The following is a 54,029-nucleotide window of genomic DNA, read 5'->3' on the forward strand; positions in this document are numbered from 1 at the left end:
CAGACTGGGGGTCGCCTTTTCTTGGCCCACCTTCTTTTGGCGACGCAAAAGAAGGTGGGTGCGCCGCCGGGCGCACACCCCGGCCTCCGCCCTCAACCAAGGCATACAGCAACCAGAGCCATCAAAAGGCCGATATCACCAACCCCCAAACCGCGCCCACTCCCCCACCACAACCCCACCCTCCACCGCCCGATACTCCCCATACTGCGCCCCCGTGGCACACGCATGGTTCGGCAAGATCCGCAGCTGCCTCCCCACCGGAAACCGCCGCGCAATATCTCCCACGTCCGGCGACCCGGATCCATCGACCAGCGACAGGATCCCGTGCTCCTGATTGGCGCCGCTCAGCACGTAGCCATCCAGCACCGTCCCATCCACATCGCACACCTGGCCATAGCCATAGTCGTGCGACTGCTTTTGCGTGCCCCGGTCGCGGCTCATGGCCATCCAACCAGCGTCGACGATCACCCAGCCCTTGTCCACCTGGTGGCCGATCACGGTGGTGAGCACGCTCAGCGCGATGTCGTCGGTGCTGCACACGCCCACGTTGTGCATCACCAGGTCGAAGAACACGTACACGCCGGCGCGCACCTCGGTCACGCCCGCAAGGTCTGCTGCCGACAGGGCCGTGGGCGTGGAGCCCACGCTCACCACGGCGCAGGGCAGGCCGGCTGCGCGCAGGCGCTCGGCCGCGCGCACGCAGCCGGCGCGCTCCTGCTCGGCCAGGGCGGTGAGGGCCTCGGGGGTGTTCAGGTCATAGCTGCCGCCCGCGTGCGTCAGGACGCCGGCCAGGCGCATGCCGCCTTCGTGCAGGGCGCGGCCCACGTCGATGAGCGCGGCCTCGTCGGGGCGGATGCCCGAGCGGTGGCCATCGGTGTCCACCTCGATCAGCACCTCGAACACCTCGCCGTTGGCGCGGCCGAACTCCACGATGGCCTGGGCGGCGGCGAGGTTGTCGGTGATGATCTTCAGGTCGCAGCCCTGGCGGCGCAGCGCCAGCACCTGGGGCAGCTTGTGCGGCACCGTGCCCACGGCGTACAGGATGTCGGTGACGCCGTGGGCGAAGAACTGCGCTGCCTCCTTGAGGGTGGACACGGTGATGCCCTGCGCGCCGGCGGCGATCTGCGCATCGGTCACGGCGGGGCACTTGGCCGTCTTGGCGTGCGGGCGAAAGCGTACGCCCAGCGCGTTCATGCGCTCCTGCATGCGCGCGATGTTGCGCCGCATGCGCGGCAGCTCGATCAACGCGGAGGGCGTGTCAACCTGGGACAGAGGGATCGGCAGATGGACGGTGGGTGCTTCCTGCATGGCGAAAGGTCCTCGTTGTCTTGGTGGATCAGCTGGCCAGGAGGCTGCAGAAACGTTCCATGTCCACGTTGCCGCCGCTGATCAGCACGCCAACCTTCTTGCCCCGGAGTTCTGCAGCGCGTGCGCGCGCTGCCGCAAAGCCCAGGCAGCCCGTGGGCTCCACCACCAGCTTCATGCGGGTGGCGAAGAAGCGCATGGCGTCCACCAACTGGGCATCGCTCACGGTGAGGATGTCGTCCACATCGCGGCGGATGATGGGGAAGGTGATGTTGCCCAGGTGCTGCGTCTGCGCGCCGTCGGCGATGGTCTTGGGGGTGTCGATGTGCACGATGGAGCCGGTGCGGAAGGACTGCTGCCCGTCGTTGCCGGCCTCGGGCTCCACGCCGTAGAGCTTGCAGCGGGGCGACAGCGCGCGCGTGGACAGGGCCGAGCCCGAGAGCAGGCCGCCGCCACCCAGGCAGACGAAGAAGGCGTCGAGCTCGCCCACCTCTTCGAACAGCTCCTTGGCGGCCGTGCCCTGGCCGGCCAGCACGTCGGCATGGTCATACGGCGGGATCAGGGTCAGGCCGTTGCGCTCGGCCAGGTCGCGCGTGATCTGCTCGCGGTCCTGCGTGTAGCGGTCGTAGAACACCACGTTGGCGCCATAGCCCTGCGTGGCCGCCACCTTGGCGGCGGGTGCGTCCTGCGGCATGACGATGGTGGCGGGCATGCCCAGCTCGCGCGCGGCCAGGGCAATGCCTTGCGCATGGTTGCCCGAGGAGAACGCGATCACCCCGGCCTTGCGCTGCGCGGCGTCGAATTGGGCGAGCGCGTTGTAGGCGCCGCGGAACTTGAACGCGCCCATGCGCTGCAGGTTCTCGCACTTGAAGAACACCTGGGCACCCAGCTCCGCATCCACGGTGCGCGAGGTGAGCACGGGCGTGCGGTGCGCAATGCCTGCGATGCGGCCGGCAGCGGCCACGACGTCGTCATAGGTAGGAAGTTGGAGGGCAGTGGTCATGGCAAGGGTGGATGGTGGTGGTGGATGGGTGGAGGAGAGACAGAGGGAAAAGGGGGAGGGGTCACCAGGGCCAGGCCAGGGCGGTGCCCAGGCCCTGCCCCAGCGCCTGGGTGTGCAGCATGCGGGCGACGGTAAGGTCCTGCAGTGCCAGGCCGGTCATGTCGAAGACGGTGATGTCCTGCGCGTTGCGCTGCGGCGGCGCCTGGCCTGTGAGCAGGTCGCCCAGCTCGGTACAGGGCAGGTCGGGCGCGGCCCACTGGACTTCGCCAATGCTGCGGGCCTGTGTGGCGTCGTCCACGAACACGCGGGCACGTTGTTCCAGCAGGCCGGGCGGCAGTTCGCGCTTGCCCTTGGTGTCGGTGCCCACGGCGTTGACATGGGTGCCGGGCTGCACGGCCGCGGCATCGAACAGCGCACCGCCGCCCGGCGTGGCGGTGATGACCACATCGCTGGCGGCCACGGCGGCGTTGGCGTCGGTGGCGTGGACGATGTCGCAGCGGCCCTGGAACTGCGCCTCGATATCGGGCCGCGGCTGGCCGTCGTGCGTGAGGTAGCACACCTGGGTGAGCGCGGGCAGCACCCGCAGCGCAAAGCGCAGCTGCACGCGTGCCTGCACGCCGGTGCCAAAGAGGCACAGGCGCGTGCTGTCGGTCCGCGCCAGGTGCTGCAGGCCCAGCGCGCCGGCGGCACCCGTGCGTTCGGTGGTGATGGCATTGCCGTCCAGCACGCACAGCGGGCGGCCCGTGGCCGGGTCGATCAGCAGCACCGTGGCCTGGTGCGGCTCGCCGCCCCGTGCCCGGTTGGCGGGCCAGAAGCCCGCGGCCTTGAAGCCCAGCAGCCCTTGCGCAGACACGTCGCCCGACTTGATACCGAACACGCCGCCCGTGGGCAATGCCTCGCGCACCACGGGGAAGACGCGGCCCGCGCGCTGGCTGTGCAGGGTGAAGGCCTCGCGCACGGCGGCCAGCACATCGTGCGGCTGTAGCAGGGCGCTGACCTGGTGGGTGTCGAGCAGGAGCAGGGAGGCCTGTGCGCGGGCGGTCGTGGCGTGGTCTGTGGTCATGCCTTCACCTCACTTGCCGGCCACGTCGCCGTACACCGTGGCGCGCGACACGCCCAGGTGCTGCGCCACCACCTCCATCGCGCGGCGCACCTGCAGGCTGCCCGACTCGCGCAGTTCGCGCAGCAGCGCGCGCCGTTCGGCCGCCTTGAGCGCGCGCGGTGCGGTGGACAGGCGCGCCGCGAACTGGTCGATGCGCTGGCGGATGGCGTCGGCCCCGGCCGGGTCCAGGGACTCGGCAAGCCCCGTGTCGCCATCGATGGCCGTGAACTGCCCCACCACGCTCTGCAGGCTGCGGAACAGCGTGAGGTCCACGTTCAGGCACAGCGCGGCGATGTACTCGCCCGAGGAATCCTTGATACCCACCGACGTGCTCTTGGCCTGCCGCCCATCGGCGAACTGGTTGGCGTAGTTGGCGATCACCTGCGGGTAGTCGGGGTCGGCAATGCGCGCCAGGCCCAGCTCGGTCGTCGGCTCACCGACCGAGCGGCCCGAGAGGTTGTTGTGGATCGCGAGGATGGACTGCCCCGGGTCCAGCAGGTCGTGCACCACCACTTCGCAGAATGGCGCAAAGGTGGCGGCGAGGCCCTGGGCCACCTGCTCGATCTGGGAGAGCAGGGCTTTTTGTTCGGGGGTGCGCGCGGGCTTTGTGGTAGCGCGGCGGGAGGAGGGGCGTGCAGTCATGTAGACAATTTATCCAAAATTGGATGAATTGTCAAAAATTGGATGGAGTGTTCAGGTGCGATTGAAGGCGAAGGTGGGCACAAAGGGCTCGTGTGTGGGAGGCCGGCAGACCTATGATGGCTTGGTATCGCAGGCACTTGGCCAGTCGAATGTGTGCTTGCGGCGGTAAAGCCTGTGACCAAGCCTGACGCTTTAATTTGTTGGATGAGATGAACCCATGGACAACCTTCAGGACCTGTTCAAGAGGTGCCAAGACACTGCAAGCTGGTTCGGGCTGAAGATCAACTCGATCAACGAGCGCAATGATTTTGGCGATACGCCACTGCATACGGTCTGCACTTGGGGCGATGTGCGCGCTGCCAGGATGCTGTTGGATGCTGGGGCTGACCCCAATGCGAAGGGAGACCAGGGTGCGACGCCATTGTTCAATGCGATCATTTCCGGGCGCGCAGAACTGGTCCAACTGCTTCTGGACAGTGGGGCATCCAAAGGCGAGAAGATTTTTGGAGACACTTCGCCTTTTGAGTATGCGAGAAATGTCCGCGCAAATGCCGCTGTTTTGCGGTTGCTGAAGTAACCGGAGCGGTTGCGAATGGCCGCCCGGGATTTGAGCAGACTGGGTTTGCTGCTTGATCAGCAACGGCTTGTTGCCATAGAGGCCCGAGCAGCGGCGGCAGTCGCAGGGCCTTGGTGTGCCATGCTGGAGGGGCGAGATCACAGCAGCGGATCCAGCTGCATCGCCACCGCGACGGGCGTTGTTGATTTCGATGGCGCATCGGATGCAGACATCGAATTCATGGCTGCCGCTCGAGACGATGTGCCCTATCTCCTCTCCGAACTGAGGCGTCTCGCCGGTCTTGTCGATGGAGGTACGGATGCTTGGTGTGAGCTGAGGGCTCAGATGGCATCTGCGGGGCGCTTGAAAAACGCATCCAGCACCGGCACCAGCCCTGGGAACTCCTGGCTGAAGCGCGTGCGGTTCACGAAGTAGGCCTCGCAGGCCACGGCGAAGAATTCGGAGGGCGAGGTGGCGCCGTACGCATCCAGCCAGGGCATCTCGGCGCCGAAGCGCTCGGCCTTGATGACGGCTTCGCGGAAGTCCGCGTAGGCGGGCTCCCAGGCGTTCCACCAGGCTTCATAAGCGCCGCGGCCGGTGCGCGTGCCCATGAAGCCGGCGGGCAGGGGCGGGCAGCCATTGGGTTCGCGGCCGCCGCGCATGTCGAGCTTGTGCACGAACTCGTGCACCACCACGTTGGTGCCGCGCTCGGTGTTCTCGCGGCCGTTGGAGGCGTGCTCCCAGCTGAGCATGATGGGGCCGCGGTCCATGGCTTCGCCCAGCAGCACCTGCTCGTGTTCGTGCACCACGCCGGCCTCGTCCACGGTCTGCCGCCTGGCCACGGCCTCGCCGGGGTGCAGCACGATGCCCACGAAATCGTCGTACCACGCAAGGGCCTTGGCCGGATCGCCCCAGTGCAGCAGTGGCAGGCAGGCCTGGGCGGCGATGTCGATGGCCATGGCGTCGGTCACTTCCAGGCCATGTGCACCATGAAAACGCTTGTCGTGCAGGAAGAGGGCGCTGAGCGCGCGCAGCTTGGACTGGTCGTGCAGCGACAGCGCGGCCAGGAAGGGGTAGCGCTGCAGTGTGGCGAGCCACAGCGTGGCCGAGATGTCGGGCACGGGGGCCACGGTGGTGCGCACGCGGCGCCAGAGCCGGTTGAGGAGAGGGGGCATGGTGTCAGAGCATGCCAACAAAAGCATGCCGCTGGAATTCAAGACACCTGTTAACTGGGGGTGAGTGCGATGCGTTCCAAGCCCGCCCGCGACAAACGCAGTGTTTCCAGCCGCGGGGGCAATGCGGCGGCGTCCCAGTCGCTGAGCACCACGCGCGTGAAGCCGGGCGCGAGGGCGTGCTCTGCGGGCCGGTGGGTGTGGCCATGCACCAGGTTGCCGGCCTGGGCAGCCTGCAGCCAGGCGAGGGTGGCGGGGCCGTCCAGATCGGCATAGACGGCGCCCGACTGTTTTTTGTTCTCGCTCTCCTGGCGGATGCCGCGCGCCTGGGCGCGCCGTGTGGCCAGGGACTGGGCCAGAAAGGCCTGCTGCCAGGCGCTGCTGCGCGCCTGCACGCGAAAGCGCTGGTAGTCCACGTCGTCCAGGCACAGGAGGTCGCCGTGGCTGAGCACGATGCGCTGGCCAGCGAAGACCAGCACCGTGGGATCGGCCAGGCCTGTCATGCCCGTGCGCTGCAGAAAGGCCGGGCCGGCCAGGAAGTCGCGGTTGCCGTGCATGAAGAACAGCGGCAGGCGCTGCGCGGCGGCGGACAGCGCGGCGCAGCCCTCGGCCTCGAAGCTGCCGGGCTCGTCGATGGCGTCGTCGCCCACCCAGACCTCGAACAGATCGCCCAGGATGAACAGGGCATCGGCCGGGGTGGCCTGCAGGTAGTGCCGGAACGCGGCGACGGTGGCGGGCTCGCTGGCCTGCAGGTGCAGGTCCGAAATGAAATCGACCGTGCGCCAGTGCGAGGGAGCGATGAGCTCCTCGAACCGGGGCACGGTCGTGGTCACGGGGTGACGCTGCCGGTGCTCTTGATTACAGAGCCACGGCCTTTTCGATGATCACGTCTTCCTTCGGCACGTCGTCGTGGAAGCCCTTGCGGCCCGTCTTCACGGCCTTGATCTTGTCCACCACGTCGGCGCCGCCGACCACCTTGCCGAACACGGCATAGCCCCAGCCCTGGGCCGAGGGAGCGGTGTGGTTCAAAAAGCCGTTGTCGGCCACGTTGATGAAGAACTGGGCGGTCGCGGAGTGCGGGTCGCTCGTGCGCGCCATGGCCACGGTGTAGTTGGCGTTTTTCAGGCCGTTGTTGGCTTCGTTCTGGATCGGGGCGTCGCTGGGCTTTTGCGCCATGCCGGGCTCGAAGCCGCCGCCTTGCACCATGAAGCCGGGGATCACGCGGTGGAAAATGGTGTTGTTGTAGTGGCCCTTGTTCACGTAGGCCAGGAAGTTCTCGGCCGACTTGGGGGCCTTTTCGGCGTCGAGTTCGAGGGTGATGACGCCGTAGCCGGCGATGTGCAGTTCGACTTGGGGGTTGCTCATGGCAATGCTTTCTTCAGGAAAGGGGTGGGATTATCACTTCACGACCGTGGCCGAGGTGATGACGATGGGTTCGTTGGGCACGTTGGCATGGCCGCCCTTGTTGCCGGTGGCCACGGCCTTGATCTTGTCGACCACCTCGGTGCCGCTCACCACCTTGCCGAACACGGCGTAGCCGTGGCCGTCGGGGCTGGGGGCGTTCAGGCTGTCGTTGTTCTTCACGTTGATGAAGAACTGCGCGGTGGCCGAGTCGGGGACGGAGGTGCGCGCCATCGCGACGGTGTAGGTGTCGTTCTTCAGGCCGTTCTTGGCCTCCAGCGGGATCGGCGGGCGCGTGGGCTTTTGCTGCATGTCGGGCGTGAAGCCGCCGCCCTGGATCATGAACCCGTTCATCACGCGGTGGAAGACGGTGCCGTCGTAGTGCTTGGCGTTCACGTAGGCCAGGAAGTTCTCCACCGACTTGGGCGCCTTGGCGGGGTCGAGCTGCAGCACGATGTCGCCCAGGGAGGTGGCGAGCTTGACCTTGGGCGCATCCTGCGCCTGGGCGGGGGCGATGCCGACGAGGGCTGTCAGTGCGATGCTGGCCAGCGACAGGGCCGCGTTTCTCTTGGAAATCATCCAATCACTCCTTCAAAGAATATTTGCCATTGCTGGCCCTTGCGCTTCCAGTACTGGCGCTTGACGGGGCCGGTGCGTGCGCCATCGGCGACTTCGCCGAACGTTACCACCATGGTGTCGGCCGCGTCTGTCCAGCGCAGGTAAGACTTGTCTTTCAGCTGTATTTCGCGGCCCTTGAGGGCGCGCGTTTCGGCCTGCAGCACGCTGGTCCACTCGGCCAGGGGCTTTTGGCGGTGGCTCTGGAAGTCGCTGGCATAAAAGCTGGTCAGCCGTGCCATGTCGCCCTGCGACTTGGCGGTGCGCCAGGCGTTGAGCACGGCCTCGAAGGCCTTGCGCTCGGCCTGCACGCTGTGCGTGGCCACCCACTGCAGCTGGCGGGCAATCACCACGGGGGTGGAGCGCGGCTCCACCTGGCGCAGGATGCGCTCCAGGTCGGGGTTGGCCAGCACCACGCAGCCATCGGTGGCCAGTGGCGCGCGCGCGAACTGGTCGGGCGGGGTGCCGTGCAGCCAGATGCCGCTGCCGGTCTTGCCGCGGCTCTGGTCCAGCGGGTTGGGGTAGTTGATGGGCAGGGCCCCGGCGCCGTAGAAGTCCTTGAGCGTGGCGGGGTCGAGCCGGCTGGTGATGAAGTACACCCCGAGCGGCGTGCGCTGGTCGCCCTCGACGAGCTTTTCGATGCCGAGCTTGCCGACGGAGGCGTAGTAGTCGGCCACCAGTTGCAGGCCCTTGTCCGTGTTCTCGAACAGGTACAGGCGCGAACGCGAGGCGTCGATGGCGATCGCGTGGCGCGAGCGTGACGACAGCTCCAGGAACTGGGCGGGTATGCGGTCGGCACCCGGGCGGTTCCTGTGCGCCTGCACGCGCTGCAGCGACTCGGTGCGCAGCTCGTCGAGCATGCCGCCGGCTTCGGGGGCGCGTGCGGCGTCGGCCTCGGGCACATCGCCGAGCTTGCGCACGGGGCGCACGCGGGCGTTGAGCAGGTCACCGAGGGCCAGTTGCGCCAGCTGGAAGTTGGGGTAGTCGCGTGCCAGGCTTTCGGCGCGGGCCAGGGCCTCGCGGCCGCGGCCTTCGCCGGTGAGTCGGTAGACCTCGAGCAGGCGGGTTTCGGCCTGGCCGTCGCGCAGCGCCTCGGGGCCCTTGGCGGGTTTGGCCGCGGCGCCGGTGCGCATGCGGGCCTGCGGGTTCTGGGCGAAGGCGGGCAGGGCCTGCACCGCGCAGGCCAAGGCAACAACAACGGCCGCCGTGCGGCGGCCCCAGAGGGACGGCTCCACCATCATGTCCGTGCTTCGCTCAGGGGCTGGTGGCGCAATGCCCGCCAGCCCACGCGGTGGTGGGCGCCGTCGCCATGTCGTGCACGTCCATCAGCCGCCGGTGGATTCCCGCACGATGGCCCAGCGGCCACCGTTCTGCACCAGGTCCAGCGTCTTGCGGCTGGTCACGTTGAGCGCGTCGGCACTGTAGGCCTGGCGAAAGCGTGCCGTGGCCTTGGTGCCGCTCACGCTCACGGTGATATCGGAGACCTGCACTGCGATCTTGGACTTGCCGACGATGCGCGACTCGCGCTCCTTCTCCCAGGCGGCGCGGGTCTGGCGGCCTGGTGGGTCGAAGTCCTTGTCGTAGGCGGCCAGGTAGGCCTTCATGTCCTTGGCGGCCCAGGCGGCGGCCCAGGCCTGCACGGCGGCGGTGACGTCCTGCGTGGAGGCGGCCGATGCCGCGGGTGCAGCCGCCGCAGGGGCAGGTGCCGGGGCGGCCGGGGCTGCGGCGGCGGCCGGAGCGGGTGCCGGTGTGGGGGCGGCTGCCGGGCTGGGGGCAGCAGCGGGTGCGGCTGCAGGTGCCGGCGCAGGGCGCTGCGTGGCGACCACGGCCGGTGCGGTTGCCGGGGCGGCAGCGGCAGGGCGGGTCTTGCCTGTGGGGTCTGCCGAGAACAGCTCGCGGATCAGCGCCAGCTTGGGTTTGACGGAGTTGGCGTTGGTCGCGTCCAGCTGCAGCGCCTTGTTGTAGGCCTGGCTGGCCAGCTTGGCATAGATGTCGCCCAGGTTCTCGTGCGCGGTGGCGTAGCTGGGGTTGGTGCGGATGGCCATTTCCAGCGCGGTGCGGGCCTTGTCCAGCTGGTTCTGGTTGGCGTAGAGCACGGCCAGGTTGTTGTACGGCTCGGGCAGCTCGGGGTACTCTTCGGTCAGCTTGGTGAAGGTGGCGATGGCTTCGGTGGGCTTGCCCGAGTCGGACTGGGCCACGCCGCGCAGAAAGCGCAGCTGCGGGTCGCGCGGGCTGGTGGCCAGGCGCTGGTCGGCCTTGGCCAGGGCCTCGCCGGCCTTGCCGGCCTTGAGCAATTGCGTGATGTCGGCGTAGTCGTCGGCCGCGTGCGCCAGGGTGGTGCCCACCAATGCCGTCAGGGCCAGCAGGCGCAGGAGTCGGGGGAGTGTGCGGCGGACTGGTTGCTTCATGAGGATATGCAAGGTGATGGGCAGCGTTGAACCCTGGCGGGGCTTATACTGCGGCGGATTGTAGCTGAGGGGGTGGTCATGACGGTGCGCTGTTGCCGCTGGTGATTTCGATGGGCGTTCGCTGACGAACGCGCCCCCCGAGGGGCCTGTTCCCGCTGCTGCCGGGTGAACGGGCTTCATCCACACCCCTGCCGATTTCCCCTGACTGACATCCCATGAGTTTGCGCATCTACAACACGCTTTCGCGTGAGTTGGAGAACTTTTCCCCGCTCGAACCTGGCCATGTGCGCATGTACGTGTGCGGCATGACCATTTATGACCTGTGCCATATCGGCCACGCCCGCATGATGATGGCGTTCGATGTGGTGCAGCGCTGGCTCAAGGCCAGTGGCCTGCGCGTGACCTACGTGCGCAACATCACCGACATCGACGACAAGATCATCAAGCGTGCGCTGGAGCGTGGCATCACCATCCGCGCCCTCACGGACGAGATGGTCGCCGCCATGCACACCGACATCGCGGCCCTGGGCATCGAGCCGCCCTCCATCGAGCCGCGCGCCACCGAATACGTGCCGCAGATGCTCGCGCTGATCAGCACCCTGGAAGGCAAGGGCCTGGCCTACCGCGCCAGCAATGGCGACGTGAACTACTCCGTGCGCAAGTTCGACGGCTACGGCAAGCTCTCGGGCAAGTCGGTCGACGAGCTGCGCGCCGGCGAGCGCGTGGCCGTGCTCGATGGCAAGGAAGATCCGCTCGATTTCGTATTGTGGAAGTCGTCCAAGCCCGAGGAGCCGCCCGAGGCCAAGTGGGACAGCGAATTCGGCTCGGGCCGCCCCGGCTGGCACATCGAGTGCTCGGCCATGTGCGGCGCCACGCTGGGCGAGACCTTCGACATCCACGGCGGCGGCATGGACCTGCAGTTCCCGCACCACGAGAACGAGATCGCCCAGAGCGAAGGCGCCAACGGCAAGCCCCTGGCGAAGTTCTGGGTGCACAACGGCTTTGTGCGCGTGGACAACGAGAAGATGAGCAAGTCGCTCGGCAACTTCTTCACCATCCGCGAGGTGCTGGCCAAGTACGACGCCGAGACGGTGCGCTTCTTCATCGTGCGTGCCCACTACCGCAGCGCCCTGAACTACAGCGATGCCCACCTGGACGACGCGCGCAATGCCCTCAAGCGCCTGTACACCGCGCTCAGCCTGGTGGCCCCGGCCCCCGTGGCCGCCATCGACTGGGCCGACCCCTATGCCGCGCGCTTCAAGGCTGCGATGGACGAGGACTTCGGTGCGCCCGAGGCCATGGCCGTGCTGTTCGAGCTGGCGGGCGAGGTGAACAAGACCCGCTCCGCTGAACTGGCCGGGCTGCTCAAGGCCCTGGGCGGCTGCCTGGGCGTGCTGCAGGGCGACCCGCAGGCCTTCCTGCAGGCCGGTGCCGGGCTGGACGAAGCCGCCATCGCCGAGCAGATCGCCGCGCGCGCTGCCGCCAAGGCTGCCAAGGATTTTGCCGAGGCGGACCGCATCCGCCAGGCGCTGCTGGCCCAGGGCATCGTGCTCAAGGATTCGGCCGCCGGCACCACCTGGGAAGCCGCCCAGTAAGCGACCGACAGATAGACCGTCAGTTAGTCAGACAGATAGATAGAACAACCAAGAACCGCATGCCCCCGATCGAAGAACGAATGAACGAACACGACAAGAAGAACAACCAACATGGCTGCGGTACGCAAAAAAATGGCTAAAGAAGAACTGCTGGCCCCTGAAGTCGCTGCCGCCGCTGCGGCCGTCGTATCTGCCGCAGCGTCGTCGTCTGCTGCGGCACCTGCCAAGTCCGTGGTCGTCTCCACGCCCACCTACTGGGCCGAAGCCTGCAAGCACCTGATGAAGAAGGACCGGGTGATGAAGCGCCTGATCCCGCAGTTCGGCGATGCCGCGCTGCAGACCCAGGGCGATGCCTTCACCACCCTGGCGCGTTCCATCGTGGGCCAACAGATCTCGGTGAAGGCCGCCCAGACCGTGTGGGAACGCTTTGCCAAGCTGCCGCGCAGCATGAAGCCGGCCAACGTGCTCAAGCTCAAGGTGGACGACATGCGCGCGGCCGGCCTGTCGGCCCGCAAGGTCGACTACCTGGTGGACCTGGCCCTGCACTTCGACGGCGGCAAGCTGCACGTGAAGGACTGGGCCTCGATGGACGACGAAGCCATCATCGCCGAGCTGGTGGCCATCCGCGGCATCGGCCGCTGGACGGCCGAGATGTTCCTGATCTTCTACCTGATGCGCCCGAATGTGCTGCCCCTGGACGACGTGGGCTTGATCAGCGGCATCAGCCACAACTACTTCTCGGGCGAAACGGTGAGCCGCAGCGAAGCCCGCGAAGTCGCCGAGGCCTGGAAGCCATGGGCCAGTGTGGCGACTTGGTATATTTGGCGGTCCATGGACCCCCAGCCAGTCGTCTCTTACTGAGCATTGGACAAGCGTCATACCAAACTCGTAACGCGTCGGTTACAGTGCGTGCCTCATTCATGGCACGCCGCCTTCCGGCGCGACCCAAGGAGAACAACGTTGGCGAAAAAGACCTTTCTGGATTTCGAGCAGCCGATTGCCGAACTCGAGACCAAAATTGAAGAACTGCGCTACGTGCAGACCGAGAGCGCTGTCGACATCTCGGAAGAGATCGACCAGCTGAGCAAGAAGAGCCAGCAGCTCACCAAGGACATCTACGCCGAGCTGTCGCCCTGGCAGATCACCAAGATCGCCCGCCACCCCGAGCGCCCCTACACGCTCGACTATGTGCGCGACATCTTCACCGATTTCGTCGAGCTGCACGGTGACCGCCACTATGCGGACGACCTGTCCATCGTGGGCGGGCTGGCGCGCTTCAACGGCCATGCCTGCATGGTGCTGGGCCACCAGAAGGGGCGCGACACCAAGGAGCGCGCGATGCGCAACTTCGGCATGAGCAAGCCCGAGGGCTACCGCAAGGCGCTGCGCCTGATGAAGACGGCCGAGAAGTTCAAGTTGCCCGTGTTCACCTTCGTGGACACGCCCGGCGCCTACCCCGGCATCGATGCCGAGGAGCGCGGCCAGTCCGAGGCCATCGGCCGCAACATCTTCGAGATGGCGCAACTCGAAGTGCCCATCATCACCACCATCATCGGCGAAGGCGGCTCCGGCGGCGCGCTGGCGATCAGCGTGGCCGACCAGGTGGTGATGCTGCAGTACGCCATCTACTCCGTGATCAGCCCCGAGGGCTGCGCCTCCATCCTCTGGAAGACCAGCGAGAAGGCCCAGGAAGCGGCCGACGCCCTGGGCATCACCGCCCACCGCCTCAAGGCGCTGGGCCTGGTGGACAAGATCGTCAACGAGCCCGTGGGCGGTGGCCACCGTGACCACAAGCAGATGGCTGCGTTCTTGAAGCGTGCCCTGGGCGATGCCTTCCGCCAGGTGGCAGACCTCAAGACCAAGGATCTGCTGGAGCGCCGCTACGAGCGCCTGCAGAGCTACGGCCGTTACAGCGATACCAAGGCGGATGTGCGCTGAGCACCCGACTGCCGACGCTTCCACTCCAACGGCCCCTCGCGGGCCGTTGTTGTTTTTACGCCCCGCGCAACCCGGGCGTGCCAGTCCTCTGGCGCCCCAGCCGTAACCGGATGTAGCATGGTGGGTCGCCGCCCGTTGGGTAGCGGGTAGATCCGAAGGGGGCAGCATGTCGTTCCTGAAGACTCTCAAGGGCCAGATCCTGCTGGTCTCCGTGGCCTGCCTGGTGGCGGGCCTGCTGGCCCTCACGGTGGCCAACTACCTCACGGCCCGATCCCAGGCCTATGCCTCGCTCACCGCGCAGTCGCAGGCCCTGGCCCACAGCCACATCGAAACCCTGCGCGACTGGGCCCGCGGCAAGGCCACGGTGGTCGAGTCGGCCGCTGCCGCGCTCGACGATGCCGACGCCGCCAAGCCGCTGCTCATGCTGGCCAGGGCGGGCAACTTCCTGACCACCTACTTCGGCTATGCCGACAAGCGCACGGTGTTCTCGGAAAAGCAGAACCTGCCGCCCGACTACGACCCCACCTCGCGCCCCTGGTACAAGCAGGCCGCCGATGCGCAGGCCACCATCCTCACCGCGCCGTATGCCGATGCGGGCGGGGCCGGCCTGGTGGTCACCTTTGCCAAGGCCGCACGCGAGGGGGCGGGCGTGAAGGCCGTGATGGCGGGCGACGTGTCGCTGTCGGCCGTGGTGGCCAACGTGGCATCGATCAAGCCCACGCCGGCGAGCTATGCCTTCCTGGTGGGCAGCGACGGCAACATCATCGCCCACCCCGAGGTGAAGCTGGCGCTCAAGCCCGCGACCGACCTGGCCCCGTCGCTCACGGCCACGGCGCTGGCCGACATGGCCAAGCGCGCCGACCTCAATGCCGTGGACCTGCAGGGCCGGGCCATGCTGCTCACCGTGGCGCCCGTGACCGGCACGCCCTGGCTGCTGGCGATTGCGCTGGACCGGGGCGAGGGGCTGGCCGCCATCCGCACCATGCTGCAGGTGTCGCTGGGGGCGGGCATCGTGGTGCTGCTGGTGGCCCTGGTGGTGCTGGCGGGCATCCTCTCGCGGCGGTTGCGCCAGCTGACCCTGGTGCGCGACGCCATGCACGAGATCGGCGCAGGCGATGGCGACCTGTCGCGCCGCATCGACGCCCAGGGCGAGGACGAGCTGGCGCAGATCGCCGCCAGCTTCAACAGCTTTGCAGGCAAGCTCTCGGGCGTGCTGGCTCAGATCCGTGATGCCAGCAACTCGGTGCGCGTGGCTGCCGAAGAGATCGCCACCGGCAACCACGACCTGAGCGGGCGCACCGAGCTCACCGCATCGAGCCTGGAGGAAACCTCTGCCTCCATGCAGCAACTGACCGAAACCGTGCGCCACAACGCCGATGCCGCGCGCCAGGCCAACCAGCTCGTGGCCCAGGCCTCCAGCGTGGCGCGGCACGGCGGCTCGGTGGTGGGCAATGTGGTGAGCACCATGGACGAGATCAACGCCGCGTCGCGCAAGATCAGCGACATCATCGGCACCATCGACGGCATTGCCTTCCAGACCAACATCCTGGCGCTGAATGCGGCGGTGGAAGCGGCGCGTGCTGGCGAGCAGGGCCGGGGCTTTGCCGTGGTGGCCAGCGAGGTGCGCAGCCTGGCGCAGCGCAGCGCCGAGGCGGCCAAGGAGATCAAGCAGCTGATCAGCGCCTCGGTGGCGCAGGTGGAGAACGGCTCGCGGCTGGTGCACGATGCCGGCGCCACGATGACCGACATCGTCAACTCGGTGCAGCGCGTGACCGACATCATGGCCGAGATCACCGCCTCCACCAACGAGCAGAGCACCAGCATCAACGAGGTGGGCCAGGCTGTCTCGCACCTGGACCAGATGACGCAGCAGAACGCGGCCCTGGTGGAGGAGAGCGCGGCGGCGGCGCAAAGCCTCAAGGACCAGTCGGTGCGGCTGTCAGAGGTGGTGGGCACCTTCCGGCTGTCGGCCGATGGCGGCGCGCATGCGGCACCGCGGCTGGCCGGGCCCGGCGGCTGAGCGGGGGCCGCGATAATCGGCAGCCATGCGCTGCCAGCCTGCCCCCTCCGTACACCGTGCCCCGCCTTGCGCAGGCCGGGCACCCGGGGCCTGGGCATGACCCAATCGTTCGAGGCCGCCATCACCGCCTTTGCGCCTGCGCTGCCCCTGGCCGTGGGCCTGAGCGGCGGGGCCGATTCCACCGCCCTGCTGCTGGCCTGCGCGCGGCGCTGGCCGGGGCAGGTGCGCGCGATCCACGTGCACCATGGGCTGCAGGCAGCAGCCGATGGCTTTGAGCAGCACTGTGCAGCGCTGTGCACCCGCCTGCAGGTGCCGCTGGTCGTGCAGCGCATCGATGCCCGGCCAGAGCCGGGCCAGAGCCCGGAAGATGCCGCGCGGCAGGGCCGCTACGCGGCACTGGATGCTGCTGTACAAGCCCCCACCATGGCCGGTATCGCGGCCATCGCGCTGGCACAGCATGCCGACGACCAGGTGGAGACGCTGCTGCTGGCCCTGTCGCGCGGGGCCGGCGTGGCCGGGCTGGCCTCCATGCCCGCGCAATGGCAGCGTGCCGGCCTGCCCTGGCACCGCCCGCTGCTGCAAGTGCCCGGCCAGGCTGTGCGCGACTGGCTGCAGGTGCAGGGTGAGCGCTGGGTGGAAGACCCCACCAACGCGGACGAGCACTACACCCGCAACCGCATCCGCGCGCAGATCCTGCCCGTGCTCGAGGCCGCGTTCCCTGCGTTTCGCGATACCTTTGCCCGTTCGGCCGCCAACGCGGCGCAGGCCAGCGAATTGCTCGACGAAGTGGCCGTGGCCGACTTGGCCCAGGTGGGCGTGCCCCCACAACTGGCCGCGCTGCAGGGCCTGGGGCGTGCGCGCCAGGCCAATGTGCTGCGCCACTGGCTGCGCAGCGTGCACCGCACCACGCCCAGTGCTGCGCAACTGGCCGAGCTGCTGGACCAGGTGCGCGCTTGCACCACGCGCGGCCACCGCATCCGCATCAAGGTGGGGGCGGGCTTCGTGGTGCGCTCGGGCACCGGGCTCGATTGGTACAATCCCCAGGTTTTGGTCCCTGGGGACTGATCCGTGTCTTCTGGATGAAACCCGCCCGTGGTTTCAAAACAGGACAGGGACCAGGCCCTGCTTTCCCATCTGCACGAAAAACAGCGGCGCGCCAAAACAGTGTCCAACCGGCGCCGTGGCAAGTGTTTCGTCACCCCAGAAATCCAATGGCATTGATCGTTCACAAATACGGCGGCACGTCGATGGGCTCCCCAGAGCGCATCCGCAACGTCGCCAAGCGCGTGGCCAAGTGGGCCCGCGCAGGCCACCAACTGGTGGTCGTGCCCAGCGCCATGAGTGGCGAAACCAACCGCCTGCTCGCCCTGGCCAAGGAACTCGCACCCCCGCGCGCCACCGAGGCGTACAACCGCGAGCTGGACATGCTGGCATCTACCGGCGAGCAGGCCTCCTCGGCCCTGCTGGCGATTGCGCTGCAGACCGAAGGCATGGGCTCCGTGAGCTACGCCGGCTGGCAGGTGCCGATCCGCACCGACAGCAGCTACACCAAGGCGCGCATCGAGTCCATCGACGACCAGCGCGTGCGCGCCGACCTGGCCAACGGCAAGGTGGTGATCGTCACGGGTTTCCAGGGCATCGACGACGAAGGCAACATCACCACGCTCGGCCGTGGGGGATCGGACACCTCCGCCGTGGCCGTGGCCGCCGCGATGAAGGCCGATGAGTGCCTGATCTACACCGACGTGGATGGCGTGTACACCACCGACCCCCGCGTCGTGCCCGAAGCGCGCCGCCTGCACACCGTCAGCTTCGAGGAAATGCTCGAAATGGCCAGCCTGGGCAGCAAGGTCCTGCAGATCCGCTCCGTGGAGTTCGCAGGCAAGTACAAGGTGCCCATGCGCGTGCTGTCGAGCTTCACGCCCTGGGACATCGACATCAACGAAGAAGCCAAGTCCGGCACGCTGATCACTTTTGAGGAAGACGAAAAAATGGAACAAGCCGTTGTATCCGGCATCGCATTCAACCGCGACGAGGCCAAGATCTCCGTGCTGGGCGTGCCCGACAAGCCAGGCATCGCCTACCAGATCCTGGGCGCCGTGGCCGATGCCAACATCGAAGTCGACGTGATCATCCAGAACCTGAGCAAGGACGGCAAGACCGACTTCAGCTTCACCGTGAACCGCGGCGACTACGCCCGCACGGTCGAGCTGCTCAAGGAAAAGGTCGTGCCCGAGCTGGGCGCACAGGAAGTCGTGGGCGACGCCAAGATCTGCAAGGTCTCCATCGTCGGCATCGGCATGCGCAGCCATGTGGGCGTGGCCAGCAAGATGTTCCGCGTGCTGAGCGAAGAGGGCATCAACATCCAGATGATCTCCACCTCGGAAATCAAGACCTCGGTCGTGATCGACGAAAAGTACGTCGAGCTGGCCGTGCGCGCGCTGCACAAGGCCTTCGAGCTGGACCAGCCGGTCGCCTGATCGACCGATCATACGGATTGGCATTCGATCGTATAACCAGGCGGGAGCCGCAGGCGGTGCTGTAGCACGGCAAGGCGAACCAACGACGTTAGACGGTTGAAGGCAAATCCGTATCAGCCCCCAACTCGGCTGAAGTGCCCCAAAAATGGGGCATAATAGCTGGATTGGAAACGTGACCGAGTGGCCGAAGGTGCTCCCCTGCTAAGGGAGTATGGGGTGTAGAGCCTCATCGAGGGTTCGAATCCCTCCGTTTCCGCCAAAAAACAGAAACCCCATGCAGTTGATCTGCTTGGGGTTTTTTGTTGTCTGGCCTGGATGGGGTGTTGGTGTTTCTGTGGCGCGTTGACAGCAGTCAAGGCGCATCCTGTCTGGCAGATTCCCTGCCTGGCGCCCAGGAAACCGGGAATCTACCGGAGCAGCATGAACCAGAGCAGCGGCCCCAGGATGAGGGCGCAGGAGCCGCTGAGAACGGCTTCGGCTTTCGGGGTGAAGCGCCCCGAGGTTTGGGCGACCTGCTGAACCAGCCAGCCTACACCGCTGCTCAATGCAAGCAGGTAGGCCAGGTTCAGCACGCCGACCAAGGCCACGGAAGCCCGTGGCATGTCCATCGCCGCAAAGGCAATGGCTGGAACGAAACAGATGGCCACCACGATCCAACGCATGGTTTCCCCCTTTTTGAACGCGCTTCATTGTCGCTACCGCTGGGGCGTCTGACCATCACCGATTCGGGGGATGGGGCGCACCGGCGGGACCGACAGGCCTGTGCCCCGGCCTGCCGACAAATGGGTACATTTCCCAGGGGCCCGAATCCTGCCAACCAGGAAATCCCGCCGGCGGTGCCGATACCAACAAGGACAAAGAGGGAATGTTGAAAAGCAAGTTCATGCGCTGGATCTGCCTGTTGCCAGCCGCCTTCGCGGCCGCGTTCGTGGCGCAGCGCCTGACAAAGTTCATCAGTGCCTGGCAGATGGGCCACGGCATGCTCGGCACGCTGCTCATCGAGCTGGGGTCGGGCGCGATGCTGGGCGCGGTGTTCGTGCTGGCCGGGGTGGCGATGGCGCCTTCGCACCGCCGGCAGGTGGCGATGGCGCTGTTCACCATCGTGGCCATCGTCTTCGGGATCACCGTTTTCACCGCCCTCCTGTTCGAGGGGGAGCTGTGGGTGTATGCGAACGGGACGGCCATGCTCGTGGGGGCGCTGGTGGTGGCGTATCCGCGGATTGCGGCCTCCGGCGCTGCGCGCAGGGCGTGAACCACGCGGGTATTTTGTGCCAGGTTGGCAAGAAAATGCTTGCCAGTCGGCTGCAGGAGGCGCAAGGTATCGGTGTTGAAGGATCTCCCCCAAGTCTGCGCGGGGCCAAAAATCCATAAAAAATGATTGGTGCAGACGGCCAGTGAATGTTGGCTGGCAAGGAAGGGTTTGGGGCAAATCACGCTGCAGACCGGCGGTGGCCGGCGGATTGCGCGCATGCGCGCCCAACACAGGGAGAACCTCGCGATGAATTTCCTGCAAAGCCTGACCATCAAGACGCGCCTGGCCATCGGCTACGCCGTCCTCGCATTCGCCCTTGTCCTGGTGGCGATCATGGGCGTACGCGGGCAGTCGCTCACCCAGCAGAACCTGGAGGTCCAGGTCAACCACCTGGAGGTGATCAAGGGTCTGGGCAACAGCGTGCTCGATGCTGCCAATGCCAGGGCCGTGTCGGCGCGCAACCTGGTGATCGCCAGTTCCAAGCCCGATGAGGTTGCGGAGATCAAGCTGATCGGCACGGCCCATGAGGCCGTGGGCAAGGGGCTCAAGAACCTGGAGGAGGCCTTGAAGAAGGCGCCGCCCGAGGCGGCCGAGCCGCTGCAAAAGCTGCTGGCCCAGATCAAGGAAACCGAGGCGGCCTATGGCCCCATCGCCCTGGAGATCACCCGCCTGGCGAGTGTGGGCGAGAAGGACACGGCGATCAAGAAAATCAATGCCGAATGCCGGCCGCTGCTGACCCGGCTGGTGGGCAACCTCGACGCCTTCCTGGCAGAGACCGACAAGATCAGCCAGCAGGCCATCGAGCGCTCGATGCGCCAGTTCGAATCCCTGCGCATGCAGCTCATCGTGCTGAGCGTGGCCGTGGTCCTCTTTGCGGTGGTGCTCGGCTACCTCACCACGCGCTCCATCATCGGGCCACTGGGTGAGGCCGGCGCCGCGACCCAGGAGTTTGCCCAGGGCAACCTGGCGCGTCCGCTGGTGGCCCGGGGTAATGACGAGATCGCCTCGCTCGTCGCCGCCATGGAGGACATGCGCCAGAGCCTCTCGGGCCTGGTGGCCGGTGTGCGCGAGGGGTCGATGAGCGTGTCTACCGCCAGTTCGGAGATCGCCCAGGGCAACCAGAACCTGTCCACCCGCACCGAGCAGCAGGCCAGCGCCCTGCAGCAGACGGCCGCCTCGATGGAGGAGCTGGGCTCCACCGTCCGGCAGAACGCGGACAACGCCGTCAACGCCAACAAGCTGGCGCATTCGGCCTCCACCATCGCGCAGCAGGGCGGCGAGGTGGTGGCGCAGGTGGTGGAGACCATGAAGGGCATCAATGATTCGAGCCGCAAGATCAACGACATCATCAGCGTGATCGACGGCATCGCCTTCCAGACCAACATCCTGGCGCTGAATGCCGCCGTGGAGGCCGCCCGCGCGGGCGACCAGGGGCGCGGTTTTGCGGTGGTGGCCGGCGAGGTGCGCACCCTGGCCCAGCGCAGCGCCCAGGCGGCCAAGGAGATCAAGCAGCTCATCACCGAGAGCGTGGGCCGCGTGGAGCATGGCACGGCCCTGGTGGACAAGGCCGGCACCACCATGGGCGAGGTGGTGGCCAGTATCGGCAGCGTGACCCGCCTCATGGGCGAGATCAGCGCCGCGAGCTCGGAGCAGAGTTCGGGCGTGTCGCAGGTCGGCGAGGCCGTCACGCTGATGGACCAGGCCACGCAGCAGAATGCGGCCCTGGTGGAAGAGATGGCGGCCGCCGCGTCCAGCCTGCGCACCCAGGCCGACGACCTGGTGAAGTCGGTCTCGGTGTTCAAGATCGACGGCGGCGGGCAGCAGCCGCAACTGCTGCTGCACTGACACCGGCGCGATGCCGGGGCCGTGCTGTTCAACCTGGGCGGCAACGACCCTGCAGACCCAGTCGCCTGCCCGCCAAGGTGAAGCGGATCACAGCCATCTGCACGCTGGCCGCGGTAGCCGAGTTGCTGCACCAGACATGCGCTGACCAGAAGTACCCCTACGTGGACATCCGCAACGGCGTGGCCATCACCGAGCGCTGGGATGGCATCACCGGCGGCGTGCGATTCTGGATCAACCGCCCGCGCCATGCATCTCCTGCAGGCGGCGCTTCTCGGCATCGTCCATGCCCAGGAACTCGCCCTGGACCTGCTCGCGCGTCTTCGCCGTGCCGGTCGCCTTCAGCGGCAGTGCGATGCCGCGCGAGAGCAGGGCCAGGGTGCCGTCCTTGCGGGCGGCCTCGATCTCGCCGAGCACTTCGCTGCGCTGGCGGCTGCTGGCCGGCTGGTGGTCGGGGTGCTGGGTGTAGCCGATCTCGCCGCCGGCAGCGTGGTACACGGCCGAGGCCTGAGCGGGGGCGGTGATGGCCAGGGCGGCCAGCGACAGGAAGAGGGCGTTGCGTGCGGTGGTCATGGTCATGGGGTGGGTCCTTTCGGTGGGTTGCTTGGGTGGATGGATGGCCTCACTGTAGGAAGCCGCCACCGTCCAAACCCCCACGCGCAGATGACGAATTTGTAATCTGCGCCCGGGCCCGGTTCTTCGACAATCCGGGCATGAAAATCCTGCTCATCGAGGACGAGGTCAAGCTCGCGCAGTACCTGCGCAAGGGGCTCACCGAGGCGGGCCATGTGGTCGACGTCGCGCACGATGGCGTCGATGGCCTGCACCTGGCGCTGGAGGGCGACCATGCGGTGCTGGTGCTGGATGTGATGCTCCCGGGCATCGACGGCCTGAGCCTGCTGGCCGCGCTGCGCAAAACGCGCCAGACCCCCGTGCTCATGCTGACCGCCCGCGTCGGCGTGGACGACCGCGTGCGCGGCCTGCAGACCGGGGCGGACGACTACCTGGTCAAGCCCTTCGCGTTTTCGGAGCTGGTGGCGCGCATCGAGGCCATCACGCGGCGCGGCCCGGCCGGCGTGCCAGCGGCCCAGGCCCTGCTGCAACTGGCCGACCTGGAGCTCGACCTGCTGCGCCGCAAGGCCACGCGTGCCGGCCAGCGGCTGGACCTGACGGCGCAGGAGTTCCTCCTGCTCACGCTGTTCCTGCGGCGCCAGGGCGAGGTGCTGTCGCGCACCGAGATCGCCTCGCAGGTCTGGGACATGAACTTCGACAGCGAGACCAACGTGGTCGAGGTGGCCGTGCGCAGGCTGCGCAGCAAGATGGACGTGCCGTTCCCGGCACCGCTGCTGCACACCATCCGCGGCATGGGCTATGTGCTGGAGGCGCGCGCGCCATGACGCATGGCGCGCTGGTGCTGCCGCCGCCGCGCTCGCTGCGCAGCCGGCTGTCGTGGTGGCTGGCGGTGCAGAGCCTGGCCGGGCTGGGCGCCGTGTGCCTGGTGGTCTACCTGGTCACGGCGGCGGGTTTCGGGGCGCGGCAGGACGATGCGCTGCGGCAGAAAGAGGGCATCCTGCGGCATCTGCTGGCCGGCGAAGAAGGGCACCCCGGTGCCACGGCCCAGGGCCGCCATGCGCTCGACGATTTTCTGGCCGGGCACGAGAACTTCCGCCTGCAGGTCACCACCGCCGATGGACAGCGGATGTACCCCACCGCGCCCGGCGCGGCCCCGTTCGCCGCCTCGCGCGAGCTGCGCTTCGAGGTGGCGCGCGCAGCCGGGGCACCGCTGCAGGTGCTGCTGCGCATCGATGTGCAGCCCGACCAGGCACTGTTGCACCGCCTGGCCATCACGCTCGCTCTGGCAGCGCTGGCCGGCACCGTGGTGGTGTCCCTCGGCGGCTTCGTGCTGGTGCACCTGGGCCTGGCGCCCGTGCGCCAGATGGCGGCGCAGACGCGGGAGCTCTCGGCCCGCACGCTGCACCAGCGGCTCGACGGCACCGGCCAGCCGGCCGAGCTGCAGCCGCTGGTCGGGCAGTTCAACGCGCTGCTGGGCCGGCTGGAGAAGGCCTATGCCCAGATGGAAGGCTTCAACGCCGATGTGGCGCACGAGCTGTGCACTCCACTGGCCACGCTGCTGGCCAGCAACGAGCTGGCGCTGCGCTCGCTGGGGCGGGGCGGCCGGGAGGCGAGCGAGGCGGGTGAGGCGGGTGAGGTGGCCGAGGTGCTGTCCTCCAACCTCGAGGAGCTGCAGCGCCTCACCGGCATCGTGAGCGACATGCTGTTCCTGTCGCAGGCCGACCGGGGCGCACGCGCGCGCCGCGCGCCGGTGGCCAGCCTCGCGGCCGTCGCCGCGCAGGTGGCGGACTACCACGAGGCGGCGCTGCAGGAGGCGGGGCTCGCGCTGCAGGTCGTGGGCGATGCCGCGGGCGACTTCGACGTGCCGCTGCTGCACCGCGCCCTGTCCAACCTGATCGGCAATGCCACGCGCTACGCGCTGCACGGCAGCATGGTGCGCGTCTGCATAGCGCGCTTGCCCGATGGCGCGGTGGAACTGGTGGTGGAGAACCTGGGGCCCAGGGTCGAGCCCGAGGTGCTGGCGCGCCTGTTCGACCGCTTCTACCGCGCCGACCCTGCGCGCAGCCACAGCCAGGCCAACCATGGCCTGGGCCTGGCCATCACCGACGCGATCGCGCGCATGCATGGCGGGCGCACGCTGGCCACGTCGGTGGGGGGCGTCACGCGCATCGGGATGGAGCTGGCATCCGGCTGAGGCGGTGCGTCAAAAGCTGGGGATGTCCGCCACCTTGTGCGTGCACACGGATGCCCAGGTGGCCTCGAACACCCGTGCGGTCTTTCGGCTGTCGATGGCGAGGAACGGTGGATCGCCGGACACGTAGAAGCGCTGGAAGCCCTCCTGCGCGCCGGACGTGCGGCGTGCATCGACCTCGCCGCACAGCACGTGCAGGGGGCCGGCGCTCACGAACAGCTTGCGGTACTGCGCAGCCTCTGGCGCCGGGATGCGTGCCCTGAGGGCCTCCTTGGCATTGGCGAGGAAGCGTGCGTAGTTGCCGGCCTGGATGTCCTCGCGCTGTGCGGCCCTCGCTTGCAGGCCCTCGAGCAGGGTGCCGCTGGCCACCTTGCCGTTGCTGGTGATGGAGGTGATGCGGTGTTCTGCCCGGCTCAGGTTGCAGTACACCGGCTGCTTGCCGGGCAGGGCCGGCCAGGCCACGGACATCTCGCTGGCGGAGGCGGTCCCGGCGCTTTCCGCCGCCTCGGCCTCGCGCCCCTGGGCAACGGTGATCAGCCGTGTGCACATCCGCACCGCTTCGGCCAGGGCCAGCGGCGGCAGTGGGCTGGCGGCTTCAGCCGCAGGTGAAGGTGAAGGTGAAGGCGCCGCGGTTGCTGCCGCAGTCGGTGCGGACGGGGCGGAGGGTACGGTTGCCGGTGGTGCAGAGGCCGGTGCCGCCGCGGGCTGTCGGGTGGCTTCCTTGAAGCAGGCCAGCCGCTTCTTCGCGTCGGGCAGCCGGTTGCAGGCCTCCAGGAGCAGGTCCGATGGCTGCGCGGTTGCCAAGGTGGTGGCTGCGGCCAGGGCCAGAAGGAGGGGGCTGCGCCAGAGGGCGTGGTGGTGCATGGGCGTTTCGTGTCCGCGTGGTCCCGGGCCGCCAGAGGGCAGGCACACCGGTGCTGGATTCTAGGGGCCACTGCAGCCTCGCCCGCCACGGCCGGGGTTTGTATGATGGGTGCCACCGCGCCGCAGGTGGCGTGGGGCAAAGCGAGGCAGGTATGCGAGGGAGCGGGATGCGGCGATACGGTATGGCGGGCTGGTGCTGGGCAGTGTGCCTGGGCCTGTGCCCCGTGGCCTGGGCTGCGCCGCCGGCCAGGATGTGGGAGGGGCTGGAAAACCAGTTGGAAGATGCCGTCGCCCGCCGTGCCCTGCTGCGGGCCCGCCTCACGGCAGACCCCACGGCCGCCGACGCGGACCTGCTGGGCAGCGAGATCCAGGCGCTCAACCAGTCGGTGCGGCAGACCGAGCGTGCGCTCAGCTACGCGCCCACGGTGCCCGTATCGGCAGAGCCCTTCGACCCGGTCTACCGGGGGCCGGTGCCCGAGTCCGCGAAGCGCGTCGCCCGCATCAAGCCCGCCATCTGGAACGAGCTGACGGAGGGCGAGCGCCTGGCCATCTCCTCGCGGTGGCGTGTCGAGCTGCTGCACGCGGGCCGGTATGGCTGGATTGCCGATGCCCAGACGGTGGACGAATCCACGCCCGGTAACTCGGGCGGGGCCTACACGGGTGCCATGCTGGGCCAGGCCGCATATATAGACCGCTCGTTTCGTCCCGGCAACAACTACTCGGCCGGCGTGCAGGTGCTGGCCGGCGTGCTCGGTGCCGTGGCCGGCTCGGCGATGGACCGGCCGCCCACCTCGTCGTTCCGTACGCGCTACCACGTGCGCACGGAAGACGGCAGCATGGTGGTGGAGGACCAGAGCCGAAGCGATCCTTTCCGCATGCCCCTGTCCACTTGCGTGGAGCTGCCTTCCTTGTCCGACAGCGACCCCTCGCTGTGTTCGCAGACCATCGAGATGGTCCGCAGCAAGTATCTTTAGGCGGTGGGCTCCACCTACTGGCTCGCCGTTATCCCCCCGTCGATGTACAGCACCTGCCCGGTGACGAACGAGGCCGCGGGACTGGTGAAGAACACGGCCGCGCCGGCCACGTCCTTGGGGTCGGCCACGCGGCCCAGGGGGATTCGGCCCAGCACCTGGGCGCGGGTTTCGGGGTTCTCCAGCCAGTGGCGGGCCATCTCGGTGCGCACCACGGTGGGGGCGATGCCGTTGACCGTGATGGCGTGTGGCGCCAGTTCGCTCGCATGCTGGCGTATCAGCAGGGTGAGGGCGCCCTTGCTCGCGCAATAGGCCGAATAGCCCCGGCCGCGCAGCCCCAGTTGCGCGCGCACCGACAGCAGATGCACCTGGCTGCCACCCTGGCCGCCCGCGATCTGATGGCGCGCCACGGCCTGGGCGAGGAACATGGCGGACTTGAGGTTCACCTGCATCACCTCGTCGAAGGCCTCCTCGGTGACTTCCAGCAGCGATTCCTCGCGCTGCATGCCCACGCAGTTGGCGAGGATGTCCAGCCGCCCGAAGTGCGTGGCCACGGCGTCCACGCTCTCGCGGATGTCCTGCACGGAGTGCGCGTCCATGGCCAGGCCCAGGGCCTGGTGGCCTGCGGCCTGCAGCTCGCCGGCCAGGGCCTGCGCGCGCGCGGCATCGCGGCCCGAGATGGCCACCTTCGCACCGGCCAGGGCCAGCGCCCAGGCGATGGCCTCGCCGATGCCGCCGTAGCCGCCCGGCACATAGGCCACCTTGCCGGCCAGGTCGAACAGGCCCGAAAGCTCTTGCGTGAAGGCGATGCGCGGCGTGATGCCCTGGTCCGCCGTGTCGTTGGCTGCCATGCGTCAGTCCATCAGCAGGCCACCGTTGAGATCGACGATCTCCCCGGTGATGAAGCCGGCCAGCGGCGATGCGAGGAAGCGCACCACGTGGGCAAACTCCTCGGGCTCGCAAAAGCGGCCCACGGGGATGTCGCGCAGCAGCTTCTGGCGCTGCTCCTCGTCGAGCTGCTCGGTGATCATGGGCGTCTTCACGTAGGCGGGAGAAATGCCGTTGGCCGTGACGCCGAAGGGCGCCAGCTCGCGCGCGAGTGAAAACGTCAGCGAGGTCATGGCCCCCTTGGAGACGGAGTACGCCGTGCCCGCCGTGAGCCCGCCGGTCTTGGCGGCCAGCGAGCAGGTGTTGATGATGCGGCCGAAGCGCTGCGCCTTCATGGCGGGCACCACGCACTGCGCCAGGTAGAAGGCGCCATCGAGGTTGGCGCCCAGCACATGGCGCCACTCGGCGGGGCTGGTGGCCTCGGCCTTGTTGTTGGAGAGCACGCCGGCGTTGTTGAGCAGGATGTCCACCGGCCCCAGCGCGCGTTCGATGGCGGCATGGCCGGCCTGCACGGCCGCCGCATCGCTGATGTCGAAGGCGAAGGGCAGGGCGCGCGGGCCCAGCGCGGTGGCCAGCTCGGCCGTGCGTTTCTCGTTCACGTCCACCAGGGCCACCTTGCAGCCGTCTTCGAGCAGCACCTTCACGGCCGCCAGGCCCATGGTGCCCGCGGCACCGGTGACGATGGCCACCTTGTCTTTCAGGGGTTCAGACATCCAGCACACTCTTCTTTCCGAACAGGCCACGGGAGCGGAAGGTCACCACGGCAATGAACAACAGGTACATGGACATCAGCGACCATTCCGAAGCATACGCCCCGGTCAGCCCCACGACCATGCCCACCATGAGGCCGGCGATCACGGCCCCCCAGAGCGAGCCCACGCCGCCCAGCACGATGATCAGGAATGCGGGCACCACCGCGTCCACCCCCACATGCGGGCGGATGCCCCAGATGGGCGCCATCACCACCCCGGCAATCGCCGCCAGGCCCACGCCGATGCCGAACACCAGGAGCCGCAGGCGCTTGAGGTTGATGCCCAGCGCGCGCACCATCTCGCTGTCGTGCGCGCCGGCCTTGATGATGGCGCCGTAGGGCGTGCGCTCCAGAAACAGCCACAGCGCCAGGATCATCAGCACCGCGAAGCCGCTGGCGAAGAAGCGGTACTTCGAGTAGATCAGGTCGCCGAGCAGGAATGCGCCCGAGATCGCGGCGGGCAGGGCCAGCTGCTTCTCGTTGGAGCCCCACACCAGGCGGATGGTCTCCTCGATCACCAGCGCCGCGCCAAAGGTCAGCAGCAGCCCGTACAGCGGGTCGCGCCCGTAGGTGCGGCGCATGCACAGCTCCAGCAGCATGCCGAACAGGCCCACGAACACCGGCGCCAGCATCAGCGCCACCAGGTAGCGCGTCTCGATCGGCAGGGCCATGTACCAGGCCTGCAGGCCCGGGAACCAGCCCAGCTGGGGCGAGACGAAGAACAGCGCCACGTACATGCCCAAAGCGAACAGCGAGCCGTGCGCCAGGTTGATGGTCTCCATGACCCCGACGATGAGCATGAAGCCCAGCGCGATCAGCGCGAACAGCAGCCCCAGCGAGATGCCGTTGACCAGGTGCGGCAGCAATTGAAAAAGCCAGTCCATGGAGGTCCTAGGGTTCGTAGGTGGGAGTCGCTGCGTACGACTCGAGTTGGCAGGTGCGCAGGCTGTCGCGGTCTTGCACTTCTTCGGGCCGCTGCTGGCCCAGGATGCGGAAGGTGTCGTCCGGTTCGCGCGGCTGGGTGTTGTAGGCGGCCATGTAGATGGTCTGCTGCAGCTGGTGCGTTGCGGGGTTCATCCAGGCGTCGTAGTGCTGCATGCGCTGCGCCGCGGGGATGCGCAGCGCCTCCAGCTCCTTGATGAGCCGGATGTTGTTCGTGCCGCCCACCCGCTCGATGGCCCGCAGCAGCTCGCGCGTGGCCATGTAGCCGTTGTAGAAGACGTTGCCCGGCTTGCGGATGCGGTAGCCGGGGTTGGCCTTCTCGTAGCGGGCGTTGAAGTCGGCGATGCCGGCCAGGCGCATGCCCCAGTACCAGGTGGTGCCGAAGATGCCGAACAGCGCCTCGGGCCCCGCGCTGTACACGTCGGGCCAGTCCTGCTGGTTGTTGATCCAGCCGAAGGCGCGGTCCATGCGGGCGCTGCGAACCTGCTCGCGCAGGGCCTTGACATCGTCGCCGCCCACGGCCGTCGCGATCACGCCGGGCTTGACCTGGCGGATGCGCTCCAGCTGGGCCGAGAAATCGCGCGTGTTCTGGGGCACGACCAGCTCTTGCACGACGGTGCCACCGTTGCCTTCGACGATGGCGCGGATGCCCTTGGCGGTGTTGTGGCCCCAGGCATAGTCGCTGATGATCAGCGCCCACTCGCGGCCAAAGCCGGTCATGGCGCCGCGCACGATGGAGGTGGAGAAGTTGGTGCCGTTGCCGTCCCAGACGAACTTGGTGCGGTGGCAGTCCTTGCCGGCCTCGGTGGGCGAACTCGAATTGGTGTTGAAGTAGATGCAGCCGTGCTGCTGGGCCACGGTCGAGATCGCGCTGGCGGCGCCGGAATGCACGGCGCCGATGAGGAAGGCGCACTCCTGTTGCGCGACCATGTGGCGGGCCACGGCCGCGGCCTTCGCGGCGTCACCGCCGGTGTCGGCATGCACCGTCTCGATGCGGCGGCCCAACACGCCGCCGCGCTCGTTGGCCTCGTGCACCGCCATCAGGATGCCGCGCTGCTCGTCCTGCCCGCTGGCTCCGTACTGGCCGGTGTCGTCGGTGGTCAGGCCGAGCAGGAGCGGCTTCTTGCCGCGCGCCTGGGCCCAGGCGTGGTGGACCTGCCACGGCCCCATGGCGCCGAGCACGGCCGCTGCCGCGCCGCGGACCAGCCGCCGCCGGGTGATGCTGCTACTGCTGCTCATGGCGTGCGGACTCAGGCCTCGTAGCTGGGCGTGGCCTCGTAGCTCTCGAGCTTGCAGGCGCCGGCCGCATCCTTGTCCACCACCTCCTGGGGTTCGATCTGCGAGAGGATCTTGAAGATGTCGTCCTTCTCGGCCGGCTGGTCGTTGTAGCTGGCCATGTAGATGGTCTGCTGGCACTGGTGCGTCACCGGGTCCATCCAGGCGTCGAAGTGCTGCAGCCGGTCGGCAGCCGCCATCTTGCGGCCCTCGAGCTTCTTGATGATGGCGATGTTGTTGGTGGTGCCGGCCTCTTCCACGCAGCGCAGCAGCTCGCGCGTGGCCATGTAGGCGTTGTGGTACACGTTGCCCGGCACGCGGATGGCCATGCCCGGGAACTGTTTCTGGTAGGCCGCCACGAACTCGCGCACGCCCGGCAGGTTCAGGCGGTAGTACCAGGTGGTACCGAACACGCCGAAGATCGCATCCGGCCCCAGGCCGTACACGTCGGGCCAGTCCTGCTGGTTGTTGATCCAGGCCATGCTGGTGTTCATCTTCAGCTGCACCACCTGCTGGCGCAGCGCCTTGATGTCGTCGCCGCCCACGGCGGTGGCCACCACCTGGGGCTTGAGCTGCTGCAGCTTGAGCAGGTAGGCCGAGAAGTCGCGCGTGTTCTGCGGCACCATCAGCTCTTCGATGATGCGCCCGCCGTTGGCCTCCACCGCAGCGCGTGTGGCCTTGGCCGTGCTGTGGCCCCAGACGTAGTCGTTGGTCAGCAGCACCCAGTTGCGGCCACTGGCCTTGATGGCGTTCTTGACGATGGCGTTCGAGAAATTGGTGCCGTTGCCGTCCCACACGAACTTGGTGCGGTGGCAGTCCTTGCCGGCCTCGGTGGGCGAGCTCGAATTGGTGTTGAGGAACACCGTGCCGTACTTCTGCGCCACCTGCGAGATGGCGTTGGACACGCCCGAGTGCACCGCGCCGATGAGGAAGGCCGCGTCGTTGCGCGTGATCATGCGCTCGGCGATGCGCGAGCCCGTGGCGGGCGTGGTTTCGGTGTCCATGTGGATGGCCTCGATGCGCCGGCCCAGCACGCCGCCCCGGTCGTTGAACTCCTTGATGGCCATCATCGCGCCCAGCCGCTCCTCGCCGCCCGAGGCCGCGTACAGGCCCGAGGCGTCCATCGTCAGGCCGATGACCAGCGGCTTCTTCTGCGCCGTCTGCGCCCAGGCGTGGTGGTGCTTCCATGGCCCGTAGAAGGGGGCCGCGCCGTACAGACCGGCCCCCGCGAGGGCCAGGGCCGACTGCTTGAGCAGCGAGCGGCGCGATGAAATGCTGTCCTTGGAATCGCTCATGGTTGTCTCCTTCGGGTGGCGGGTGCCTGTTGTGTGTCTTGCGGGGATCGAATCAGCGGGGAACGATGGCCACGGCGTTGGCCTGCTCCTGGGCCTCGAACAGCGAGGCGATCAGCTTGTCGCCGAAGCCCAGGTTCACGGCCTGCACGAAGCTCTGGTGCGCGGCCTCGCCCATGAAGCTCGCCACCGGCAGCATCTCGGCCAGGTGGGTGTAGTAGCGCAGGTCCTTGCGGGCGTTGGAGATGCCGAACTTGAAGCCGGTGACGTCGCCGTTCTGCAGCGTCTCCTTGGTCATCATCTGGAAGATGCCGCAGTTCACGCCACCGGCCGTGACCACGCTGTAGAGCTTGTTCAGGTCCAGCCCCGACTTGGCCGCCACCGCGAAGGCCTCGGCGATGCAGGCGGCGAAGCTCATGGCCATCATGTTGTTCACGAGCTTGAGCACATGGCCGTGGCCGGGCGGGCCGACGTGGAAGATGTTCTCGCAGAAGGCCTTGAGCACTGGCTCCAGCGTGGCGAAGTCCTCGGCGTCGGCGCCCACCATGGTGTTCAGGCGGCCTTCCTCGGCCTCCTTGGGTGTGCGCGCCAGCGGTGCGTCGATGAGCTTCACGCCGCGCGCCGCCAGGTCGGCGCGGATGCGCGCGCTCGACTCGGGCTCGGCGGTGGAGGTGTCCACCACCAAGAGGCCTTCGCGTGCCGCCTCCAGCAGGCCGTCCTTGCCGTAGACGATCTCTTCGACCTGGGGCGAGCCGGTCACGCAGAGGAAGACGATGTCGCTTCGGCGGGCGCAGTCGGCATTGCTGGTGGCTTCCTTGGCACCGGCCTCCAGCAGGTCCGCCAGGTTGGCACGGTTGCGGTTGGCCTTGAAGGTCAGCGCGTAGCCCTTGGACAGCAGGTTCTTCGCCATGCCGTGGCCCATCATGCCGATGCCGATGAAGCCGATGTTCGGTGTAGTCATATGTGTGTGTTCCTTGGTCAAAAAATGGCGCTGACGGACTCGGACATGCCTGCACGGGCTTCGTCCCACAGGACGACCAGGCGGGCATAGCGGCTGGCGATGTCGTCGATCACCTGGGCATCGCTGATCTGGCCCGCGAACCAGCGGTCCGCGGCCTCGGCGAAGATCGTGCGGCCCACCGCGAAGCCTCTGCACACGGGGTGTGCGGCGGCGATGCGAAAGCTGCGCGACAGGGTTTCCTCGCTCGCCTCCAACCCCAGCATCAGCACGCCGCGGCAGTGGGCGTCGTGGCGCGCGATGGTGCGGCTGATCTCCTCCCACTCGGCATCGCTCTCGGCCGGGGGCAGCTTCCACCACTCCGGGCGCAGGCCGGCCGCGTACATCTGTTCCAGCGTGCGGCTCAGCGTGGATGCATCGCGCTGCATCTCGCGCGGCGGTATCGCCTCGATCAGGAATTCGTGCTGCGTGGCATGGCTGGCCGCCTGCAGCTCCAGCAACCGGGCGATCTGTGCCTGGCGCAGCTCCTGGGTGTCGTCGGGGTGCCAGTAGAGCAGGCACTTGGCCACATGCTCGGCGGGCCAGCTGCGCATCTCGATGGCCAGGTGCTGCCCGGCCTCGAAGGCCAGCGGGCGCGAGCCCGGCAGCTCCACCGGCCGGCCCACCCACCAGCCCTTGCCGGTGAGCGAGGGCAGCACGTCCTCGCCAAAGCGGCCATCGAGCAGCACACCGGCACCCACGTGCGTGCCGGCGCCGTTGCGCGCGCCCTGGGCCACGAGTTGCTTGAAGGTGCGGATGCGGGCTTCGCCCTGCCCGTGGCGTGCGGCGATTTCTTCGATCTGCGAGCGGTGGTCGAAGGCCAGCACCACCAGCTCGCTCCAGCGGCGCGTGCGCGTGGTGCTGCGGTGCAGGTGCTCGAGCACCGGGTCTTCGCGCAGGCGGCGCGTGGGCGAGCCGTGCTGCAGGAAGTGCTGCAGCTCTTGCCAACTGGCCATGGCCGGCGAGCAGCCGTGGCGCGAGACCACGATGGCGCCGCAGGCGTTGGCCCAGGCGCAGCACAGGGACAGGGGTTCGTCCTTGAGCCAGCCGCGCAGAAAGCCGGCCATGAAGGCATCGCCCGCGCCCAGCACGTTGAACACCTCGACCGGGAAGCCGGGGCCCTTGAGGCCGTCTTCGAGGCTGTCCGGGATGGCCCGGTCGAAGGCCACGCAGCCCATGGGGCCGCGCTTGACCACGAGCAGGCCCGGGGTGAGTTCGCGCAGCCGGCGCAGCGCCTGCAATGTGTCGGTGCTGCCCCCGGCGATGTGGATCTCTTCCTCGGTGCCCACCACCAGGTCGCAGTCGGCGATCACGCCCTGCAGGTGCGCCGTGACCTTGTCGTCCGCCACGAAGCGCTGCTCGCCCATGCCGGGGCTGGTCAGGCCCCAGAGCACGGGGCGGTAGTCGATGTCGAGCACGGTGCGCGTGCCGCGCTCGCGCGCCAGCGCAATCGCCCGGCGGCAGGCCTCGAAGGTCCTGGGCTGCGACAGGTGCGTGCCCGACAGCAGCAGCGCCGTGGCCGATCCGATGAAGTCGCCATCCACGTCCTCGGCCGTGAGCGCCATGTCGGCGCAGTGGTCGCGGTAGAACACCAGGGGAAAGGTCTCGCGGTCCTGGATGCCCAGGAACACCAGCCCCGTGAGGCGCCGGGGGTCGGTGGTCACGTGGCTGGTGTCCACGCCTTCGGCGGCCAGGGCCTCGCGCACGAAGCGGCCGTGGTGCTCGTCCCCCACGCGGGTCAGCATGGCGGGCCTCAGGCCCAGGCGTGCCACGCCGACCGCGGTGTTGGCGGGCGAGCCGCCCAGGTACTTGCTGAAGCTCTGCATGTCTTCCAGGCGGCCACCGATCTGCTCGCCGTACAGGTCGACGGCGGCGCGGCCCATGCAGACCACGTCCAGCCGGCGGGGGGATGGATTGCTCATGTGCGGGTCTTTCGTGCAGTGCGCTGCTGGGGCGCGGTTTTTTCGGCCAGGTGGTGGCCGGTGCTCATGACCAGCGCTTGTGCCAGGCACATGGGCGCGACCAGGGAGCGAAACGGTTTGGAGGAGTCGTCCGCCAGCTCGAAGCAGACCTTGGATGGCTCCACCAGCGGCGACAGCGGCCCGTCGGTGATGGCGATCACCGGCACGCCGCGGCGGCTGCAGGTCTGCGCGGCGTGCACCACGTCGGGCGAATAGCTGCGAAAGCTCGCCACCAGCAGCACGTCGCTCTTGTCGACGGAGCGCAGGTTCTCGTCGAGCATGCCGCCGGCACCGTCCAGCAGGTGGGTCTTGAGCTCGAGCTGGCCGAGCGCATAGCTCAGGTAGCAGGCGATGGGGAAGGCGCGCCGCTGGGCCAGCACGTGCACGCGGCTGGCGGCGGCGACCAGCTTCACCGCGGCGCGCAGGTCGGCCTCGCGCACGGCTTCTTCCAGGTGCCCCAGTTCGGTCATGGAGTCGCTGGTCAGCTGGTGCAGCACCCCGGCAGGGGCGCGCTGGCCCGTGACCTGCTGGCGGCGCAACTGGTCGATGCGCTCGCGGTAGGTGGCCGAGCGCTCCACCAGGTGCCCGCGGAACACCTGCTGCATGTCGGAGAAGCCCTTGTAGCCGAGCGCGTTGGCAAAGCGGATCATGGCCGAGGGCTGCACCTCGGTGGCCTCGGCCAGCGCGGCCACCGTGCCCAGCGCCAGGTCCTGCGGCTTTTCGAGCGCGAAGCGCGCAATGCGCTGCAGCTGCTTGGACATGTCGGGGTAGGCGCGCGCAATCGCGTCCTTGAGCTCGTCGTAGGTGGTGGCGCTGTCCATAGATCGTCGGGTGCCTGCTGGTGGGTATCGGGAAAGTACTAGAACGAAAATTCTTGTGTGATCGAATATTAGAACGTACATTCTGTTTTCACAAGGCAATTCGAACAAGGGTTTTCCCGCCATGCAATTCGTTCCTGGTCGATCCCGGGTGCTGCCAGCCCCGTTGCTCATCACGCTGGCCGTGCTGTTCTCCACACCGCTGTGGATTGCGGGCGCAGGCCTGTACCAGTACCTGGCGCTGGAAATCATGATCTGGATGCTGTTCGCGCTGGGCTACAACCTGCTGCTCGGCACGGCGGGCCTGCCGTCCTTCGGACACGGGGCCTACTTCGGCATCGGCGCCTACGCTTTCGGCCTGCTGCAGCACCGGCTGTGGGCCAACCTGTGGTTCGACCTGGCAGGGGCGGTGCTGGTGGCGGCCGTGCTGGGGGCGTTGGTGGGGCTGTTCATCTCGCACCGGCGCGGTATCTACTACGCGCTGCTGACCATCGCCTTCGGCCAGGTGTTCTGGTTCATCGCGAACAAGTGGCACACCGTGACGGGCGGGGAGGACGGGCTGCTCAACATCAAGCGCCTGCCGGTGGAGCTCGGTGTTGCCGCCCTGCCGCTCAAGAGCAACGAGGCGCTGTTCTACTTCTGCCTGGCGGTCTTCGCCGTCACGGTGGCGCTGCTGTGGCGGCTGGTGCATTCGCCCTTCGGCCGCGTGCTCAACGCCATTCGCCAGAACGAGACGCGCGCGGCCTTCGTGGGCTACAACGTGTGGCTCTACAAGTGGCTGGCCTTCATGCTCTCGGCCGGGGTGGCAGGGCTGGCGGGCGCCATGTTCGCCATGGCCCAGCAGTCGGCCTACCCCAACGTGATGAGCCTGCACAACTCGGGCTTCGTGGTGATGATGGTGCTGATCGGCGGCGGGCTGGTGAGCTTCTGGGGGCCGCTGATCGGCGCGGCCTTCTTCATCCTGGCGCGCGACCTGCTGGGCGCCTACACCGAGACCTGGCTGCTGTGGTACGGCCTGGTGTTCATGGTGCTGGTGCTCTACAAGCCCGAGGGCGTGGCCGGCATGTGGCAGGACTGGCGTGCGCGGCGTGCCCGGGTCGCCGCCGCTGCCGCCAGCACGCATGTCCCCGTGATCGCGATCCAGGAAAAGGAGGCATGAGCATGCTGTTCCAAGCTACAGGGCTGTCCAAGCGCTTCGGCGACCAGGTGGTGCTCGAGGACATCACCCTCGGAGTGCGCGAAGGGGAGCTGGCCGGCATCATGGGCCCGAACGGGGCCGGCAAGACCACCTGCTTCAACGTGCTCACCGGGCGCTTCAAACCCGACCGCGGCCGCGTGACCTTTGCCGGCGAGGACATCACCGGCCTGGCGCCGCGCGAGATCGCCAGGAAGGGCATCTCGCGCTCGTTCCAGATCATGAACCTGTTCAACGACGACTCGGCGCTGGACAACGTGCTCGTGGCCATGCCCCAGGTGCGGCGCCAGGGCTTCAATGGCTGGCGCGACCTGGGCGCCGACAGCGGTGCGCAGGACCAGGCCGCGGCCGTGCTCGCGCGCGTGGGGCTCAAGGGCAAGGAGCGCACGCCGGCCAAGAGCCTGTCCTACGGCGAGCGCAGGGCGCTGGAGATCGGCGTGGCGCTGGCGGCCGAGCCGCGCATGCTGTTCCTGGATGAACCCACCGCAGGCCTGGGCGCCGAAGGCACGGCGCGCCTGGCCGACCTGGTGGCCGGCCTCAAGCGCGAACTCACCATCGTCATCATCGAGCACGACATGCAATTCCTGTTTCGCCTGGCCGACACGCTGTCGGTCATCCACTGGGGCCAGGTCATCGCGCGTGGCACCCCGGCCGAGCTGCGCCAGAGCGAGTGGGTGCAGCGCTCCAACCTCGGGGCCCTGGCAACATGAGCGCGGTTCTGCAACATCCATCACCGGCACCGGCCATGCTGTCGCTGCAGGGCGTGAACACCTTCTATGCCGAGACGCAGGTGCTGTTCAACGTGTCGCTGGAGGTCGGCCCGGGCGAGGTCGTCGCGCTGCTGGGCCCCAACGGCGCGGGCAAGACGACCACGCTGCGCACCATCCTGGGCCTCACGCCCGCGAGAAGCGGCAGCGTGGCCTTCGATGGACGCGATGTGACGCACGAGGCCACGCACGAGATCGCCCGGAGCGGCATCGGCTGGGTGCCGGACGACCGGCGCATCTTCCCGACGCTGACGGTGGCGCGCAACCTGGCCATCGCGCGCAAGAAGACGCGCTTTCGCGCCTGGAACGAGAAGGAGTGCTTCGAGATCTTCAGCGCCATGGAGTACCTCATGCACCGCGAGTGCGAAAACCTCTCGGGTGGGGAGATGCAGATGGTGGCCATCTCGCGCGCGCTGCTGGGATCGCCCGGGCTGGTGCTGTTCGACGAACCCAGCCAGGGCCTGGCGCCCAAGGTGGTGCAGGACGTGATGAAGACCATTGCACGGCTCAAGCGCGAGGGCATTGCCGTGCTGGTGGTGGAGCAGAACGTGCAGAGCGCGCTGCAAGTGGCCGACCGCGCCTACGTGATGGGTGGCGGCAGCATCGTGCACGAGGGCCCGGCCCGCGAACTGCTGGACAACGCTGCGCTGCGCATGCAGCTTCTGGGGGTATGACGATGGTTGCTGCTGCTGCACCGCTCTTGCACGTGGACCGCCTGGCCAAGGACTACACGCGTGGCCTGCTGAACCGCCAGCGCACCTTCTCGCTGGCGGCCGACTTCGTCGTCGATCGCCCGCAGGTCGTGGGCGTGATGGGCCCCAATGGCTCGGGCAAGACCACCCTGTTCGAGCTGATCACCGGCAGCAACCGGCCCACGGCAGGGCGGGTGCTGGTGAACGGCCAGGACATCCACCAGGTGCGCACGCGCGAGCGCGACCGCCTGGCCATCCACTACCACCAGTCCTACCAGGTGCGCTCGTTTCAGCGCGGCAAGCCCAACTTCCTGCTGCAGCATGCGGCCACCGATTCGCCGCTGGTGCACCTGTTCGACGAGCCGCAGTTCAACACGCAGGACGGCTACATCGGCTTCATGCTCGACTTCTTCGCCACGCTGCGCGGCAAGGGCAAGCTGGTCTTTTTGTGCCTGCACCCGAACGAGCCCTACCACGTGGACATCCTGCGCCAGAGCTGCGAGCGCTTCCTCTTCGTGAACAAGGGCGTGGTCAGCCAGGCGCCGGACTTCGACACCCTGGCCCGGAAGCCGGCGGTGCGCAGCTACCTGGGCGCGCTGGCGCCCGCGCAGAGCGTGGCCGCGTAGCGTGGGGCGGAGCCCATACGGATTTGCATTCGATCGTATAACTAGGCGGGAGCCGCAGACAGTGCTGTAGCACGGCAAGGCGAACCAACGACGTTAGACGGTTGAAGGCAAATCCGTATCACTCGTCGATCGAGGCGCTCCAGCGGCTGTCCCAGCCCGGCGCGGCGACGCGACCGGTGGCGCGCTCGATGTCGCGCCGGTCGCGCTTGGTGGGCCGGCCTTCCTGCAGGGTGGCGGCGGGCTCGGGGGCCAGGCGGCGCTGCTCGGCCGCGGCTTCGCGGGCGGCAATGCTCTCGGCGGTCTCTTCGTACAGCAGCTGCGCCACGGGCGCGGGGCCGCGCATGCCGCTCAGGGCGCGCACGGTCACGGTGCGGGCCACGGGGCCCTGGCGCAGGGCCACGGTGTCACCCGGGCGCACATCGCGCGCGGGCTTGGCGGCCTGGCCGTTGACGGTGACGCGGCCTTTGCCGATCTCGTCGGTGGCCAGGCCACGGGTCTTGTAAAAGCGGGCGCACCAGAGCCACTTGTCCAGGCGCATCGTCTCGGTGGGGGTCATCCTGGCGATTGTGCCCCGTCCGCCATGCCCGCGATGCCGGTGGTGGTGTCTGCCGCCGTGGACAGTGGCAGCCGCACCACGGCATCGAGCCCGAGCACGCGGCCGGCCTGGGTGCGGTTGGTCAGCGATATGGTGCCGCCGAGCGCCTGCACGATCTCCTGGCAGATGGCCAGGCCCAGGCCGCTGCCGGTGCGCACGTCGCCGGCCGAGAACGGCTGGAACAGGCGCAGTGCCAGTTCATCGTCGATGCCGGGGCCGTGGTCGCTCACGGTCAGGGCCGCGTGGCGGCCATCGGTGCGCAGCTCCACCGACAGCTCGCTGCCCGGCGGGGCGTGGCGCACGGCGTTGTGCAGCAGGTTGCGGGTCAGCTCGCGCAGCATCCACTCGTGCGCCTGGATGGGTGCGGCATCGGTGTGGATGCCGAAGTCCAGGTCGCGCTGGGCGATCAGGGGCGAGATGTCGAGCGCCACGCCGCGCAGGATCTCGTCGAAGCGCGTCACGGGCGGTGCGCTCTGCTGGCGCAATTGCTCCACCTTGGCCAGGGCCAGCATCTGGTTGGCCAGCTGGGTGGCGCGGTCCACGGTGTCGCGGATCTCGTGCAGCGCCTGCTCGGCCGGCATGTCGCCGCGCAGGGCCGACTGCACCTGGGTCTTGAGCACCGCCAGCGGCGTGCGCAGCTGGTGCGAGGCGTCGCGCACGAAGCGCTTCTGGTGGCGCAGCAGGTGGCGCAGGCGCTGCAGGAATTCGTTCGTGCCTTCGATCAGGGGCTGCAGCTCGCGCGGCGCAGCGGGCGCGGTGATGGGGCTCAGGTCGCCTTCCTGGCGGGCCTGCAGCTCCTGGCTGAGCTGGCGCACGGGCTGGGTGGCGCGCTGCACCACCAGCACCACCGTGATGCCGATCACGGCGATCAGCAGGGCCTGGCGCAGCAGGGTGTTGCGCAGGTTCTGCAGCGCCAGCGCCTCGCGCACCTCCAGCGTCTCGGCCACCTGGATCACGGCCATGGCGCGCCCGCTGGAGCTGGCCACCGGCTGCAGCAGCACGGCCACGCGCACCGGCAGGCCGCGGAAGGTGTCGTCGTAAAAATCCACCAGCGCCGCATAGGGCGGGCGCGCGGGGATGGTGCCCTTCCACAGCGGCAGCTCGTCAAAGCCCGAAATCAGGTCGCCCTGCAGGTTGGAGACGCGGTAGTACATGCGGCTCTTGTTGTCTGCCTCGAAGGCCTCCAGCGCCGAGTAGGGCACGATGGCGCGCAGGTGCGCCGCCTCCTCGTAGCCGGTCACGTCCAGCTGCTCGCTGATGCTCTTGGCCGATGCCAGCAGCGTGCGGTCGTAGGCGGTGTTCAGCGAGGCCAGGGTCTGCTGGTAGGCGCTGATGGTGTTGTAGGTGATGAACACCACCACCGGCAGCAGGATGCCCAGCAGCAGCCGGCGGCGCAGCGAGTGGGGCCGTGGCGTGGGGGGCGTGCGGGGCTCGCCCGGGGGCGTCTTCCTCATGCATCCGTCCGCAGCAGGTAGCCCAGGCCGCGCAGCGTCATGAGCGTGAGGCCGGTGCCCGCGAGCTTCTTGCGCAGCCGGTACACCACGACCTCGATGGCCTCGTACTGCACGTCGAGCTGGCCCGGGAACACCAGCTCGTAGAGCCGCTCCTTGGTCACCGCATGGCCGGGCTGGGCCAGCAGCGCATGCATCAGCGCCAGCTCGCGCGGGGTGAACTCCATCACCTCACCGTTCAGGTAGATGGCGCCGCTGTTGGTGTCGTAGCGGATGGCGCCGATCTGCTGCACGCTGGGCGGCAGGGCATTGCTGGCCACCGGGTCGGCGCTGCGCCGCACCAGGGCACGCAGGCGGGCCTCGAGCTCGTCGAGATCGAAGGGCTTGGGCAGGTAGTCGTCGGCCCCCGAGTTCAGGCCCATGATGCGGTCGCCCACGGTGCCGCGCGCGGTGAGGATGATCACCGGCGTGCGCAGGCCGCGCGTGCGCGCCTGCTGCAGCACCTGCAGGCCGTCCAGGCCGGGCAGGGTCAGGTCCAGCACCACCGCATCGGGCGGCTGGGCCGCCCACTGCGCCAGCGCGGCGCGGCCATCGCCCACGGGCGTCACCTCCATGCCGCGGCGGCTCAGGGCCCGGTGCAGCGTGGCCTGCATGGTGGGATCGTCTTCGACAAGCAGCAATTTCATGCGCGGGACCATATCACTGTGGGAGGGGCTGTGCACGGTTCTCGGCTTTCATGTCTTCCCCGCAGGCGCCGGCGGCATGCAGCCTTTGGTTACCTAGTGTTTTCCCTAGGGCCAAGGACAGCCGTTTGACAGGCAGGGCGCGCATCATCGACAGGTTCGCCAATCATTCAAGGAGACAACGATGCGTCGCGATACCTTCCTCAAGTCCCTGGCCGCCATGGCGGCAGCCGGTGCCTTGCCGCTGACCGCCCAGGCCGCTGCAGCCATCAAGATGATGATCCCTGCCAACCCCGGTGGCGGCTGGGACACCACGGGCCGTGCCCTGGGCAAGGCCATGCAGGATGCCGGCGTGGCCAACTCGGTGACCTATGACAACAAGGGCGGCGCAGCCGGTGCCATCGGCCTGGCGCAGTTTGCCAACGCCAGCAAGGGCGACCCCAATTCGCTGATGACCATGGGCGCCGTGATGCTGGGCGGCATCATCACCGGCAAGCCGCCGGTGGGCCTGGACAAGGTGACGCCGCTGGTGCGCCTGAGCAGCGAGTACAACGTGTTCGTGCTGCCTGCCAACTCGCCCTTCAAGACCATGAAGGACGTGGTCGACCAGCTCAAGAAGGACCCCGGCAGCGTGAAGTGGGGCGGCGGTTCGCGCGGATCCACCGAGCACATCGCGGCCGCCATGATCGCCCGCGAAGTGGGTGTGGACCCGGCCAAGATCAACTACGTGGCCTTCCGTGGGGGCGGTGAGGCCACCGCCGCCATCCTGGGCGGCAACGTCACCGTGGGCGGCAGCGGCTACAGCGAGTTTGCCGAGTACATCACGGCTGGCAAGATGCGCGCCGTGGGCGTGACCTCGGCCACGCGCCTGAAGGGCGTGAACGTGCCCACGCTCAAGGAGCAGGGCATCAACGTCGAGATCGGCAACTGGCGCGGCGTGTATGGCGCGGCCGGCATCACCGCCGAGCAGCGCAAGGACCTGATCGACGCGCTGTCCAAGACCTACAAGCACAAGTCCTGGCAGGACGCGATGGAGAAGAACGGCTGGACGCCTGCATGGCTGGCCGGCGACGAGTTCGCCAACTTCGTGGATGCCGAGTTCGCCAGCCTGCGCGCCACGATGGTCAAGTCCGGCATGATCTGACGCCGGGCCCAGAGCCCGGCGCAAGCCCATCGTCGCACCCTCCGGGCGGCGCGCAATACGGTGCTGGCAACAGTCCTCTGCGCGCCGCTCTTCCTTGCGGGATAAAAACATGACACAACATTCCTCTCGCTCCACGGCCCTGCAGACCGTGGTGGGCGCCGGCACCCTGCTGCTGGGCTGCCTGCTGGCCTGGGGCGCCACCTCCATCAGCTCCGAGGCGGGCTATGGCGGCGTGGGCCCCAACTTCTTCCCCTGGGTGGTGGCCATCGTGCTCATCGTCTGCGGGGTGCTGGCCATCATCCACGCCCGCACGGGCGGCTTTCGTGACCTGGAAGAGGCGTCGGGCGATGACAGCGCCCACTGGAAGGGCTTCGTCTGGGTCTCGGCCGGACTGCTGCTCAACGCCATGCTGATCACCACCTTGGGCTTCATCCTGAGCTGCGCGCTGTGCTTCGTGCTGGCGGTGCGCGGTTTCAAGAGCTCCGAGGGCAAGCTCGACCTGGGCCCCAAGGCCTGGATCAAGGACCTGTTCATCGGTGTGGCCGTGGCTGCGCCGGTGTTCTGGATGTTTACCCAACTGCTGGCGATCAACCTGCCCGGCCTCACGAACACGGGGTGGCTGTAAAGCCCGCGCGACACCATGGAAACCTGGAACCTCCTGCTGCAGGGCTTCGTCACTGCAGCCACCCCCATCAACCTGATGTGGGCCTTCATCGGCTGTGTCATCGGCACCGCCGTGGGCGTGCTGCCCGGCATCGGCCCCGCCGTGGCTGTGGCCATGCTGCTGCCCATCACCGTCAAGGTGGAAGCCACCGCCTCGATGATCTTCTTCGCGGGCATTTACTACGGCGCCATGTACGGCGGCTCGACCACCTCCATCCTGCTCAACACGCCCGGTGAGGCGGGCTCCATGGTGACCGCCATGGAGGGCAACAAGATGGCCAAGAACGGCCGTGCCGGCGCAGCGCTGGCCACGGCGGCCATCGGCTCCTTCGTGGCGGGCACCATCGCCACCGTGCTGGTGACCTTTTTCGCGCCCCTCGTGGCCGAGTACGCCGTGCGCCTGGGGCCGCCCGAGTACTTCATGCTCATGGTGCTGGCCTTCACCACGGTGAGCGCGGTGCTGGGCAAGAGCACGCTGCGCGGCATGCTGGCGCTGTTCCTGGGCCTGGCGCTGGGCCTGATCGGCATCGACCAGCTCACGGCCCAGGCGCGCTACACCTTCGGTGTGCCCGAGCTGATGGACGGCATCGAAGTCGTGCTGATCGCCGTGGGCCTGTTCGCCGTGGGCGAGGCCCTGTACAACGTGATGTACGAGGGCAAGACCGAAGAGTCGCAGAACAAGCTGACCAGCACGCACATGACCAAGCAGGAGTGGCGCCGTTCCTGGCCCGCCTGGCTGCGCGCCACGGCCATCGGCTTCCCCTTCGGCACCGTGCCCGCGGGCGGCAGCGAGATCCCGACCTTCCTGAGCTACGCGGCCGAGAAGAAGCTGAGCAAGCACAAGGAAGAGTTCGGCACCACCGGCGCCATCGAAGGCGTGGCCGGCCCCGAGGCAGCCAACAACGCGGCCATCACAGCCACGCTGATCCCGCTGCTCACGCTGGGCATCCCCACGTCGAACACCACGGCCATCCTGCTGGGCGCGTTCCAGAACTACGGCATCCAGCCCGGCCCGCAGCTGTTCAGCAGCAACGGTGCGCTGGTCTGGGCGCTGATCGCCTCGATGTACATCGGCAACGTCATGCTGCTGATCCTGAACCTGCCGCTCGTGGGCCTGTGGGTCAAGCTGCTCAAGATCCCCAAGTCCTACCTGTACGCGGGCATCCTGGTGTTTGCCACCCTGGGCGTGTACGGCATGCGCCAGAGCGCGTTCGACCTGGTGCTGCTGTATGCCATCGGCCTCCTGGGTGTGGTCATGCGCCGCTTCGACATACCCTCGGCCCCGGTGGTCGTGGGCATGATCCTCGGCCCCCTGGCCGAGGCGCAGATGCGCAATGCGGTGGCCATCGGCGAAGGCAAGTGGACCATTTTCCTGGAGCGCCCGGGCTCGCTGACCCTGATGGTCATCGTGCTGGCTGTGCTGATCCTGCCGCGCCTGGCGCGCCGCTGGGCCGCGCGCAAGGCGGCGGCCGAAGGGGTCACAGCCGCGGGCTGAGGCCGCACACTGTTTTGGGTAGTTGGGGCGGCACGGCAGTTTCTGCAGTGCCGCCCTTTTTTCAGTGGACTTGCGCGCGCCTGCGGGCTGCTTCATCCTGCCTGCAGGCCCTGCGCCAGCGCCTCGAAGACGACCCGGATGCGCCGCGCCGTGCGCAGTTCGCGGTGGGTGACCAGCCAGATCGGGAAGATCACGGGAGGCACGTCGTCGAGCACGCGCACGATGCCCGGGGTGGCGTGGGCGATCTTGTCCATCATGGCGCCGATGCCCATGCCCTGGCATACCAGACCCCAGTGGGCCACCGAGTGGTCGGAGTAGCAGCTGAAATTGGCCTCGCTCAGGGGCAGGCCGTGCTGGCGCAGGTAGCCCAGGTACTGGCCCGAGCGGTCCGAGCCCACGAAGGGCAGGTGGGTCGCGTCTTCGGCGCTGCGCGGGTGGCCATGGACCTTCACCCAATCCTTGGAGGCATAGAAGCTGGCCGACGTCTCGCGGATCAGCCGGGCGATCAGTTCCGGCTGCTCCGGCTTCACGTGGCGAATGGCAATGTCGGCCTCACGGCGCAGCAGGTCGCTCAGCGCATTGGACGAGATCACCTCGACGGCAATGCCCGGTTCCTTTTCGCGCAACTGCCGTACCAGGGGGGGCAGCAGGTAGAAGGCCACGGCGTCGGTGGCCGAGACCGACACCACCCCGCCCACCTCCTGCGAGCGCCCGCTGGCCGCCACGCCCAGGGCCTGGGCCGCGGCGCCCATGGCGCGGGCGTGCTCCAGCAGGTCCATGCCCGTGGGGGTCAACGCCATGGCCTTGCCCACGCGCTCGAACAGGGTCACGCCCATGCGCTGTTCGATGGCCGCGACCTGGCGGCTCAGCGTGGGCTGGGTCAGGCCCAGCTTGCGCGCAGCGGCCGAGAGCGAGCCGGTTTCGGCGGTTTCCAGAAACGCCCGAAGCTGGTTCCAGTCGAGTTTATCCATGCATAAATGTATATGTTCACTGCAATTTCTGACAGTTCCCTGGGGCGCGGTGCATGGATAGCATCGGTCGCTGTCCATTGCACCGACGTTGTCCCACCCCATGCCGACCACCACCTCTCCCGTACCCACCGATGCATCCGTGCTCCCACAGGCGGGTGGCGCCACTGTCCGCAAGGCCCTTTTCTGGGACCGCATCGCGCCCAAGTACGCGGCCGATCCGATAGCCGACATGCCGGGCTACGAGGCCACGCTGCAGCGCGTGCAGGCGCTGCTGTCCGCAGAGCAGGAGGTGCTGGAGATCGGCTGCGGAACGGGGACCACCGCGCTGCGCCTGGCTCCCTTCACCCGGCGCCTGCTGGCGACCGACGTTTCTGCCGGCATGATCGCCATTGCCCAGGGCAAGCTGGCGGCCCAGCCGGTGCCGCAGCTGAGCTTTGCGGTGGCCGACGCGGATGTGCCGGTGTGCGGCAAGGAGGCTTACGACGTGGTGCTGGCCTTCAACATGCTGCACCTGGTGAGCGACCTCGACCACACGCTGCAACTGGCGGTGCAGGCGCTGCGCCCGGGCGGTTTGCTGATCTCCAAGACACCCTGCATCGGCGAGATGAACCCGCTCATTCCCTGGCTCGCGCTGCCGTTGATGTGGGCCATCGGCAAGGCACCCGCCGTGCTGAACTTCGAGGGGCCCGGGCTGCATGCGGCCATGACCCGGCAGGGCCTGGACATCGTTTCCGTCGAACGGCACGGTACCCGGGGCAAGGACATCCGGCTCTTCATCGTGGCACGCAAGCCGCCGGAGTTTGCCCACTCCCCGGGCGGGCTGTTGCCCAGGCTGGGCGGCCGTGGCCCCGACAACTTCATCAACCGCAGCAACCCCTGATCCCACAGGCCCGAGGCCCGCAATCACCCGGGCGCTATGCTTGCAGCGTGGGGCTTTGGCCGCCTGCGCCTGCGCAGGCGCGGTCCGCTTCCCGTTTTGAGAGCACCGATGGAGCCGCCTGATGAATCCCGTGTCCTACTTCGAGATCCCGGTGCACGACCTGGCGCGGGCCATGGGTTTTTATCGGGCTCTGTTGGGGTGCGAGTTCGAGCAGGCGAGCGTGGACGGCAACGAGATGGCGTTCTTTCCCCATGCCGAGGAAGGCCGCGGCGCGAGCGGTGCGCTGGCCCGAGGGGAGAGCTACGTGCCTGGCCGCGCGGGCGCCCGCATCTATTTCCATGTGCCGGACATCCATGCCGCGCTGTGCCGGGCGGTGGAGGCTGGCGGCGTGGTGCTGTACCCCGTGACCGAGGTCGGCAGCTTTGGATGCGTCGCGGAAGTCGGTGACCTGGAGGGCAACTGCATCGCCCTGCGCTCGGCAGAGAAGGCCAGCAGGTGATCCTGTCCACGGCGGCGTGACCGCTGTGGTCCATGGTTTGCAGGGGTGGCGGGCAGGCCCTGGCGTACTTGGATGGTCCTGGGTACGCCCCGACCTTGCCCGCCCAGCAAACTTCGCAAGCCAGGCACCCAGGACTCGCTTCCTTGGGTGCCCCCCACCAGGTAGCTTGCTCAGACGGACAAATCATACCATAAAATGCGAATCATTCTTATTATCGAGGATGGTGCATGCATACCCTGTCCGAAGAGTTCCTGGTGCTGTGCCGCCAACTGGGGGAGGCGCAGACGCGTTGCAGCGACGCCCTGGCCCAGCAGGCGGGCGAGCTTGAGCAGCTGCGGACCGAGGTGGTGCGCCTGCGCGCGGCCGTGGTGGTGCGCGACACGCGGCTGGCCCTGGCGCAGGACGAGCTGCTGCAGCTGCAGGCCGCGCAGCCGGGCTTGACGCGCCGGCGCGACATGGCGCGCCACATCGCGGCACTGGCCGAGCGCATCACCAGCCTCTCGCGCGAGTGCCTGCGCTGGCGCCTGCAGGCCGTGGCTGCGGCAGACGTGAAGCAACAGGCGCAGGCCGCCCCCGAGGCCCTGGCCCCGGCATCGCCGGCGCTCGATTCGAGCCTGGCGGCGGCCGACCTCGTGATCTGCCAGACGGGCTGCATCAGCCACGACGAGTACTGGCGCGTGCAGGACCATTGCCGGCGCACCGGCAAGCCCTGCATCCTGGTGGACCCGCCGCTCGGTGCCGGCGCGGCAGAAGCGGCAAAGCCCGTGGTGGTGCTGCGCATGGCGCGCGGCCTGCGCGCGGTGAGCGGCCTGCAGGCACCGGCCACGGCGGATTGACCCGGGGCGGGTGGCGGGCTTGCTACCATCCGCACATGCCCCCGCTCATCGACGACGCCCCCGCACTGCCGCTGGATGCCCAGGGCATCCTCGAACTCGCGGCGCGGTCCATGTTCCACCTGTTCTCCAGTGTCAGCCAGGGCATGTTCCTGGTGGACCTGAGCGGGCGCATCGTCTGGGTCAACGAGGGCTACCAGCGCTTCCTGCCCGACCTGGGCTTCACGTCGCTGGACCAGTTCCTGGGCCGCATGGTCGAGGAGGTGATCCCCAACACCGGCATGCGCCGCGTGCTGGAGACCGGCAACCCGGTGCTGATCGACCTGCTCACCAACAAGGCCGGCACCTTCGTGGTCAGCCGCATCCCGCTGCGCGACGACGCGGGCAGCGTCATCGGTGCCATCGGCATCGTGCTCTTCGACCACCCCGAGACCACGCTGCAGCCGCTGATCAGCAAGTTCGCGCTGCTGCAGCGCGACCTGGATGATGCGCGGCGCGAGCTGGCCAGCCAGCGCCGGCGCAGCCTGGCCGTGGCCGGCGATGGCGAGCGGCGCTCCAAGTACACCTTTGCCAGCTTCATCGGTTCGAGCCCGGCCGCGGCCGAGGTCAAGCGCCAGGCGCGCCGTGCCGCCCAATCGAGCAGCCCGGTGCTGCTGCTGGGCGAGACGGGCACGGGCAAGGAGCTGCTGGCCCATGCCATCCACGCGGCATCGAGCCGTGCCAGCGGCCCCTTCGTGAGCGTGAACATCGCCGCCGTGCCCGACACGCTGCTGGAGGCCGAGTTCTTTGGCGTGGCGCCCGGCGCCTACACCGGTGCATCGGCCAAGGGGCGCGACGGCAAGTTCAAGCTGGCCGACGGCGGCACGCTGTTCCTCGACGAGATCGGCGACATGCCGCAAAGCCTGCAGGCCAAGCTGCTGCGCGCGCTGCAGGAGGGCGAGATCGAGCCGCTGGGCTCGAACAAGCTGGTGCCGTTCAACGTGCGCATCCTCGCGGCCACCTCGCGCGACCTGGCGGCCCAGGTGCGCGAGGGGCGCTTTCGCGAGGATCTGTTCTACCGCCTGCATGTGCTGCCGGTGCGCGTGCCGCCGCTGCGCGCGCGGCGCAGCGACATCCCGGCACTGGTCGAATCGCTGGGCGACGACCTCGCCCTGCGCAACGGCACGCCGCCACCCGAGCTGCTGCCCGATGCCATGGCCCTGCTGGCCGGGCAGCCCTGGCGCGGCAACATCCGCGAGCTGCGCAACGTGATCGAGCAGGCCGTGATGCGCAGCGAAGGCCAGTCCATCGATGCAGCGCAACTCGAGCGCATCCTGCGCGAGGCCGGCGTGGAGCCCGCCGCCCCGGTGCAGGACACCACTGCCGTGGTGGTCGAGGCCGAGGACGAATCGCGCTACCTGCGCCCCCTGGCCGAGCAGGTGGCGGAGCTGGAGCAGCGCGCCATCCATGCCGCGATGAAGGCCCACGGCGGCAACAAGCTGGCCACCGCGCGGCAGCTCGGCATCTCGCGCGCCACGCTCTACGGACGTCTGGAAAACCCTGAATAAATTTCAGGCAAATGTCTGAAATTCAGACAAAATAGATGTATTGAAATTGAACACTGTTGCCGAGGTATCAGCAAAAGTTTCATAGAAATCAACGGTTTGTGCGTTGGCACGAACTGTGCAATGTTCAGGCATCACTACAAGGAGACATCGCCATGCACCGTCGCACCCTGGTCGCCCTCGCGACTGCCGCCGTTACCGCCGCAGCCACGCTTTCCGCCCCCGCGTTCGCCCAGTCCGGCGAGATCCGCATCGCCCACATCTACAGCAAGACCGGCCCGCTCGAAGCCTACGGCAAGCAGACCCAGACCGGCCTGCTGATGGGCCTGAACTACGCCACCGGCGGCACCATGGCCGTCAATGGCAAGAAGCTCGTCGTGATCGAGAAGGACGACCAGGGCAAGCCCGACCTGGGCAAGAGCCTGCTGGCCTCGGCCTATTCGGACGACAAGGCCGACATCGCCGTCGGCCCCACCTCCTCGGGCGTGGCCCTGGCCCTGCTGCCCGTGGCCGAAGAGTACAAGAAGATCCTGCTGGTGGAGCCCGCCGTGGCCGACGCTATCACCGGCGACAAGTGGAACAAGTACATCTTCCGCACCGGCCGCAACAGCAGCCAGGACGCCATCTCCAACGCCGTGGCCATCGACAAGGCCGGCGTGACCGTGGCCACCTTGGCCCAGGACTACGCCTTCGGCCGTGACGGCGTGAAGGCCTTCAAGGATGCGCTCAAGAATGCCAAGCTGGTGCACGAGGAGTACCTGCCCACGACCACCACCGACTTCACGGCCGGTGCCCAGCGCCTGATCGACAAGCTCAAGGACGTGCCCGGCCGCAAGGTCATCTTCATCATCTGGGCCGGCGCTGGCAACCCCTTCAAGATCGCCGACCTGGACTTGAAGCGCTACGGCATCGAGATCGCCACGGGCGGCAACATCTTGCCCGCCATGGCCGCGTACAAGAACTTCCCCGGCATGGAAGGTGCCACGTACTACTACTTCGGCATCCCCAAGAACCCCGTGAACGAAGCCCTGGTGGCCGCGCACTACAAGGAGTTCAAGACCCCGCCGGACTTCTTCACCGCGGGTGGCTTCAGCTCGGCCATGGCCCTGGTCACCGCCCTCAAGGCCACGAACGGCGACACCAACACCAACAAGCTCATCAAGACCATGGAGGGCATGAGTTTCGAGACGCCCAAGGGCAAGATGACCTTCCGCAAGGAAGACCACCAGGCCATGCAGAGCATGTACCACTTCAAGATCAAGGTGGACCCGGCCTTCGCCTGGGGCGTGCCCGAGTTGGTGCGCGAGATCAAGCCTGAAGAGATGCAAGTGCCGATTCGCAACCAGCGATAAACCGGTTCGCGTGGCCTTGGCGAAAGGGCAATCGTCCGTTCGCCGAGGATCCATCCCGCAGGGGCGGCCGCCCCTTTTTTTCCAGTGAATTGATGCATGAACTCCCGGGTTGACACGGGGGCTGGGTCAGACTTTTTCAAAATTATTTGGAGACAAGACAACATGGCTTTCAATTTCATCCGGGCGGCCGCAGCAAGTGCTGCATTGGTACTGTGTGCTGCCGGTGGCGCATCCGCTGCCGTCAACCTCCCCGCGCTCAAGATCGACGCCACGCAGACCACCGTGTCGGGCCTGTCGGCCGGCGGCTTCATGGCCGTGCAACTGCACGTGGCCTACTCGGCCACCTTCGCCAAGGGCGCGGGCGTGGTCGCGGGCGGGCCCTTCTATTGCGCCGAGGGCTCCATCGTCAACGCCACCGGGCGCTGCATGGCCAGCCCCGCGGGCATCCCCACCAGCACGCTGGTGAACACCACCAACACCTGGGCCAGCCAGGGGCTGATCGACCCGGTGGCCAACCTGCAGGCGTCCAAGGTCTACCTGTTCTCGGGCACGCTGGACAGCGTGGTCAAGCCCGGTGTGATGGACGCGCTGCGCACCTACTACAACAGCTTCGTGCCGGCCGCCAACGTGGTCTACAAGAAGGACATCGCGGCCGAGCACGCCATGGTCACCGACGACTACGGCAACGGCTGCTCCACCAAGGGCGCGCCCTACATCAGCGACTGCAACTTCGACCTGGCCGGCGCCATGCTGCAGCACCTGTACGGCACGCTGAACGCGCGCAACAACGCCACGCTGCCGGCAGGCAACTACGTCGAGTTCAACCAGAACCAGTTCATCACCAACCACGGCATGGCCACCACCGGCTGGGCCTACATCCCGCAGGCCTGCCAGGCCGGCGGCAGCGCCACCTGCCGGCTGCACGTGGTGCTGCATGGCTGCAAGCAGAACATCAGCGACGTGCAGCAGCAGTACGTGCGCAACACCGGCTACAACCGCTGGGCCGACAGCAACAACATCGTGATGCTCTACCCGCAGACCAGCACGGCGGCCACCAACAGCTGCTTTGACTGGTGGGGTTATGACAACGCCAACTACGCCAAGAAGTCGGGCCCGCAGATGGTGGCCATCAAGGCCATGGTGGACCAGATCAGCAGCGGTGGCGGCACGACCAACCCGCCCACGAACCCCGCACTGCCGGCCCCCACGGGCGTGAACACCTCGGGCGCCACGGCCAGCTCCATGGTGGTGGGCTGGGGTGCCGTCTCGGGCGCGGCCAGCTACAACGTGTACCGCAACACCAACAAGGTCAACGCCCTGCCGGTGAGCGGCACGAGCTACACCGACACCGGCCTGGCCGCTTCCACCAGCTACAGCTGGACGGTGCGCGCCGCCGACGCCAACGGTGCCGAGGGCGCCGCATCGGCGGCCGCTTCGGGCACCACGCTGGCGGGCTCGGGCGGCACGGCCACCTGCACCACGGCCACCAACTACGCGCATGTGCAGGCCGGCCGCGCCACGCAGACCGGCGGCTACACCTATGCCAAGGGCTCCAACCAGAACATGGGCCTGTGGAACGTGTTCGTGACGACCACGTTGAAGCAGACCAGCCCCAACTACTACGTCATCGGCACCTGCCCCTGACAATGCGCTGAACGCCGGGGCTCCTGCCTGCAAGAGGGCAGGGCGCCCGGTACCCCTGAAAGACGACGACCGTGAAAGTGAAGCACCTCCCATGAGCACCTTGGCCACCAAGGACTTGACCATCCGCTTCGGCGGCCACGTGGCGGTCAACGCCGTGACCTGCTCCTTCGAGCCGGGCACGCTGACCGCTATCGTGGGCCCCAACGGTGCGGGCAAGACCACGTACTTCAACCTCATCTCGGGGCAGCTGCGCGCCAGCGCGGGCAGCGTCACCCTGGGCGGGCAGGACCTTACGGGCCAATCGGTCTCGGCGCGCACGCATGCGGGCCTGGGGCGTGCCTTCCAGCTCACCAACCTGTTTCCCAACCTCAGCGTGCTGGAGAACGTGCGCCTGGCCGTGCAGGCCACGCAGGAGGGCAAGCACCGCCGGGGGCTGAACCTGTGGAGCATCTGGAGCGACCACCGTGGCCTGACGGAGCGCGCCCGCGCCATCCTGCAGGCGGTGGCCATGCTCGATCGGCAGGACACGCCCGTGGCCAGCCTGCCGCACGGCGACCAGCGCAAGCTCGAGGTGGCGCTGCTCATGGCGCTGGAGCCGCAGGTCTACATGTTCGATGAGCCCACGGCCGGCATGAGCCACGACGAGGCGCCCGTGATCCTGAACCTGATCCGCGAACTCAAGAAGGACAAGACCAAGATCATCCTCCTGGTGGAGCACAAGATGGACGTGGTGCGCGAGCTGGCCGACCGCATCATCGTGCTGACCAACGGCACCCTGGTGGCCGACGGCGTGCCGGCCGAGGTGATCGCCTCGCCCGTGGTGCAGGAAGCCTACCTGGGTGTCTCCAAAGAGTCCGGCAAGGAGGCCACGGCATGACCAGCAACAGCAACAACCTGCTCGAGCTCAAGGGTGTGCACACCCACATCGGGGCGTACCACATCCTGCATGGCGTGGATCTGGCCGTGCCCAAGGGCCAGCTCACCATGCTGCTGGGCCGCAACGGCGCGGGCAAGACCACCACGCTGCGCACCGTCATGGGCCTGTGGCACGCCTCGCAAGGCACCATCCACTTCGGTGGCAAGGACATCACGGCACTCAACACGCCGCAGATCGCCGGCATGAACATCGCCTACGTGCCCGAGAACATGGGCATCTTCGCCGACCTCACGGTCAAGGAGAACATGCTGCTGGCCGCGCGCGGCGCCAAGAACGCGGCGCAGATGGACAGCTCGCGGCTCGAGTGGATCTTCAAGCTCTTCCCTGCGGTGGAAAAGTTCTGGAACCACCCTGCGGGCAAGCTCTCGGGCGGGCAAAAGCAGATGGTGGCCGTGAGCCGCGCCATCGTCGAGCCGCGCGACCTGCTCATCGTGGACGAGCCCAGCAAGGGCCTGGCGCCGGCCATCATCAACAACATGATCGACGCCTTCGACCAGCTCAAGAAGAGCGGCGTGACCATCCTGCTCGTCGAGCAGAACATCAATTTCGCCAAGCGGCTCGGTGACACCGTGGCCGTGATGGACAACGGCAAGGTGGTGCATGCGGGCAGCATGGCCGCTTTGGCGCAGGACGAGGCATTGCAGCGATCGCTGCTGGGGTTGGCACTATGAGCACCACGACGACAACGACGACGGCGGCCGCAAGCGCGGCCAAGACGTCCCTCCTGCGCGACTTCGACTGGAAGCCGCTGGCCCTGGTGCCGGCGCTGGCGCTGCTGGTGCTGCCCTTCATCGGTTCGCCCAGCACCTGGCTCACGCTCACGGTGGCGGGGCTGGCCATGGGCATGATCATCTTCATCATCGCCTCGGGCCTCACGCTCGTGTTCGGCCTGATGGACGTGCTCAACTTCGGCCATGGCGTGTTCATCGCACTGGGGGCCTTCGTGGCCACCAGCGTGCTGGGCGCCATGGGCGACTGGACGGGTTCCGACCAGCTGTGGCGCAACCTGGTCGCGGTGCTGCCGGCCATGCTGGTGGCCATGGCCGTGGCGGGTGCCGTGGGCCTGGCGTTCGAGCGCTTCATCGTGCGGCCGGTGTACGGCCAGCACTTGAAGCAGATTCTCATCACCATGGGCGGCATGATCATCGGCGAAGAGCTGATCAAGGTCATCTGGGGTCCGCAGCAGATCCCGCTGCCGCTGCCC

General features: G+C 67.9%; 53 protein-coding genes and 1 tRNA gene (1 of these 54 running past the window's edge). 29 read left to right on the plus strand and 25 right to left on the minus strand.

Annotated features, from left to right (window positions below):
• Nucleotides 1-135: 135 nt before the first annotated feature.
• The 4 genes from AC07PA_RS28920 to AC07PA_RS28935 all read right to left on the minus strand — a co-directional run bounded on the left by AC07PA_RS28920 (nucleotide 136) and on the right by AC07PA_RS28935 (nucleotide 4,052).
• Entirely contained in the window at nucleotides 136-1,308 is a 1,173-nt protein-coding gene (locus AC07PA_RS28920) for a DSD1 family PLP-dependent enzyme (RefSeq protein ID WP_494609662.1), read from the minus strand.
• A gap of 28 nt (nucleotides 1,309-1,336) precedes the next feature.
• Nucleotides 1,337-2,308, minus strand: a complete 972-nt coding sequence (locus tag AC07PA_RS28925) for a threo-3-hydroxy-L-aspartate ammonia-lyase (RefSeq protein ID WP_494609663.1) — start codon at nucleotides 2,306-2,308, stop codon at nucleotides 1,337-1,339.
• Between the two features lie 61 nt (nucleotides 2,309-2,369).
• Complete coding sequence (locus AC07PA_RS28930; RefSeq protein ID WP_494609664.1) at nucleotides 2,370-3,371, minus strand: ornithine cyclodeaminase family protein; 1,002 nt, start codon at nucleotides 3,369-3,371, stop codon at nucleotides 2,370-2,372.
• Nucleotides 3,372-3,380: 9 nt separating this feature from the next.
• A complete protein-coding gene (locus tag AC07PA_RS28935) occupies nucleotides 3,381-4,052 on the minus strand; it encodes a helix-turn-helix transcriptional regulator (RefSeq protein ID WP_494609665.1) in 672 nt (223 codons plus the stop codon).
• Nucleotides 4,053-4,269: 217 nt separating this feature from the next.
• Between AC07PA_RS28935 and AC07PA_RS28940 the strand changes: the two genes are divergently transcribed.
• On the plus strand, nucleotides 4,270-4,629 hold the full coding sequence (locus AC07PA_RS28940; protein ID WP_494609666.1) for an ankyrin repeat domain-containing protein: 360 nt from the start codon (nucleotides 4,270-4,272) through the stop codon (nucleotides 4,627-4,629).
• A 320-nt stretch (nucleotides 4,630-4,949) separates the two neighbouring features.
• Here the strand turns inward: AC07PA_RS28940 and AC07PA_RS28945 are convergent, their stop codons facing one another.
• The 6 genes from AC07PA_RS28945 to AC07PA_RS28970 form a co-directional block, all read right to left on the minus strand.
• Nucleotides 4,950-5,783: a M90 family metallopeptidase gene (locus AC07PA_RS28945; RefSeq protein WP_494609667.1), complete on the minus strand. Its 834-nt coding sequence runs from the start codon at nucleotides 5,781-5,783 to the stop codon at nucleotides 4,950-4,952.
• A 50-nt stretch (nucleotides 5,784-5,833) separates the two neighbouring features.
• Entirely contained in the window at nucleotides 5,834-6,613 is a 780-nt protein-coding gene (locus tag AC07PA_RS28950; RefSeq protein ID WP_494609668.1) for a UDP-2,3-diacylglucosamine diphosphatase, read from the minus strand.
• Between the two features lie 25 nt (nucleotides 6,614-6,638).
• Nucleotides 6,639-7,145 carry a peptidylprolyl isomerase gene (locus AC07PA_RS28955; RefSeq protein WP_007854929.1) on the minus strand — a complete coding sequence of 169 codons (507 nt, stop codon included), beginning with the start codon at nucleotides 7,143-7,145 and terminating at the stop codon, nucleotides 6,639-6,641.
• Nucleotides 7,146-7,178: 33 nt separating this feature from the next.
• Complete coding sequence (locus tag AC07PA_RS28960) at nucleotides 7,179-7,760, minus strand: peptidylprolyl isomerase (protein WP_007854930.1); 582 nt, start codon at nucleotides 7,758-7,760, stop codon at nucleotides 7,179-7,181.
• Complete coding sequence (locus AC07PA_RS28965) at nucleotides 7,757-9,037, minus strand: L,D-transpeptidase family protein (protein ID WP_007854931.1); 1,281 nt, start codon at nucleotides 9,035-9,037, stop codon at nucleotides 7,757-7,759. The genes AC07PA_RS28960 and AC07PA_RS28965 overlap by 4 nt, the downstream gene beginning before the upstream one ends.
• Before the next feature lie 84 nt (nucleotides 9,038-9,121).
• Nucleotides 9,122-10,204: a L,D-transpeptidase Cds6 family protein gene (locus AC07PA_RS28970; RefSeq protein WP_494609669.1), complete on the minus strand. Its 1,083-nt coding sequence runs from the start codon at nucleotides 10,202-10,204 to the stop codon at nucleotides 9,122-9,124.
• Nucleotides 10,205-10,419: 215 nt separating this feature from the next.
• On the opposite strand from AC07PA_RS28970, the gene cysS reads away from it, so the two are divergent.
• From cysS to AC07PA_RS29005, 7 genes are all read left to right on the plus strand, one after another.
• Complete coding sequence (gene cysS / locus AC07PA_RS28975) at nucleotides 10,420-11,799, plus strand: cysteine--tRNA ligase (protein ID WP_007854934.1); 1,380 nt, start codon at nucleotides 10,420-10,422, stop codon at nucleotides 11,797-11,799.
• Between the two features lie 132 nt (nucleotides 11,800-11,931).
• On the plus strand, nucleotides 11,932-12,660 hold the full coding sequence (locus tag AC07PA_RS28980) for a DNA-3-methyladenine glycosylase family protein (RefSeq protein ID WP_494609670.1): 729 nt from the start codon (nucleotides 11,932-11,934) through the stop codon (nucleotides 12,658-12,660).
• 99 nt (nucleotides 12,661-12,759) lie between these two features.
• Entirely contained in the window at nucleotides 12,760-13,737 is a 978-nt protein-coding gene (locus AC07PA_RS28985; protein WP_007862187.1) for an acetyl-CoA carboxylase carboxyltransferase subunit alpha, read from the plus strand.
• A gap of 166 nt (nucleotides 13,738-13,903) precedes the next feature.
• Nucleotides 13,904-15,757, plus strand: a complete 1,854-nt coding sequence (locus AC07PA_RS28990; RefSeq protein WP_494609671.1) for a methyl-accepting chemotaxis protein — start codon at nucleotides 13,904-13,906, stop codon at nucleotides 15,755-15,757.
• Nucleotides 15,758-15,853: 96 nt separating this feature from the next.
• Nucleotides 15,854-16,822, plus strand: a complete 969-nt coding sequence (tilS, locus tag AC07PA_RS28995; RefSeq protein WP_494609672.1) for a tRNA lysidine(34) synthetase TilS — start codon at nucleotides 15,854-15,856, stop codon at nucleotides 16,820-16,822.
• A gap of 146 nt (nucleotides 16,823-16,968) precedes the next feature.
• The gene (locus tag AC07PA_RS29000; RefSeq protein ID WP_035206523.1) at nucleotides 16,969-18,237 is read left to right on the plus strand and encodes an aspartate kinase; all 1,269 of its coding nucleotides are present in this window, start codon (nucleotides 16,969-16,971) and stop codon (nucleotides 18,235-18,237) included.
• Nucleotides 18,238-18,403: 166 nt separating this feature from the next.
• Nucleotides 18,404-18,496, plus strand: a tRNA-Ser gene (locus AC07PA_RS29005).
• A gap of 148 nt (nucleotides 18,497-18,644) precedes the next feature.
• Here AC07PA_RS29005 and AC07PA_RS29010 read toward each other — a convergent pair.
• On the minus strand, nucleotides 18,645-18,899 hold the full coding sequence (locus AC07PA_RS29010) for a hypothetical protein (RefSeq protein WP_007862197.1): 255 nt from the start codon (nucleotides 18,897-18,899) through the stop codon (nucleotides 18,645-18,647).
• A 221-nt stretch (nucleotides 18,900-19,120) separates the two neighbouring features.
• Here AC07PA_RS29010 and AC07PA_RS29015 point away from each other — a divergent pair, with 221 nt between their 5' ends.
• Nucleotides 19,121-19,489: a hypothetical protein gene (locus tag AC07PA_RS29015; protein ID WP_494609673.1), complete on the plus strand. Its 369-nt coding sequence runs from the start codon at nucleotides 19,121-19,123 to the stop codon at nucleotides 19,487-19,489.
• A gap of 246 nt (nucleotides 19,490-19,735) precedes the next feature.
• Nucleotides 19,736-21,334, plus strand: a complete 1,599-nt coding sequence (locus AC07PA_RS29020) for a methyl-accepting chemotaxis protein (protein ID WP_494609675.1) — start codon at nucleotides 19,736-19,738, stop codon at nucleotides 21,332-21,334.
• A gap of 231 nt (nucleotides 21,335-21,565) precedes the next feature.
• On the opposite strand, the gene AC07PA_RS29025 is transcribed toward AC07PA_RS29020, so the two are convergent.
• Entirely contained in the window at nucleotides 21,566-21,910 is a 345-nt protein-coding gene (locus tag AC07PA_RS29025) for a hypothetical protein (protein WP_007856876.1), read from the minus strand.
• Between the two features lie 134 nt (nucleotides 21,911-22,044).
• Between AC07PA_RS29025 and AC07PA_RS29030 the strand changes: the two genes are divergently transcribed.
• Entirely contained in the window at nucleotides 22,045-22,728 is a 684-nt protein-coding gene (locus AC07PA_RS29030; protein ID WP_494609676.1) for a heavy metal response regulator transcription factor, read from the plus strand.
• On the plus strand, nucleotides 22,725-24,098 hold the full coding sequence (locus AC07PA_RS29035; RefSeq protein ID WP_494609677.1) for a heavy metal sensor histidine kinase: 1,374 nt from the start codon (nucleotides 22,725-22,727) through the stop codon (nucleotides 24,096-24,098). The genes AC07PA_RS29030 and AC07PA_RS29035 overlap by 4 nt, the downstream gene beginning before the upstream one ends.
• A 9-nt stretch (nucleotides 24,099-24,107) precedes the next feature.
• Here the strand turns inward: AC07PA_RS29035 and AC07PA_RS29040 are convergent, their stop codons facing one another.
• A complete protein-coding gene (locus AC07PA_RS29040) occupies nucleotides 24,108-24,959 on the minus strand; it encodes a hypothetical protein (protein WP_494609678.1) in 852 nt (283 codons plus the stop codon).
• A 275-nt stretch (nucleotides 24,960-25,234) separates the two neighbouring features.
• Between AC07PA_RS29040 and AC07PA_RS29045 the strand changes: the two genes are divergently transcribed.
• Nucleotides 25,235-25,933, plus strand: a complete 699-nt coding sequence (locus tag AC07PA_RS29045) for a hypothetical protein (RefSeq protein ID WP_494609679.1) — start codon at nucleotides 25,235-25,237, stop codon at nucleotides 25,931-25,933.
• 14 nt (nucleotides 25,934-25,947) lie between these two features.
• Here the strand turns inward: AC07PA_RS29045 and AC07PA_RS29050 are convergent, their stop codons facing one another.
• The 8 genes from AC07PA_RS29050 to AC07PA_RS29085 are packed head-to-tail and all read right to left on the minus strand — an operon-like array spanning nucleotide 25,948 to nucleotide 34,857.
• On the minus strand, nucleotides 25,948-26,781 hold the full coding sequence (locus tag AC07PA_RS29050) for an SDR family NAD(P)-dependent oxidoreductase (RefSeq protein ID WP_494609680.1): 834 nt from the start codon (nucleotides 26,779-26,781) through the stop codon (nucleotides 25,948-25,950).
• A 3-nt stretch (nucleotides 26,782-26,784) separates the two neighbouring features.
• Nucleotides 26,785-27,531 (minus strand): SDR family NAD(P)-dependent oxidoreductase, encoded by a 747-nt coding sequence (locus tag AC07PA_RS29055; protein WP_007856870.1) that lies wholly within the window; start codon nucleotides 27,529-27,531, stop codon nucleotides 26,785-26,787.
• Nucleotides 27,524-28,453, minus strand: coding sequence for a branched-chain amino acid ABC transporter permease (locus AC07PA_RS29060; RefSeq protein WP_494609681.1), 930 nt, complete (start codon nucleotides 28,451-28,453; stop codon nucleotides 27,524-27,526). The genes AC07PA_RS29055 and AC07PA_RS29060 overlap by 8 nt, the downstream gene beginning before the upstream one ends.
• 7 nt (nucleotides 28,454-28,460) lie before the next feature.
• Nucleotides 28,461-29,750, minus strand: coding sequence for an ABC transporter substrate-binding protein (locus AC07PA_RS29065; protein ID WP_494609682.1), 1,290 nt, complete (start codon nucleotides 29,748-29,750; stop codon nucleotides 28,461-28,463).
• An 11-nt stretch (nucleotides 29,751-29,761) separates the two neighbouring features.
• On the minus strand, nucleotides 29,762-31,081 hold the full coding sequence (locus tag AC07PA_RS29070; RefSeq protein WP_145696003.1) for an ABC transporter substrate-binding protein: 1,320 nt from the start codon (nucleotides 31,079-31,081) through the stop codon (nucleotides 29,762-29,764).
• Between the two features lie 52 nt (nucleotides 31,082-31,133).
• Nucleotides 31,134-32,039: an NAD(P)-dependent oxidoreductase gene (locus AC07PA_RS29075; RefSeq protein ID WP_494609683.1), complete on the minus strand. Its 906-nt coding sequence runs from the start codon at nucleotides 32,037-32,039 to the stop codon at nucleotides 31,134-31,136.
• A gap of 17 nt (nucleotides 32,040-32,056) precedes the next feature.
• Complete coding sequence (locus AC07PA_RS29080; RefSeq protein ID WP_494609684.1) at nucleotides 32,057-33,997, minus strand: bifunctional 5-dehydro-2-deoxygluconokinase/5-dehydro-2-deoxyphosphogluconate aldolase; 1,941 nt, start codon at nucleotides 33,995-33,997, stop codon at nucleotides 32,057-32,059.
• A complete protein-coding gene (locus tag AC07PA_RS29085) occupies nucleotides 33,994-34,857 on the minus strand; it encodes a MurR/RpiR family transcriptional regulator (RefSeq protein WP_494609685.1) in 864 nt (287 codons plus the stop codon). Before AC07PA_RS29085 ends, AC07PA_RS29080 begins: the two co-directional genes overlap by 4 nt.
• A 121-nt stretch (nucleotides 34,858-34,978) precedes the next feature.
• On the opposite strand from AC07PA_RS29085, the gene AC07PA_RS29090 reads away from it, so the two are divergent.
• Genes AC07PA_RS29090 through AC07PA_RS29105 form a run of 4 tightly spaced genes read left to right on the plus strand, consistent with a single transcriptional unit; the run spans nucleotide 34,979 to nucleotide 38,134 of the window.
• Nucleotides 34,979-36,013, plus strand: coding sequence for a branched-chain amino acid ABC transporter permease (locus AC07PA_RS29090; protein ID WP_494609686.1), 1,035 nt, complete (start codon nucleotides 34,979-34,981; stop codon nucleotides 36,011-36,013).
• Nucleotides 36,010-36,759 (plus strand): ABC transporter ATP-binding protein, encoded by a 750-nt coding sequence (locus AC07PA_RS29095; protein WP_494609687.1) that lies wholly within the window; start codon nucleotides 36,010-36,012, stop codon nucleotides 36,757-36,759. Before AC07PA_RS29090 ends, AC07PA_RS29095 begins: the two co-directional genes overlap by 4 nt.
• The gene (locus tag AC07PA_RS29100; protein ID WP_199234345.1) at nucleotides 36,756-37,490 is read left to right on the plus strand and encodes an ABC transporter ATP-binding protein; all 735 of its coding nucleotides are present in this window, start codon (nucleotides 36,756-36,758) and stop codon (nucleotides 37,488-37,490) included. Before AC07PA_RS29095 ends, AC07PA_RS29100 begins: the two co-directional genes overlap by 4 nt.
• Nucleotides 37,487-38,134, plus strand: a complete 648-nt coding sequence (locus AC07PA_RS29105) for an ATP-binding cassette domain-containing protein (RefSeq protein ID WP_494609688.1) — start codon at nucleotides 37,487-37,489, stop codon at nucleotides 38,132-38,134. The genes AC07PA_RS29100 and AC07PA_RS29105 overlap by 4 nt, the downstream gene beginning before the upstream one ends.
• A 118-nt stretch (nucleotides 38,135-38,252) precedes the next feature.
• Here the strand turns inward: AC07PA_RS29105 and AC07PA_RS29110 are convergent, their stop codons facing one another.
• Genes AC07PA_RS29110 through AC07PA_RS29120 form a run of 3 tightly spaced genes read right to left on the minus strand, consistent with a single transcriptional unit; the run spans nucleotide 38,253 to nucleotide 40,878 of the window.
• Nucleotides 38,253-38,690, minus strand: a complete 438-nt coding sequence (locus tag AC07PA_RS29110; RefSeq protein ID WP_494609689.1) for an RNA-binding S4 domain-containing protein — start codon at nucleotides 38,688-38,690, stop codon at nucleotides 38,253-38,255.
• Nucleotides 38,687-40,183 (minus strand): sensor histidine kinase, encoded by a 1,497-nt coding sequence (locus tag AC07PA_RS29115; RefSeq protein WP_494609690.1) that lies wholly within the window; start codon nucleotides 40,181-40,183, stop codon nucleotides 38,687-38,689. The genes AC07PA_RS29110 and AC07PA_RS29115 overlap by 4 nt, the downstream gene beginning before the upstream one ends.
• Nucleotides 40,180-40,878, minus strand: coding sequence for a response regulator transcription factor (locus tag AC07PA_RS29120; RefSeq protein ID WP_007856854.1), 699 nt, complete (start codon nucleotides 40,876-40,878; stop codon nucleotides 40,180-40,182). The genes AC07PA_RS29115 and AC07PA_RS29120 overlap by 4 nt, the downstream gene beginning before the upstream one ends.
• Nucleotides 40,879-41,047: 169 nt before the next feature.
• Between AC07PA_RS29120 and AC07PA_RS29125 the strand changes: the two genes are divergently transcribed.
• From AC07PA_RS29125 to AC07PA_RS29135, 3 genes are all read left to right on the plus strand, one after another.
• A complete protein-coding gene (locus AC07PA_RS29125) occupies nucleotides 41,048-42,007 on the plus strand; it encodes a Bug family tripartite tricarboxylate transporter substrate binding protein (protein WP_007856853.1) in 960 nt (319 codons plus the stop codon).
• A 109-nt stretch (nucleotides 42,008-42,116) separates the two neighbouring features.
• Nucleotides 42,117-42,632 carry a tripartite tricarboxylate transporter TctB family protein gene (locus tag AC07PA_RS29130; protein ID WP_007856852.1) on the plus strand — a complete coding sequence of 172 codons (516 nt, stop codon included), beginning with the start codon at nucleotides 42,117-42,119 and terminating at the stop codon, nucleotides 42,630-42,632.
• A 15-nt stretch (nucleotides 42,633-42,647) separates the two neighbouring features.
• Nucleotides 42,648-44,165 (plus strand): tripartite tricarboxylate transporter permease, encoded by a 1,518-nt coding sequence (locus AC07PA_RS29135; protein ID WP_145696012.1) that lies wholly within the window; start codon nucleotides 42,648-42,650, stop codon nucleotides 44,163-44,165.
• Between the two features lie 92 nt (nucleotides 44,166-44,257).
• Here the strand turns inward: AC07PA_RS29135 and AC07PA_RS29140 are convergent, their stop codons facing one another.
• Nucleotides 44,258-45,136 (minus strand): LysR family transcriptional regulator, encoded by an 879-nt coding sequence (locus tag AC07PA_RS29140; RefSeq protein ID WP_494609691.1) that lies wholly within the window; start codon nucleotides 45,134-45,136, stop codon nucleotides 44,258-44,260.
• A 100-nt stretch (nucleotides 45,137-45,236) separates the two neighbouring features.
• On the opposite strand from AC07PA_RS29140, the gene AC07PA_RS29145 reads away from it, so the two are divergent.
• The 9 genes from AC07PA_RS29145 to AC07PA_RS29185 form a co-directional block, all read left to right on the plus strand.
• Nucleotides 45,237-46,016, plus strand: a complete 780-nt coding sequence (locus AC07PA_RS29145) for a class I SAM-dependent methyltransferase (RefSeq protein ID WP_494609692.1) — start codon at nucleotides 45,237-45,239, stop codon at nucleotides 46,014-46,016.
• 121 nt (nucleotides 46,017-46,137) lie between these two features.
• Nucleotides 46,138-46,515: a VOC family protein gene (locus AC07PA_RS29150; RefSeq protein ID WP_494609693.1), complete on the plus strand. Its 378-nt coding sequence runs from the start codon at nucleotides 46,138-46,140 to the stop codon at nucleotides 46,513-46,515.
• 227 nt (nucleotides 46,516-46,742) lie between these two features.
• Complete coding sequence (locus AC07PA_RS29155; RefSeq protein ID WP_494609694.1) at nucleotides 46,743-47,351, plus strand: DUF2325 domain-containing protein; 609 nt, start codon at nucleotides 46,743-46,745, stop codon at nucleotides 47,349-47,351.
• Between the two features lie 35 nt (nucleotides 47,352-47,386).
• Nucleotides 47,387-48,895, plus strand: a complete 1,509-nt coding sequence (locus tag AC07PA_RS29160; RefSeq protein ID WP_494609695.1) for a sigma-54 interaction domain-containing protein — start codon at nucleotides 47,387-47,389, stop codon at nucleotides 48,893-48,895.
• Between the two features lie 152 nt (nucleotides 48,896-49,047).
• Entirely contained in the window at nucleotides 49,048-50,244 is a 1,197-nt protein-coding gene (locus AC07PA_RS29165; RefSeq protein WP_007856845.1) for a substrate-binding domain-containing protein, read from the plus strand.
• Between the two features lie 162 nt (nucleotides 50,245-50,406).
• Nucleotides 50,407-51,888, plus strand: a complete 1,482-nt coding sequence (locus AC07PA_RS29170; protein WP_145696020.1) for an extracellular catalytic domain type 2 short-chain-length polyhydroxyalkanoate depolymerase — start codon at nucleotides 50,407-50,409, stop codon at nucleotides 51,886-51,888.
• Between the two features lie 91 nt (nucleotides 51,889-51,979).
• Entirely contained in the window at nucleotides 51,980-52,765 is a 786-nt protein-coding gene (locus AC07PA_RS29175) for an ABC transporter ATP-binding protein (RefSeq protein ID WP_007856843.1), read from the plus strand.
• Nucleotides 52,762-53,496, plus strand: a complete 735-nt coding sequence (locus AC07PA_RS29180; RefSeq protein ID WP_494609696.1) for an ABC transporter ATP-binding protein — start codon at nucleotides 52,762-52,764, stop codon at nucleotides 53,494-53,496. The genes AC07PA_RS29175 and AC07PA_RS29180 overlap by 4 nt, the downstream gene beginning before the upstream one ends.
• A protein-coding gene (locus AC07PA_RS29185) for a branched-chain amino acid ABC transporter permease (RefSeq protein WP_007856841.1) crosses the window boundary here: on the plus strand, nucleotides 53,493-54,029 show its 5' portion. It continues 498 nt past the right edge of the window; only the first 537 of its 1,035 coding nucleotides appear in the window; it begins with the start codon at nucleotides 53,493-53,495; its stop codon lies beyond the right edge, outside the window. The genes AC07PA_RS29180 and AC07PA_RS29185 overlap by 4 nt, the downstream gene beginning before the upstream one ends.

Source organism: Acidovorax sp. GW821-FHT09B03 (assembly GCF_059418305.1).

What these genes read in the sequence shown, in the direction of transcription:
- AC07PA_RS28920 (WP_494609662.1), bottom strand. Translation starts at nt 1,308, where the DNA reads ATGCAGGAAGCACCCACCGTCCATCTGCCGATCCCTCTGTCCCAGGTT.
- AC07PA_RS28925 (WP_494609663.1), bottom strand. Translation starts at nt 2,308, where the DNA reads ATGACCACTGCCCTCCAACTTCCTACCTATGACGACGTCGTGGCCGCT.
- AC07PA_RS28930 (WP_494609664.1), bottom strand. Translation starts at nt 3,371, where the DNA reads ATGACCACAGACCACGCCACGACCGCCCGCGCACAGGCCTCCCTGCTC.
- AC07PA_RS28935 (WP_494609665.1), bottom strand. Translation starts at nt 4,052, where the DNA reads ATGACTGCACGCCCCTCCTCCCGCCGCGCTACCACAAAGCCCGCGCGC.
- AC07PA_RS28940 (WP_494609666.1), top strand. Translation starts at nt 4,270, where the DNA reads ATGGACAACCTTCAGGACCTGTTCAAGAGGTGCCAAGACACTGCAAGC.
- AC07PA_RS28945 (WP_494609667.1), bottom strand. Translation starts at nt 5,783, where the DNA reads ATGCCCCCTCTCCTCAACCGGCTCTGGCGCCGCGTGCGCACCACCGTG.
- AC07PA_RS28955 (WP_007854929.1), bottom strand. Translation starts at nt 7,145, where the DNA reads ATGAGCAACCCCCAAGTCGAACTGCACATCGCCGGCTACGGCGTCATC.
- AC07PA_RS28960 (WP_007854930.1), bottom strand. Translation starts at nt 7,760, where the DNA reads ATGATTTCCAAGAGAAACGCGGCCCTGTCGCTGGCCAGCATCGCACTG.
- AC07PA_RS28965 (WP_007854931.1), bottom strand. Translation starts at nt 9,037, where the DNA reads ATGATGGTGGAGCCGTCCCTCTGGGGCCGCCGCACGGCGGCCGTTGTT.
- AC07PA_RS28970 (WP_494609669.1), bottom strand. Translation starts at nt 10,204, where the DNA reads ATGAAGCAACCAGTCCGCCGCACACTCCCCCGACTCCTGCGCCTGCTG.
- cysS (WP_007854934.1), top strand. Translation starts at nt 10,420, where the DNA reads ATGAGTTTGCGCATCTACAACACGCTTTCGCGTGAGTTGGAGAACTTT.
- AC07PA_RS28980 (WP_494609670.1), top strand. Translation starts at nt 11,932, where the DNA reads ATGGCTAAAGAAGAACTGCTGGCCCCTGAAGTCGCTGCCGCCGCTGCG.
- AC07PA_RS28990 (WP_494609671.1), top strand. Translation starts at nt 13,904, where the DNA reads ATGTCGTTCCTGAAGACTCTCAAGGGCCAGATCCTGCTGGTCTCCGTG.
- tilS (WP_494609672.1), top strand. Translation starts at nt 15,854, where the DNA reads ATGACCCAATCGTTCGAGGCCGCCATCACCGCCTTTGCGCCTGCGCTG.
- AC07PA_RS29000 (WP_035206523.1), top strand. Translation starts at nt 16,969, where the DNA reads ATGGCATTGATCGTTCACAAATACGGCGGCACGTCGATGGGCTCCCCA.
- AC07PA_RS29010 (WP_007862197.1), bottom strand. Translation starts at nt 18,899, where the DNA reads ATGCGTTGGATCGTGGTGGCCATCTGTTTCGTTCCAGCCATTGCCTTT.
- AC07PA_RS29015 (WP_494609673.1), top strand. Translation starts at nt 19,121, where the DNA reads ATGCGCTGGATCTGCCTGTTGCCAGCCGCCTTCGCGGCCGCGTTCGTG.
- AC07PA_RS29020 (WP_494609675.1), top strand. Translation starts at nt 19,736, where the DNA reads ATGAATTTCCTGCAAAGCCTGACCATCAAGACGCGCCTGGCCATCGGC.
- AC07PA_RS29025 (WP_007856876.1), bottom strand. Translation starts at nt 21,910, where the DNA reads ATGACCATGACCACCGCACGCAACGCCCTCTTCCTGTCGCTGGCCGCC.
- AC07PA_RS29030 (WP_494609676.1), top strand. Translation starts at nt 22,045, where the DNA reads ATGAAAATCCTGCTCATCGAGGACGAGGTCAAGCTCGCGCAGTACCTG.
- AC07PA_RS29035 (WP_494609677.1), top strand. Translation starts at nt 22,725, where the DNA reads ATGACGCATGGCGCGCTGGTGCTGCCGCCGCCGCGCTCGCTGCGCAGC.
- AC07PA_RS29040 (WP_494609678.1), bottom strand. Translation starts at nt 24,959, where the DNA reads ATGCACCACCACGCCCTCTGGCGCAGCCCCCTCCTTCTGGCCCTGGCC.
- AC07PA_RS29050 (WP_494609680.1), bottom strand. Translation starts at nt 26,781, where the DNA reads ATGGCAGCCAACGACACGGCGGACCAGGGCATCACGCCGCGCATCGCC.
- AC07PA_RS29055 (WP_007856870.1), bottom strand. Translation starts at nt 27,531, where the DNA reads ATGTCTGAACCCCTGAAAGACAAGGTGGCCATCGTCACCGGTGCCGCG.
- AC07PA_RS29060 (WP_494609681.1), bottom strand. Translation starts at nt 28,453, where the DNA reads ATGGACTGGCTTTTTCAATTGCTGCCGCACCTGGTCAACGGCATCTCG.
- AC07PA_RS29065 (WP_494609682.1), bottom strand. Translation starts at nt 29,750, where the DNA reads ATGAGCAGCAGTAGCAGCATCACCCGGCGGCGGCTGGTCCGCGGCGCG.
- AC07PA_RS29070 (WP_145696003.1), bottom strand. Translation starts at nt 31,081, where the DNA reads ATGAGCGATTCCAAGGACAGCATTTCATCGCGCCGCTCGCTGCTCAAG.
- AC07PA_RS29075 (WP_494609683.1), bottom strand. Translation starts at nt 32,039, where the DNA reads ATGACTACACCGAACATCGGCTTCATCGGCATCGGCATGATGGGCCAC.
- AC07PA_RS29080 (WP_494609684.1), bottom strand. Translation starts at nt 33,997, where the DNA reads ATGAGCAATCCATCCCCCCGCCGGCTGGACGTGGTCTGCATGGGCCGC.
- AC07PA_RS29085 (WP_494609685.1), bottom strand. Translation starts at nt 34,857, where the DNA reads ATGGACAGCGCCACCACCTACGACGAGCTCAAGGACGCGATTGCGCGC.
- AC07PA_RS29090 (WP_494609686.1), top strand. Translation starts at nt 34,979, where the DNA reads ATGCAATTCGTTCCTGGTCGATCCCGGGTGCTGCCAGCCCCGTTGCTC.
- AC07PA_RS29095 (WP_494609687.1), top strand. Translation starts at nt 36,010, where the DNA reads ATGAGCATGCTGTTCCAAGCTACAGGGCTGTCCAAGCGCTTCGGCGAC.
- AC07PA_RS29100 (WP_199234345.1), top strand. Translation starts at nt 36,756, where the DNA reads ATGAGCGCGGTTCTGCAACATCCATCACCGGCACCGGCCATGCTGTCG.
- AC07PA_RS29105 (WP_494609688.1), top strand. Translation starts at nt 37,487, where the DNA reads ATGACGATGGTTGCTGCTGCTGCACCGCTCTTGCACGTGGACCGCCTG.
- AC07PA_RS29110 (WP_494609689.1), bottom strand. Translation starts at nt 38,690, where the DNA reads ATGACCCCCACCGAGACGATGCGCCTGGACAAGTGGCTCTGGTGCGCC.
- AC07PA_RS29115 (WP_494609690.1), bottom strand. Translation starts at nt 40,183, where the DNA reads ATGAGGAAGACGCCCCCGGGCGAGCCCCGCACGCCCCCCACGCCACGG.
- AC07PA_RS29120 (WP_007856854.1), bottom strand. Translation starts at nt 40,878, where the DNA reads ATGGTCCCGCGCATGAAATTGCTGCTTGTCGAAGACGATCCCACCATG.
- AC07PA_RS29125 (WP_007856853.1), top strand. Translation starts at nt 41,048, where the DNA reads ATGCGTCGCGATACCTTCCTCAAGTCCCTGGCCGCCATGGCGGCAGCC.
- AC07PA_RS29130 (WP_007856852.1), top strand. Translation starts at nt 42,117, where the DNA reads ATGACACAACATTCCTCTCGCTCCACGGCCCTGCAGACCGTGGTGGGC.
- AC07PA_RS29135 (WP_145696012.1), top strand. Translation starts at nt 42,648, where the DNA reads ATGGAAACCTGGAACCTCCTGCTGCAGGGCTTCGTCACTGCAGCCACC.
- AC07PA_RS29140 (WP_494609691.1), bottom strand. Translation starts at nt 45,136, where the DNA reads ATGGATAAACTCGACTGGAACCAGCTTCGGGCGTTTCTGGAAACCGCC.
- AC07PA_RS29145 (WP_494609692.1), top strand. Translation starts at nt 45,237, where the DNA reads ATGCCGACCACCACCTCTCCCGTACCCACCGATGCATCCGTGCTCCCA.
- AC07PA_RS29150 (WP_494609693.1), top strand. Translation starts at nt 46,138, where the DNA reads ATGAATCCCGTGTCCTACTTCGAGATCCCGGTGCACGACCTGGCGCGG.
- AC07PA_RS29155 (WP_494609694.1), top strand. Translation starts at nt 46,743, where the DNA reads ATGCATACCCTGTCCGAAGAGTTCCTGGTGCTGTGCCGCCAACTGGGG.
- AC07PA_RS29160 (WP_494609695.1), top strand. Translation starts at nt 47,387, where the DNA reads ATGCCCCCGCTCATCGACGACGCCCCCGCACTGCCGCTGGATGCCCAG.
- AC07PA_RS29165 (WP_007856845.1), top strand. Translation starts at nt 49,048, where the DNA reads ATGCACCGTCGCACCCTGGTCGCCCTCGCGACTGCCGCCGTTACCGCC.
- AC07PA_RS29170 (WP_145696020.1), top strand. Translation starts at nt 50,407, where the DNA reads ATGGCTTTCAATTTCATCCGGGCGGCCGCAGCAAGTGCTGCATTGGTA.
- AC07PA_RS29175 (WP_007856843.1), top strand. Translation starts at nt 51,980, where the DNA reads ATGAGCACCTTGGCCACCAAGGACTTGACCATCCGCTTCGGCGGCCAC.
- AC07PA_RS29180 (WP_494609696.1), top strand. Translation starts at nt 52,762, where the DNA reads ATGACCAGCAACAGCAACAACCTGCTCGAGCTCAAGGGTGTGCACACC.